Genomic DNA, 43,685 nt, shown 5'->3' with positions numbered 1-43,685 from the left:
GTGGTCTCGGTCACCCTGCTGGTGTCACTGGCCGTCTATGGTTCCAACGGCAACTTCAACCTGTCCGGATAGGTGGAGCCGATGAAAAGTAGTGTGGTGCGCCCGCTGACCGGCTTGGCTTTGATCGTCACGATCTGTTTGATTGTCGCCTTGGCGGTTGCCCTGTTCCAGGGCAGCTTTACCAAATCCGTTCCGGTGACGGTGATCTCGGAGCGGGCGGGCCTGGTGATGAACAACGACGCCGATGTGAAGATGCGGGGCGTCGACGTCGGCAAAGTCGAGTCGATCGAAAGCCGGCCCGATGGCACCGCAGCGCTGCACCTGGCGATGGACCCGGCGCAGATGCACCTCATTCCGTCGAACGTCGATGTGGACATCGCGTCGACGACAGTGTTCGGCGCGAAGTTCGTCCAGATGAAGCCCCCGGAGAATCCGTCGGCGGAGAAACTGCGTCCGGGCCAGGTGATTCAAAGCGACAGCGTCACCGTCGAGATCAACACGGTGTTCCAGCAGTTGGTCAACGTGCTCGACAAGATCGATCCCGCGAAGCTGAACCAGACCCTCGGTGCGATCGCGACCGCGTTCAACGGCCGCGGGGAGCAGTTCGGCCAGACGCTGGTCGACTTCAACGCGCTACTGGCCAAGATCGACCCGAGCCTGCCGAATCTGGAAGCCGACATCGAGGCCTCGGCACCGACGTTCAACGCCTACGCCGACGCTGCGCCGGATCTGATGTCGACGATTCGCAGCACCACATCGGTGAGCAACTCGATCGTCGACCAGGAGCAGAACCTCGATCAGTTCCTGGTCAGCGCAATCGGGCTCGCCGACATCGGCAACGAGGTGATCGGCGGGAACCGGGAGGCGCTGGCTGACGTGCTGGAGAATCTCGTCCCCACCGCCGAGTTGCTCAACCTCTACAAGAAATCGCTCTGGTGTGGCATCGGCGGGCTGGTGCCCTTCGCGAAGTCACCGCCGCAGTTCTCGGGCGTCATGGTCAGCGCGGGACTAACGCTCGGCGTCGAGCGGTACCGCTATCCCAGGGACCTGCCCAAGGTCGCCGCCTCGAGCGGGGGGCGCGACTACTGCAAGGAGCTCCATTTGCCTGAACTGGAGCCGGGTTTCGTTCCGCCGTCCATCGTCGGGGACGTCGGCGCGAATCCCTCGCAGTACGGGAACGCGGGCATTCTGCTGAACTCCGAGGGACTGAAGAACTGGTTGTTCGGGCCTCTCGACGGGCCGCCGCGCAACACCGCACAGATCGGAATGCCGGGATGACGCGACCAATAGGAACGCTCGTAAAGTTCTCGATCTTCGGGATCGTCATGGCGGTCTTGACGGCCTTCCTGTTCCTGATCTTCAGTGATTCCAGAGGCGGTGCGTCCGACGGGTACAAGGCCGTCTTCATCGATGCCTCCCGCCTCAAGACCGGCGACAGCGTGCGCATCGCAGGGATTCGGGTCGGCACCGTGCAGGGCGTGTCGCTTCAGGCCGACCGCAGCGTTCTGGTCGAATTCGACGCCGACCGCAGCACCAAACTGACCACCGGGACACGGGCAGCCGTCCGGTACCTCAACCTCACAGGGGATCGTTACCTGGAACTGATCGATACCCCGGACTCCGCTCGAATCCTGCCGACTGGCGCCACGATCCCCGCCGACCGGACCGCACCGGCGCTTGACCTCGACCTTCTGCTCGGCGGTCTCAAGCCGGTCATCCAGGGTCTGAACCCGGAAGACGTGAACGGGTTGACCTCGTCGCTGATCCAGATCCTGCAGGGTCAGGGCGGCACCTTGGAGTCACTGCTGTCGAGGTCGTCGTCCTTCACCAACTCGTTGGCCGACAACAACCAGGTCATCGAGCAGTTGATCGACGAATTACGGTCGGTGCTCGACACATTGGACAGAGACGGCGAGCAGTTCTCCGGCGCTATCGACCGGCTGGACAGACTGGTCGAAGGGTTGTCGGCGGACCGCGACCCCATCGGGGAAGCCATCGAGCAACTCGACAACGGCACATCGTCCCTGGCGGACCTGCTCGGCCGTGCCCGCCAGCCGCTGGACCACACGGTCAACGAGTTGCACCGGCTGGCCCCGCTGCTTGGCAACGACCTGCCGCGCTTGGACGCGACTTTGCAGCGTCTTCCCGAGATCTACCGCAAGCTCGCGCGCGTCGGGTCATATGGGGCCTTCTTCCCGTACTACGTCTGCGGCGTCACGTTCCGCGCCAGCGATTTGGAAGGCCGCACCGTGGTGTTCCCCTGGATCAAGCAAGAAACGGGAAGGTGCGCTGATAGATAGATGGACAAGTACAGCGGCCCCCATCTCATGAAGGCCGGCGTCATCGGCGTCGTGCTGGTGATCCTGGTGATAATCGTCGGGTTGCAGCCGGAGCGGTTGATGTCGTACGCCACCGGGCTGCGATACCAGGCGCTGTTCACCGAAGCCGGCGGCCTCGTCGGCGGTAACGACGTCACGTTGTCCGGGATCAAGGTCGGTTCGGTCTCGTCGGTCGAACTGGTCAACGGCGATGTCCTCGTCGGGTTCACGGTTCAGAGCAAGTACGCGCTGGGCTCCGAGACCACCGCGCACATTCGAACCGGGACGCTCCTCGGCGAGCGAGTTCTGGCGCTGGAGTCGGAGGGCACCGGAACGCTGGATCGCAGCCAGACCATTCCGACCACACGAACGTCGTCGCCGTACTCGTTGACCGACGCGGTCAGCGATCTCACCGCCAACACCGCCGCCACCAACACCGAAACGCTGAACCAGTCGCTGGACACGCTGGCCGCCACGCTCGATCAGGTTGCGCCGCAGCTCGGTCCGACGTTCGACGGATTGTCCCGGCTGTCGCGGTCGCTCAACAACCGCAACGAAAGCCTCGCCGAGTTGCTGAGAACCGCCGGCGATGTCACCGGGATCTTCGCCGAACGCAGCAGTCAGGTGAACTCGCTGATCCTCAACGCCAACGACCTGCTGGCGGTGCTCAACGAACGTCGGCACGCGATCGTCAGCCTGCTCAAGGCCACCTCGGCGGTTTCACAGGAGCTCACCGGCGTGGTGGCCGACAACGAGCAGGAGCTCGCACCCACGCTCGACAAGCTCAACGAGGTGGTGGCGGTGCTGGAGAAGAACCGGGACAACCTGGCCAAGATGCTGCCGGGAGCGGCGAAATACTATCTGACACAAGGCGAGATCGTGTCCAACGGTGCCTACTACAACGCTTTGGTCCCCAATCAGATCCCAGTACCGCCGCAGCTTCTCCAGCCGTTCTTGGACTACATCTTCGGGTTCCGTCGCGGCATGGACGCGGGTCAGCCGCCGGACAATGCCGGACCGCGGGCGGAACTACCGTTCCCCGTCAACGCCATTCCGCAGCCAGGAGATCTTCCCGATGATGGCACCCCGTAAGCGTCTGGTGGCCGCCACGGCGGTCCTGCTGGCCATCGGACTGGTCGCCGGCGCAGTGTTCCTCGTCCGCCAGGTGTTCTTCGGGCCGAAGACCATCACGGCCTACTTCCCGACCGCGACGGCCATCTATCCGGGTGACGACGTGCGGGTGTCCGGTGTGCAGGTGGGCACAATCGAGTCCATCACACCTGAGGGCACCCAGACCAAGATGGTCCTCAAGGTGGATCACGGGGTGCCGGTTCCGGCCGACGCCAAAGCGGTCGTCGTCGCGCAGAACCTGATCGCGGCCCGCTACGTGCAGCTCACGCCTGCTTACCGCAACGGCGACGGACCCAAGATGCAAGACGGCGCGGTCATCCCGATGGAGCGCACCGCGGTTCCCGTCGAGTGGGACGAGGTCAAGACGCAATTGATGCGGCTGGCAACGGACCTCGGGCCGGAAGCCGGGGTGTCGGGCACGTCGATCTCCCGGTTCATCGACAGTGCCGCGAACGCGATGGGGGGCAACGGCGACAAGCTCCGGCAGACGCTCGCCCAATTGTCCGGCGCGGCGAGGATTTTCGCCGAAGGCAGCGGGAACATCGTCGACATCATCAAGAACCTGCAGATTTTCGTCGGTGCGCTGCGCGACAGCAAGCAGCAGATCGTGATGTTCGAGAACCGGTTGGCCACCCTGAGTAGTGTCCTCAATGACAACAGGTCCGACCTCGATGCGGCGCTGAGCGACTTGTCGGTGGCGCTCGGGGAGGTACAGCGGTTCGTGGCCGGCATCCGAAACCAGACCTCCGAGCAATTTCGGCGGTTGGCCAACGTCACCCAGGTTCTGGTCGACGAGAAGTTGGCGCTGGAGAACGTGCTGCACATCACGCCGAACGCGATCGCGAACTTCGCGAATATCTACTATCCCAACGGTGGTTCGGTCAGCGGCGCTTTCTCGCTCGTGAACTTCAGCAATCCGGTTCTGTTCTTCTGCAGCATGATCGGTGCCGTCGCGAACGTCACGGCACCCGAAACCGCAAAGCTGTGCGCGCAGTACCTCGGTCCGGCGCTGCGCCTGCTCAACGTCAACAACATCCCGTTGCCGATCAACGCCTATCTGAGGCCCGCTATCAACCCGGACCGGTTGATCTACACCGACCCGAAGCTCGCGCCGGGGGGTGCGGGGCCGCAGGATCCGCCCGAACCGTTCCCGGACGTGTCCGCCTACCTCGGGAACGGCGATGTCCCCCCGCCGCCGGGGTGGAATGCGCCCCCCGGTCCGCCGGGGCTGTATAGGCCGGACGCCGACGCACCGGCGATACCGTCGCCGCCGTTGTTCCCGGGCGCGCCCATCCCCGGACCTCCGCGGGTGTTGAGCAACATCCCTGCGGGCCCCACGACGGTGGAAGGCATGCTGCTGCCGCCGACTCCCGCGCCTCCCGGCCCACCGCCGGGACCACCCTTGCCTGCGGAGGCCCCGTGATGATCAGCAGGAGCGATGTGAAGCGGTTGACGATTGCCGGTGCGTGCGTGACTCTGACGCTGACCGGTTGCTCATTCCAGGGCCTGAACTCGCTCCCGCTGCCGGGGGCGGTCGGGCGGGGGCCAGACGCGGTGACCTATCAAGTCGAAGTCGCGAATGTCGCGACCCTGGAATCGAATTCACCGGTTCTCATCGACGACGTGGTGGTCGGCAGTGTCGGTAAGATGACCGTCGAGGACTGGCACGCCAACGTGCAGATTTCGGTCAAACCCGATGTGACGGTGCCCGCCAACGCCGTGGCGACGGTCGGGCAGACCAGCCTGCTCGGATCGATGCATCTGGCGCTCAATCCGCCGCTCGGCGAAGAGCCGAGAGGTCGGTTGCAGCCGGGTGCGACGATCCCGTTGGGTGACTCCTCGACGTACCCCTCCACCGAGCGGACACTGTCCGCGCTGTCCACCGTCGCCAATGGCGGCGGGCTGGGGCAGATCGGCGACATCATCTCCAATTTCAACGTCGCGTTGCATGGGCGGGAACCGCAGATCCGCGAATTGCTCAGCCGGCTGGACAATTTCGTCGGAGTCCTCGATCGCCAGCGCGACAACATCATCGCCTCGATTCAGCAGTTGAATCGCGTCGCGGGTACGTTCGCCTCGCAGCGCGATGTGATCGATCGGGCGCTCAAGGAGATCCCGCCCGCGCTCGATGTGCTCATCCGCGAGCGGCCGCGCCTGACCACTGCGCTGCAGAAGCTGGGGCAGCTCAGCGACACCGCCGATCAGTTGGTCGACGACGCCGGTGACGACCTGGTCAAGGACCTCGAGAACCTGGGTCCGGTGTTCGGTGCACTCGCCGATATCGGGCCGGATCTGAACCTTGCGTTGTTGTGGGCCACCGCGTTTCCCTACGGGCCTACATTCGCCGACCGGATCACCCGGGGTGACTACATCAACCTGTTCGCCACCTTCGACCTCACCTATCCGCGACTGAAGAAGACCCTGCTGCTCGGCACGCGGTGGGGTGACGAGAATGCCAAACTCATCCCGGCGCCCGGTGATCCCTACTACATGAATTACTCCTACAGTCCGATGGCGATCGGCGTAGCGCCGCCGCCGGGACTGCCGCCCCCACCCGGGGGGCCGCCCGCCCCGGCGGTATCACCGGCGAGCGGGCCGCTGTTGCCGGTCGCACCGCCGCCGCCGGCCGCGCCGTGGCTGCCTCAGTCCCAGCCGATCACGTCGTCGCAGATTTTCGCGGGGCCGTACGGGGCGTCGGCGCCACCGGCGCCCGTTCCGCCGGCTGAACCGACACCGGGAGGTGGTGGCTGATGCTGACTCGATTCGTCCGAAATCAGTTGATCATCTTCACGATTGCGTCGATTTTGGGCGTCACCGTGATGATCTTCACCTACATGCAACTGCCCACCCTGCTCGGCATCGGCCGATTGAAGGTGACGTTGGAGTTACCCGCCGCGGGCGGGCTCTATCGCTTCAGCAACGTCACCTACCGCGGGGTGCAGATCGGGGAGGTGACCTCGTTGACGCTGACGGAGAACGGTGCTGAGGCGCACTTGTCACTCGACACCTCACCGAAGATCCCCGCAGACCTGCAGGCCGAGGTGCGCAGCGTGTCCGCTGTCGGTGAGCAGTACGTGGATCTGCGGCCCCGCACCGATTCGGGACCGTATTTGCAGAGCGGACAACGCATTCCAGCCTCGAGGACCACCCTTCCACAAGAGGTCGGCCCGATGCTGGACCGGCTCAGCGCGCTGGTGGACAGCATCCCCGGGGACCGGATCGCCGACCTGCTCGACGAGTCGTTCAAGGCCTTCAACGGAGCCGGTCCGGACTTCCAGTCCCTGCTCGACTCGGCATCGAAGGTGACCGACGAGGTCAGCGGCGTGTCCGACCAGACCCGTGGGCTGATCGACGACACCCGGCCGCTGCTGGAATCGCAGGCCGAGACCACCGAGCAGATCCGTACGTGGGCGCGGAGCCTGGCCGGCGTCACCGGTCAGCTGGAACAGAACGATCCGGAGATCCGCAGAATACTGCAGCAGGGACCCGGATTCGCGCAGGAAGTATCCCAGCTGCTCAACGACGTGAAGCCGACGTTGCCGATTCTGCTGGCGAACCTCACCACCGTCACGCAGGTCCTTCTCACCTACAACCCGGCCCTCGAGCAGCTGCTCGTCATCTTCCCGGGCATCATCGCCGCCCAGCAGTCGTTCGGCCTGCCGGGCAACAACCCCACGGGCCTGCCGAGCGGCGATTTCGCGCTCACCATGAACGACCCGCCGTCATGCACCGTGGGATTCCTTCCGCCGTCGCAGTGGCGTTCCCCGGAGGACCAGACCACCATCGACACGCCTGACGGCTTGTACTGCAAGCTGCCGCAGGACTCGCCGATCAGCGTGCGTGGAGCCCGCAACTACCCCTGCATCGAACATCCCGGCAAGCGGGCGCCGACGGTCGAGCTCTGCAACGACCCAAGGGGTTTCGTTCCGCTCGCGATGCGCCAGCACACGTTGGGGGCGTACCCGATCGACCCGAACCTCATCTCTCAGGGCGTCCCGCCCGATGACAGGGTCGACTTCGAGGAGCGGATCTACGCGCCGGTGCAAGGTACGCCGCTGCCGCCGGGCGCCGTGCCGGCGGGAGCGCCGCCCGGTCCGTCGGCCCCGGACTCTCCGCCGTTCCCGGCGCCGGAGGTGTTGTCACCGCAGCCAACGCCGACCGTGCCTCCGCCGCCACCGCCCGCGCCGCCGCCGGCGCCGGGAGCCGTTCCCGCTGCGCCGGCCGCTCATGGCGCTGCGGCCTCTGAGCGTGGCCCGTCGGTGGCCGTGGCGACCTACGACCCGAGTACGGGTGAATATCTCAGTCCCGACGGCTTACTGCAGCAGGAGACGCTGCCGAGCAAGAATCCGAGGTCCTGGAAGGACCTGTTGCCGACCTGAGCAGGCTGGGCGGTCAGGACAGCTTCTGCATCTTCACCGGCATCTCGACCGAGCTGGTCTGGTTCCTGCCACAGGCGCCGCTTGCGGTCTGGGTTATGTCGCGACCGGCCAGAAACGTGATGTTCTTATAGAGGCGTTCGTTGCGGGAGGGATCGAATCCCCACAATATGAACTTCTGGTGCCCGGGGGCGAATGTCCCATTGGGGCAGGGCATCCAGTTTGGGATGTCGTGATCGACGAACCAATGGTCGTCGAGCCGGATGAGGGCGGTCCAGCCGCGGTCGCTGCTCACCGTTCCGCTACATTCGATCGGGCTGATGCAGTCTGTGCTGACAGTCCAGGTTTGGACTACAGTCTGATCGTCGCGGAAGACGTCGGCGCCACCTGCGCCATGGGGGCCGATACTTTTCTTCGCCCATTCCCCGTCCGAGATCACCAGGAAGGTGCCATTGAGCGCGACGCCGAAATCTTCGGCATACGCCGGTGTTGCGGTCCCCAAGCCCACTACGAGAGCGATCGCCGCGGCGCCCGCGGCCCAGTCAGCACTGCGCATGCCGAAAGCCTATCGCGCCTGGTAGTTCTGCTCTTCGAAAGGGAGAATTTCACTCCCACGCTATGTGAGAATGTGCGAATGCGGTTCCCCGTCGCAGTGTTCGCTGGCCTGCTGTCGTTCGCGGCGCTCACGACAGCACCGCCCGCCGCCGCTCAGCCGCCGTTGCCACCGCTACCCCCGCCGGGTGCCGAGTGCAACCACCCCAACTGCACGCCGGGCATCAGGCCGGGTGTCATCCTCGGGTCGTACTGCAACAACACGACCTACTACGCCTTCGGCGTCACGTCATGGGGGCGATTGGTGTTCTGCGGATCGCCGCGGCGATACGAGCCGCGCTGGTTCCGTTCACCCGAGATGCACGGCGTGAAGAACGAATTCGACTTGTGCCCGTTGCACGTGGGAGAGGTGGCCCAAGCACCCGATGGGCTGTTCCTCACCTGCGTGGCCAAGGACGGCCGCTCGTATTGGGAGCGCGGCGACCTGTAGCGGCGACGGGCGACCTGTAGGCGGCGACGAGAGCTGAGCGCCGGAGCGGTCAGCCGAGCGGCTTGAACTCGATGTTGATCTCGGTCAGTCCACGCAGGATGAACGTCGGCTCGTAGACGTAGCGGCGGGCGTCGATCGGCCCGTGCTTCTCCTCGCTGACCGTGATGTCGCCCAACCGGTCGAGAAGCCGTTCGATCGAGACGCGGCCTTCCACGCGGGCCAACGGGGCACCGGGACACGAGTGGATCCCGCGGCTGAACGCGATGTGCTCGCGAACGTTTTTGCGGTCCAGCTGGAACTCGTGCGGATTGTCGAACCGCTTGGGGTCGCGGTTGGCCGCACCCGGGCTCACCATCACGGTCGTGCCCGCGGGCACCGGGGTCTCGCCGAGAGTCGTTGTCTTACGGGCCATCCGGAACACGCTCTTGACCGGGCTGTCCATCCGCAGGCACTCCTCGATGAACACCGGGATCAAGCTCCGGTCGTCGCGCAGCCGCTGCTGAATGTCGGGCCGGTCGCTGAGCACCCGCATCGCCGCGCCCAGCAGTTTGGCGGTCGTCTCCTGGCCTGCGGCGAACAGGAAGGTCGCGGTGCGCACCACGTCGACGACGTCGGGCGTGGAACCGTCTGGATACTTCGCGGTGGCGATCGAGGTGAGCACGTCGTCGCGCGGGTTCTCGCGGCGCTCCTCGATGTACCGTGAGAACTTCTCGTCGGCCCACTCCAACGGATTGGTGGCGATCACCTCGTGGTCGAGTCCGCCGATGTTAGAGCCCGGACGCTGGGCGCCGAACGACTCGCGGAACGCCTCATGGTCCTCCTCGGGTACGCCGAGCAGGTCCGCAACGACCAACAGCGAGAACGGTTTTGCGTACGCGGCGAGGAACTCGCACTTGCCGTCGGCGATGAACTCGTCGATGTGCCGGTCGGCCAACCGCCACATGAAGTCCTCGTTCTCCTTGAGGCGCTTGGGGGTCAGCAGCCGGGCCAGGATCGAGCGCGCGTCGGTGTGCTGCGGCGGATCCATCGTGACCATGTGCTCGAACATCGGAATCTCGGTGCGGTGCTTCTCGAGCTGCTCGCAGATGTCGTCCCCTTCGGGCGTGAACGGCATCGGCGTGAACGGGCCCATCACCGCGACACAGGACGAGAAGTTCTCGCTGTCCTTGTAGACGTTGTTCGCCGCTTCCCATCCGGTCACGGCGAGCACGCCGTTGTTGATCGGACAACAGACGGGATCCTTCGAGCGGATGTGGTCGTAGTACGGGTGCGGGTCGGGCACGAGGGAGGGATCGGTGAAGTAGTCAACCGAATCGAAATCAGTGGTCATGATGTGAAGCCCTCCGGGGTCGACGCTGCCCGCGTGATGGTGAGCGGACACTGCCGCTCCTGAATCTGTTTGGCTGAATATGCTGAGCACTTGCTTAGCATGGGCTTAAGGTCATGGTCAAGATCGCGCGACGGGGCCCCACTACGATCGGCGTGTCGGAAGGGCGGGAAGAGAAGTGATCGGATGACTAGGGGTTCTGGGCCGGCGCGACGGATCGGGGCGCCGGACGCGAAAAATCGCGGCGTACTGCTGGATGCCGCCGAGCAGTTGCTGCTCGAGGAGGGCTACGCCGCGGTGACATCGCGACGGGTCGCCGACAGGGCGGGCCTCAAACCGCAACTCGTGCATTACTACTTCCGGACGATGGAGGACCTTTTCCTGGCCGTCTTCCGCCGGATGGCGGAGGCAGGCCTCAAAGCGCTCACCGAGGCGCTCGCGTCACCCCAGCCGCTGTGGGCGCTGTGGAGGTTCAGCACTCAACCGGAAGCCACCCGCCTGACGATGGAGTTCATGGGCCTCGCCAACCACCGCAAGGCGCTACGTGCCGAGATCATCTACTACGCCGAGCGGTTCCGTGACGAGCAGAACAAGGCGATCGCCGCCGTTCTCGAGCGCTACGGCGCCGATGCCAACGAGGTGCCGCCGGTGGTGTGGACGGTGTTCGCGACGAGCGTGTCCCAGGGCCTGGTCGTGGAACGCGCACTCGGCATGACGACCGGGCATGCGGAGACCTTCGCGTTCTGTGAGAAGTGGATTCGTCGCCTGGAGGGTGAACCGCTCAGCTGATCAAGCGAGTTCGACGAGGGTCACCAGCTCCTGATCGAGCAGAGCGCGCCCTTCGGACCTTGATGCGTCTTCACCACGACACCGTCCACCGCGAGTACGCAGTGGATGTTGGGATTCGCCTCGCCAGGTCCGCTGGTCGCCGTGACCATCGCCCAGTCGTCGGGGCTAGCCAGTTGCACGTCGAGGTTCCACTGCTGGTCTGGACCCACCTGTGCCTCGACCTTGGGGCTGAACTCGTAGGGATTGTGGCTGTAGGCGGCCCAGTTCGGGGGATCGACGTCGCGGTAGTAGATGTCGACGAAGAACGGCTGCTCGGAGAACACCGAGTACTTGACGTTGTGCAGCGGGGGCAGCGGCGGCGGCTCCTGTGCCACGGCCGGCGCGCTGACCGACAGCACGCCGGCTGCGGTCACCATGGCTGCCGCGACGGGAGCGAGCAGCGCGGTCCGGGCCGGGCGACGGAAGATCATTTTCGGATCTTAGAACGCTGGTGGCGGGCCAGGTCGCGAATCGCGAACCGCATCAGACCGAGAGGATTGTCGCCGACGCGGTGCCGGGAGCGCCGTACACCTGAGCGAGACCCGTTTTGGGCTCGCCGGGGACCTGACGGTCGCCGGCCTCGCCACGCAACTGCCGGACGAGTTCGTGCACCTGTCGCAGTCCCGAGGCCCCGATCGGCTCGCCGTTGGCGATGAGCCCGCCGTCGGTGTTGATCGGCAGCGAGCCGTGGATCTCGGTGGCGCCGTCGGCAAGTAGCTTCTCCTGCTCACCGTCGGCGCACAGGCCGGTCTCGGCCATGTGGATGACCTCGGCGCCGGCGTCGGTGTCCTGCAGCTGCGCGACGTCGACGTCCTCCGGTCCCAGGCCGGCCGCCTCATACGCCGCCTTGGCGGCGTACACGGTCGGGGAGGCATCCTCGTCGAGCGGCGCCGATGTCGCGTGGACTTCATAGGCGCCGAAGCGGCGGGTGCGAATCTCGGTGGCGCGCACGTAGACTGGTTTCTTGGTGAAGCGGTGCGCAATATCGCCGCGGCACATGATCACCGCCGCGGCGCCCTCGTCGGGCGCGCAGAACATGTACTGCGTCAGCGGGTAATTCAGCACCGTCGAATTCAGGATCTCCTCTTCGGGGATGGCCTTGCGTCGGAACGCGTTCGGGTTCAACGCGCCGTTGCGGAAATTCTTGGCCGCCACTTTGGCCAACGTGGCCTGCGAGATACCGTGCTTGTGGATGTAGTGGTTGGCCTTCATCCCGAAGAACTTGGTGGTGACGAACTGACCGTTCTCGGCATACCACTGTGGCAGCGCGAGTTTGGCCGGATCGTCGGTGAACGCACCGCGCGGATGCTTGTCCAGGCCGATCGCGATCCCGATGTCGTATTTGCCGAGCCGGATGGTGTCCGCGGTCTGCTGGATCGCACTAGCGGCGGTCGCGCACGCGTTGAAGACATTGGTGAACGTGATGCCGGTCAACCCGACGAGCCGGGTCACCGCGTCGGGGTTGGACACCTCGTAGCTGCCCCCGAAACCGAACTGGATGTCCTTCCATTCCAGGCCGGCGTCGGTGAGCGCGGACTGGATGGCCTCGGCGCCCATCTCCATCGCGGTCTTGGGGAATCGGCCGAACGGGTGTAGTCCCACGCCGATGATCGCCACGTCGTTGGTCATCTCGGTGCTCCTGTCTAGACGGGCTTGAAGGCGAAGGTGACGACCTCGTTGCCGTCGTCATCGGTGGTGAACGGCACCATCGTCAGCTCTACTTCCATGCCGAACTCGAGCTTGGCGGGGTCGTTCTCGGTGAGCCGGCCCTCGACGCGGATGACATCCTCGAGCTGGACCAGCCCGACGCCGAACGGCACGAAGTCGTCGCCCGTGGGCCCTTTGTACGGGGGCCCGGGTGGGAAGCCCTGCGTCGTCCAGGCGACCAGCGTGCCGCGCCGGGGCAGTTTGAGCTCCGACATTTCGCCGGCGCTGCACCGGGGGCAGCGTTGCTGAACCGGGAAGGCGGTGGCGCCGCACGCGCCGCACCGGCTCCCGAGCAGCTGCGGATTGTCGTCGGGCCATGTCGAGATTTCGGGCGCGAGCGCCACTTGCTGTGTCGGCACGCGCCGACGATAACCGGAAATGACGTTCTCGTCTAGAGAGAACCAGGGTCGTCAAGTGGTCAACTCGCTGCTAGCCTCCCCGGTGTGGACGCCGACAAAGCGCAGATCGCCGAGGTCCTGATTCGCTACGCGACGGGGATCGACTTCAAGGACTGGAAACTGTTCCGCACGTGCTGGGCCGACGAGGTCGACATCGACTACGGCGATCTGGGGACTTTCACCGACGCCGACGCCTTCACCACGCTGATGGAGCAAATCCACGGCGGGATGGGCCAGACGTATCACCGCATCTCCAACATCGCCGTCGACGTGAGCGCCGACCGGGCGTCGGCGCGGTCCTACGTGCACGCCGTGCTGAAGGCGGTACCGGACGACAACGGAAGCTGGATCGACGCGCTCGGCCACTACGACGACGAGCTTGTCCGAACCGCGGATGGTTGGCGAATCGTCAAGCGCACCACCAACATCGCGCGAGTGATGAGCGCGGCCGGCGTGGCGCAGTGACCGCCGACTTCGCCGCGCGGTACGGGCCGTGGGCCGTGATCGCCGGCGCTTCGGAGGGCATCGGCGCCGAGGTGGCCGACCAACTGGCCGCGCGCGGGCTCGATCTCGTCGTCATCGCGCGCAACGGCGCTCTGCTCGAGCAGGTCGCCGCCGCGGCGCGTGATCGGCACGGCGTGCAGGTGCACGTTCTTGTGCAGGACCTGACCGCCCCCGACATGGTCGCGAAGGTGGCGGCGGTCACCGACGGCCTCGAGGTGGGGCTGGTCGTCTACAACGCGGGGGCCTCCGATCGCACAACGACCTTTTTCGAGAACGAACTGGAGTACTCGCTCAACCAGGTCGCGCTCGACTGCGTAGGGCCGATGGCGCTGGCTCGTCACCTCGGGCCGCCGATGCAGGAGCGCGGCCGCGGCGGCATCGTGATCGTCGCGTCGCTGGCCTGCCTGGCCGGGTCGGCCACGCTGGCGGTGTACTCCGCGGTCAAGGCGTTTCAGCACACGTTCGCCGAGGGTCTGTGGGCGGAGCTGCGCCCACACGGCGTGGACGTGTGCTGCACCCCGCTCGGCATGACCTACACCCCGGCGCTCGCGCGGATGGGGGTCGAGTACGACCCGCAGACGCAGATGCGCGCCGAGGATGTCGCCGCCGAGATCATCGCGAACATCGGCAACGGCCCCACCTACGTCGTCGGTGAGAACAATCGCGTGATGGCGTCGCAGGTGTGGACGATCGACCGGCGGACACTCGTCGAGATGATCAGCGCCGCCTCAACCGATTTCGCCGCCAAGAGGAGGGACTGACATGCGAGCGGTGGTGTTGCGCGACGGAAAGCTCGACGTCCGCAAGACGGCTGACCCGTCGCCCGGCCCGGGCGAGTTGTTGATCCGGCCGCTGTCGGCGGCGATCTGCGCCTCGGACGTGCACTACATGGACCACCCGAACTCGTCGCCGCGGTTTTTGTGGGATCCGGATCGCGACACCGTGATGGGCCACGAGTTCGTCGGCGAGGTGGTGGGCCACGGCCCGGACTGCTCGGACGACTTCCCGGTGGGGACACGGGTCACCAGCATGCCGATCCTGATCCGCGCCGGTCAGGAGCCACTGGTGATCGGGCACCATCCAGACGCCCCCGGCGCGTTCGGAGAGTTGATGGTCGTGTCGGAGATGATGTCGCGTCGGGTGCCCGACGGAGCGCCTGACGACGCGGTCGCGTTGGTCGATGCGTTCGCGGTCGGGGAGTACTACGTGCGGTGCTCGGGCGTCGGACCGGGCGACCTCCCACTGGTCATCGGCGCGGGCGCCATCGGCCTGTCGACCGTCGCCGCACTGAAGGCGCGCGGCGTCGCCCCGATCGTGGTTTCGGACTACAGCGAAGACCGCCTGGGCTACGCCGCCGAGTTCGGCGCCGACGTCCTCGTCAACCCGGCGGAGCGCGATCCTTATGAGGTGTGGCGGGAAACGTTCCACGCCAACGGGTTCCACACCACGCAGGTGATCTTCGAATGCGTGGGTGCCAACGGTCTGATGCAGACCATCGTCGACTCCTGCGAGTTTCTGGCGCGCGTGCACGCCGCGGGCGGCTGGTACGACGCGGGGACTATCGACTGCACCGCCGCCACGCACAAGGGCATGACGATCCAGTTCGGCGGCGGACCTCACCCGCAGGACTGGTACGGCACGCTCGACGCGGTCGGCGACGGGCGCCTCGACCCGTCGCCGAGCATCGGGGCGACGATCGGCCTCGACGAGGTGCCCGACGCGATCGATCAGGTACGCCAAGGGGTCGGCCCGCCGCGCATCGTGGTCCATCCTGGGGCGTCATGACGATTCTGCCGGGGCCGATCCGTCAGATCGGGTACGTCGTCACCGATATCGATCGGGCGATCGCGAGTTGGCTGGAGATCGGGGTCGGGCCGTGGTTCGTCATGCGGAATCTGACCTTGACCGCGCGTTACCGCGGCGAACCGTGCGAGATCACGCAGTCGCTTGCGCTGAGCAACAGCGGCGACATGCAGATCGAGGTGATCCAGCAGCACAGCGAGGCGCCCAGCGTGTTCAAGGAATTCCTTGACGCCCACGGTGAAGGTTTCCATCAGTTCGCTTACTGGGCAACGGATTTCGACGCGACCATGCGGGCCGTCGAGACGGCCGGCTGGCCCGTCGTGTGGTCGGGCGGCGAGGACGTCGGCACCCGCTTCGCCTACGTCGAACCACCCGCCGGTGCGGCCCACGTCGCGCAGATCGTGGAGATCATGGAACTGACCGAAATCACGAGCGGCATGGCGGCGTTCGTCCGCGAGGCCGCCGCGAACTGGGACGGCAGCGACCCGGTACGGGTACTGGGCGGCTAGCTCTCTTCGGGCGCGAAATTGCGTTCCAGCAGCGAAAGTGCGAGTAAGAGCCTGCTGGAACGCAATTTCGCGGAATTTACTTGCCGCGGTTCATCGCCTTGTCGGCGGCGGCCCAGTGCTCGTCGGACACCCACAGCCGCGCGAACGCGTCGACGGCCTCGTCGGTCGACGCGCCCTTCATCACGCGCTTGATCTCGCCGGCGGCCCGGTGGGCGAGCTTGCGGGCGATCGCGCGCCAGTCGTCGTCGAACGACTCGCGCGCCAGCACCTGGTCGACCAGGCCGACGCGCTCGGCCTCGTCGGCCGACAGGATCGCGCCGGTGCCGGCCAACAGCAGCGCCCTGCTGTAGCCGACGATCTCGACCAACCGCTCGGCACCGCCCCAGGCGGGCATGATCTCCAGCGCGACCTGGTTGAAGCCGATCTTGATGTCCGAGGCGGCCAGCCGGATGTCGGTCGAAACCGCGAACTCGGCACCGCCACCGAGCGCATGCCCGTTGAGCACAGCGACGGTGACGCCGGGGAAGGACGCGATGCGATCGCACACCGCACGCATACGCCTCGCCATGGCAGCCGCGTCGGCCTCGGTGCGCAGCGTCGCGAGCTGTTTGAGGTCACCGCCCGATACAAACGCCTTGTCGCCGGCTCCCTTGACGACGAGCGCCGTCGCGCGCTGCGCCCCGTCGAGCGCGGTATCGAGTTGTTCCATGGTCTCCGGCGCGATCGCGTTGCGCGCCTGCGGCCGGTCGATGGTGATGACCGCCAAGCCGTCCTCCAACTCGAGGTCTACCATCGATCGTTCTCCATTTGCGATATTGGCATTCTCGATTTGAGAGAATAGCATCGCCTCGAGTCGGAGCAGCCGCCTGAGTGTGGGGAGTCCATGCGCAAGATCCCGGTCGAGCTGACCAAACGCTACGAGGAAGAAGGCTGGTGGACCCGGGACACGCTCGGTGAGCTGCTGGCCCGCCACTTGGCGGCCAATCCGGACACCGGCTTCTGGGTGCACTCCGATACCAGGCCGTTCGCAGGCTCGTTCGCCGACGTCGAACTGCGGGCCCGTCGCCTCGCGGCCGGCCTGCACAAGCGCGGGGTCGGCCCCGGTGACGTGGTCGCGATGCAGCTGCCGAACTGGATGGAGGCCGCGGTCGCGTTCTGGGCCACCACATTTCTGGGCGCGGTCGTGGTGCCGATCGTGCACTTCTACGGTCGCAAGGAACTCGGCCACATCTTGACGACCGCGCGGCCGAAGGTCTTCATCACCACAAGACAATTCGGCCGGATGAGGTTTGAGCCGGATCTGGCGGCCCACGTGCCGATCGTCGCGCTGGTCGGCGCCGACGAGCGCTTGCGCGAGGAGCATGTCTACGGCTTCGACGAACTTCACGACGACGACCCGATGACGGGCACATTGGCCACCGATCCGGCGGGTCCGGCGCTGATCGCGTTCACCTCGGGCACCACCAGCAAGCCGAAAGGCGTTGTGCACAGCCATCAGACGCTGGGATTCGAAACGCGCCAACTGCTGGAAAACTATCCCAAGGACCGCGGAAGGCAGCTCACGGCAACGCCGATCGGTCACTTCATCGGAATGCTCAGCGCGTTTCTCATCCCGGTGCTCGAGGGTGCCCCGATCGATCTGTGCGACGTGTGGGATCCGGGCAAGGTGCTCAAACTCATGGAGTCAGAAGGCCTTTCGATCGGCGGTGGACCGCCGTACTTCGTCACCAGCCTGCTCGATCATCCGGACTGCACCGATGCGCACCGGTCCCGGTTCACCACCGTCGGCCTCGGCGGGTCCACCGTCCCCGCGGCGGTGACGCGTCGGCTCGCCGACATGGGGTTCTTCGTGTTTCGCTCCTATGGCAGCACCGAGCATCCGTCCATCACGGGCTCCCGGCCGACCGCGCCGGCGGACAAACGGCTCTACACCGACGGCGATCCGCGCCCCGGTGTCGAGATCAAGCTCACCGAGGACGGTGAAATCCTCTCGCGCGGACCAGATTTGTGCCTGGGCTACACCGACGACGAGATGACCGAGCGCGCGTTCGACGACGACGGCTGGTATCACACCGGCGACGTCGGCGTGCTCGACGAGGACGGCTACCTCACCATCACCGACCGTAAGGCCGACGTGATCATCCGCGGCGGAGAGAACATCTCCGCCCTCGAAGTCGAGGAGGTGTTGCTCGGTATGCCCGGTGTGGCCGAAGCCGTCGTCGTCGCGGCGCCCGACGAGCGACTCGGTGAGCGGACCGCGGCGGTGCTGCGTATTCGGCCCGGCAGCACCATGCCGTCGCTGGAGGAGGTGCGCGCCCACTTCAAGCGGGAAGGTGTCGCGATCCAGAAGTGGCCCGAGCAGCTGCACGAGGTGCCCGAAGGCGAGGACTATCCGCGCACCGCTAGCGGAAAGGTCCAGAAGTTCGTCCTGCGCGAGCAGGTGCGAGCCAGCAGCGCCGCGACCCTCGCGAGGCGTACAACAGGGTCGTGATCCGGGCCGATCTACAGCCCTGGTGTAGCGCTCGCGAGGCGTACAACGGGGTCGTGATCCGGGCCGATCTACAGCCCTGGTGTAACGCTCGCGAACGATTTCGGGACTCTCGCGAACGAATTCGTACCGCGACCAGACCGTCAGCACATTGCGCACGGGACTCTTATGAGAATAGGATTCTCTTGAGACGAAAAGGAGTGTTCCATGGGGCAACTGTCACACCGGGTCGACATCCCGTTTCCGCTGTTCGATGCGGACAACCATCTCTATGAGCCGCCGGAGGCGATGACCAAGTACTTGCCCAAGGAGTACCAGGACGTCGTCCAGTACGTCGAGGTCAACGGGCGTACCAAGATCGCCATCAAGGGCCAGATCAGCAACTACATCCCGAACCCGACGTTCTCCGTGGTGGCCAAGCCGGGCGCCTGGGAGGAGTACTTCAAGTTCGGAAACCCGGACGGCAAGAGCAAGCGCGAGCTGTTCGGTGAGCCGATGCGCTCGATCCCCGCGTTCTTCGAGCCCGCCCCGCGGCTGGAGCTGATGGACGAGCTGGGCGTCGACCGCTCGCTGATGTTCCCGACGCTGGCCAGTTTGATCGAGGAGCGGCTGCGCGACGATCCGGTCGCCATCCACGTCCTCATCCATTCGCTCAACCAGTGGCTGGACGAGGTGTGGGGCTTCAACTACAAGAACCGCATCTTCACCACGCCGGTGATCACGCTGCCGATCGTCGAGAAGGCGATCGAGGAGCTGGATTGGGCGGTCAAGCGCGGTGCCCGCGCCATCCTGATCCGCCCGGCGCCGGTGCCCGGTTTCCGGGGTCCGCGCTCCTTCGCGCTGCCCGAGTTCGACCCGTTCTGGGAGAAGTGCGTCGAGTACGACGTGTTCATCGGTATGCACTCGTCCGACAGCGGCTATTCGCGCTACACCTCCGAATGGGATGGCGCCGCCCAGGAGATGCTGCCGTTCCAGACCAACGCGATGTCGATCCTCAACGAGTGGCGCCCGATCCAGGACGCGGTGGCCTCGTGGGTGATCCACGGTGCGTTGTTCCGGCACCCCAAACTCAAGGTCGGCATCGTCGAGGCGGGGTCGAAGTGGATGTTCCCGCTGTTGGACTCCATGGCCGAGGTGTACAAGAAGACGCCGGAGAGTTTCCCGGCCAACCCGGTCGAGGAAATCAAGAACCGCATCTACGTCAGCCCGTTCTACGAGGAGGGCATCGACGACCTGATCAACCTGATCGGCGTGGAGCAGGTGCTCTACGGGTCTGACTGGCCGCATCCGGAGGGCCTGGCCGAGCCGACTCACTATGTGACCGCGCTCGAACACCTGTCGGTCGAGGATCAGGCGAAGATCATGGGCGGCAACCTGGGTCGCCTCGTCACCGTGTGACAGTCCGCTGGCAGACCATCCCCGAGATGGTCTTGAGCGCAGCGGACCGCTTCGGCGACGCCGAGGCCGTCGTCGACGGTCCGTTGCGCTTGACTTTCACCGAGTTGATCCATCGAATACGTTGCGCTGCAGGCGCGTTCGCCGACTTCGGCATCGCCAAAGGCGATCGGGTCGCGCTGTGGGCGCCGAACAGCGCCGACTGGATCGTCGCGGCGTTCGGTCTGCTGGTCGCCGGTGGTGTGCTCGTTCCGGTCAACACCCGGTTCAAGCCGGAGGAGGCCGCCGACGTCATCGACCGCAGCGGCGCGAAGGCCGTGCTGGTGCAGAAGGACTTCCTCGGCCTGGACTACTCGGTGACCACGGAGGCGCCGGTGATCGACCTCGGTTCGGGGTTCTTGTCCGCCGGCTCACCGTTCGACGACCGCGTCGGCGACTTGGCGGGCACCGACATCGCCGACGTCATCTTCACCTCGGGCACCACGGGCAGGCCCAAGGGCGCGATGATGAACCACCTCCAGACGCTGCGCGCGTACGAGGAGTGGGCGACGCTCGCCGACCTCCGCGAGGGCGATCGCTACCTGATGATCAACCCGTACTTCCACACGTTCGGGCTCAAGGCCGGGCTCATCGCCTCGTTCTTACGGGGCGCGACGATGCTTCCGGTCGCCGCGTTCGACGTCGATCGGGTGGTCGATCTGGTCGAGCGCGAGCGCATCACGATGCTGCCCGGCCCGCCTACGCTGTACCACTCGCTGCTGACCGTCGCCGACAAGGACCGGCTCGCAACGCTGCGGGCGGGCGTGACCGGAGCGGCCGACATCCCGGTGGAGCTGATCCGCCGGATCCGCGACGAGTTGCCGTTCGGGAGCCTGATGACCGGCTACGGGCTCACCGAAGCGGGCAATGTGACGTTGTCCCGCCCGGGAGACACCCCCGAGGATGTTGCGACGACCGCGGGCCTGCCGTGCGAGGACGTGGAGGTGCGCATCGCCGACGACGGCGAGGTGTTGGTGCGCGGCTACAACGTCATGCAGGGCTATCTCGACGACCCGGTTGCGACGGCCGACGCGATCGACTCCAACGGCTTTCTGCACACCGGCGATCTCGGCGAATTCACCGAGTCGGGGCGCTTGCGCATCGTCGGACGCAAGAAGGACATGTTCATCGTCGGCGGATTCAACGCCTATCCCGCCGAGATCGAAGGCTTCCTGCTCGAACATCCCGCGGTTGCCCAAGCCGCGGTCATCGGGGTTCCGGACGATAGGTTGGGTCAGGTCGGAAAGGCGTTCGTCGTGCGCAGCACCGGTCACGACCACGTCACGGGTGAGGACCTCATTTCGTGGAGCCGGGAACGAATGGCGGGTTTCAAGGTGCCACGCTCTGTAGAGTTCCTCGACAGCCTGCCGTTGAACGCCACCGGCAAGGTGATGAAGGACCGCCTTCGAGACAATCGCCGCTGAGCGGATGCGCAGCGCGTAAATAGCATTTCCGCAGGAAGACGGTCGTTTGCCGGGTGGTGCCCACGCAGGTATCGTCGCGGCGATACTCACAAATCGATAATGGCATTCTCACAAGTAATGAAGCAGACAAGGAGAGCGCTTGTGCCGTCATTCAGGCGCCGCGAATCGGTGATCGACGCGGACCGCGTCGAAAAATCACCGCAGGATGACCCTGGGCAGCGGTCCGCGGACTCGGAGGAGGCACTTCGCCCCGCCGAGGAGGCGGAGGCCAAAGCGGCGGAGGCGGAGGCCGAAGCGGCGGAGGCCGAGGCCGAAGCGGCGAAGGCCGAGGCGATCGCCGCCGCCGCCCGCGCGCGAGCCAAGGCCATCCGGTTGCGTAGGCAGGCCGCCGAGGCGGAGGGCGCGAAGGCGCAGGAGGCGTCCGGGTCTCCCGCGGAAGACGTGGCGGAGCCGGCCGAGGAGACCATGCCTGACTCGAAGGTCGCGGACGACGCGGACGACGTGGACGACGACGTCGTAAAGGCTGACAGTGCCGTAAAGGCTGACGCCGCCGTCGCAGACGACACTGCCGCAGAGGATGACGGCGTCGAGGCGCCGAAGCGATCCCGGCGCCTGCGGATGCCGCGAATCAGGTGGAAGATTGTCGCCGCGGTGGTGGCCGTCGTCCTGATCCTGGCCTTCGGCGCCGCGAGCGGTTACATGGTGTGGCAGCACCGGCTGGCCCAGCAGGAACAGCAGCGCACCGCCGAATTCACCGCGGCCGCGCGGCAGAGCGTCGTGACCCTGATGTCGTTGGACTTCAACAGGGCCCAGGAAGACGTGCAGCGCATCATCGACAACTCGACGGGTCAGTTCAAGGAGGACTTCGAGGCCCAGGCCGAGGACTTCACCCAGGTCGCCAAGGACTCCAAGGTGGTCACCGAGGTCACCGTCAACACCGCCGCGCTGACGTCGATGACCGACAACAACGCCACGGCGCTGGTGTCGGCCACCTCGAGGGTCACCAATACCGCAGGCGCGAACCAGGAGCCGCGGTCGTGGCGCCTGAAGGTGGACCTGGTCCGAGAGGGTGATCAGATCAAGATGTCGAAAGTCGAGTTCGTACCGTGAGCACCGAAGCCAGCGCCGACGAGCCGGATGTGAAAACCGCGCCCTCCGAGGAACCGGAATCGACAGCCGTCGAACCGGAGTCGACGGCGGCCGAGGAATCGCCAGCGGCCGGGCATAGCCGGCCCAAAGCGTGGCGTGGCATCGGCAGACATCTCGGCGCCATCCTGCTGACCCTGCTGCTGGTGGTATCGGCAGGCGTCGCCGCATGGCTCTACTTCTTCCAATACCGACAAGACCAGCAGACCGACGGTGACGCGCAGAGGGTTGCCCTGGAAGCGGCGAAGTCGGGCACCGTGGCGCTGTTGTCGTATGCCCCGGACTCGATGGAGCAGGACTTCTCGAATGCGAAGGCGAACCTGACGGGGGACTTCCTCGACTACTACACGCAGTTCACCGAGCAGATCGTGACCCCGGCGGTCAAGGAGAAACAGGTAAAGACCAGCGCGGCCGTGGTGGAGGCCGGCGTGGCCGAAATGCGTCCCGACACCGCGGTGGTGTTGGTGTTCGTCAACCAGACGACGGTCAGCAAGGAGAACCCCGACGGGGCCTTCGCCGCGAGCGCGGTGAAGGTCGGCATGACCAAGTCCGACGGCCGCTGGCTGATCGACAAGTTCGACCCCGTGTAGCGTCGCCGCAGTGACGGCGCTCCCCGGCCAACGCCTCGCGGCGGTCGTGACATTGCCGGCCGCCGACTACGCTGCCGCATCGCTGCAACCGCAGGGCGGTCGGTCACCCCTGGCGCGCGTGGTGCACGACTGCCTGGAAGCGGTCGCCGACCCCGCCGCGGTGGGGGTGGCCGTCGCCGAACACCTCGCCGACGACGTACGCGCGCTACTCGCCCGCGAGGAATCGGGTGCCGTCGACCTCGTGGTGATCGGGGGGCCCGCTACTCGTGCGCAGTGTCTGGCCGCTGCACTCGAACACGTTGTGGCCGAGCCGGTTTCGGCGTCGCTGGTGCTCGTCTACGACGTCCGGCAGCCCCTGACCCCACCGAGGCTGCAGGATCGGGTCGTCGAGCGCCTGACGCAGGGAGCTTCCGTCGTGCTGCCGGTGCTGGCTGTCACCGACAGCGTGAAGGTCGTCGACGAGCACGGTGTCGTCACCGCTTCGCTGGATCGCTCGATCCTTCAGACCGTGCAATATCCCCGCGGTTTCGCCGCCGAGCACCTCCGCCGGCTGGTCGTCGGGTCGGTCGGGGAGTTCGACGAGACCGTCGAGGCGATCCGATCGACCCTGCCGATTGTCACGGTCGACGGTGACGCGGAGGCCGTCACGGTCGAACTCCCGCACGACGGTCCGTTGCTCGAGGCCGTCATCGCGAGTCGCGGTGCACGCTGACTGTCGTCAACAGGTGTTCGGCGGTCGCGATGTCGCGGGGGTAGGTCACCTTGATGTTGTGCGGTTCGCCCGGAAACGTATGCACCGCAACGTCGCTGAACGCCTCGATGCACGACGACGTATCGGTGCCTTCGAATCGGTGGTGTTCTGCGCTGCGGTACGCGGCGAGCAGGGGTGCGGCCCGGAAGGCCTGCGGTGTCTGCACCCGGACGAGGGTGGACCCGTCGGCCGGCTGCCGCAGTGCGGTGGTCACCACGTCCCGAAGCGGCAACGCAGGTATCGCCCCACCGGATTCACGGGCGACCGCGAGCGCGCGGCTGAACATCTCCCGACCGGCCATCGGTCGTGCGGCGTCGTGGATGAGCACCACGTCGATGCGCCCGGACTCGATGTCGGTTTGCAGATGACGTAGCACGTTGAGCTCGGAACCGTGTCGGGTGTCGCCGCCCTCGACGAGTTCCACATCGGCCGTTGGTAATTCGCGTGCGACCATGTCACGGGCCAGTGCCAGCTCGCCCTGCCGGTACACCAGCACGATGCGATCGACTTCGGGCACACCCGTCAGGGTTTCGAGCGACCAAGCGGCCATCGGTCGACCCGCCACAGGGAGGTAGGCCTTGTTACCGTCGGCGCCGACCCTGGTTCCCAGGCCCGCCGCGAGCACGACCGCCACGGCGCACGACGATGTTTCGGCCTCCTCGACGGTCATCCTCGTATCTTGGCATTGCAGGCCGACGCCCATCGCGACGGCCGTGGGACACGAACTCGCCTGGCTCGGCCACCGGATCACCCATCGTTTCGCCACGTCACCGCTCGGGTACGCCTTTTCGCATGCCGAAGACAACCAAGAGCGGCAGCGCCCGGAAGAGCGAACTGCCCAGCACCCTGCAGAAGTCGGACGCCAAGGCTCAGCGCACGTTCGCCAAGGCACACGACGCCGCTGCCGAAGAGTACGGCGAGGGGGAACGCGCGCACCGCGTCGCCTACAGCGCGCTCAAGCACAGCTACGAGAAGGTCGGCGACCACTGGGAGCCGAAGTCCGAGAAGGGCCCGTCGGATCAGCGGGCGCGCAGCGGCGGCCCGAACGCCAAGGGGGAGACCGCCGAGGGCGTGAACGCCAACGCCTCCAAGAAGCACCTCATGGAAGTGGCGCGGCGCCTTGATATCTCGGGTCGGTCGACCATGAACAAGGACGAGCTCGTCTCGGCCATCAAGAAGGCCAACCGCCGCGCGACCGCCCGCGGTCGTTGACGGACCGTTCGCCACAGCTAGTCGGCTGCGGCGCTGCGGGTGTCCAGCCCTTCCAGCAGCATCCGCTCCTGTTCGACCCTCATCACCCTGCGTGCTTTGCCCCGGGTGATGAGGATGCCGACGACCGCGAACGTCCAGATCGCGTACTGCACGACCCAGGCCACCCGGAACGATTCGAAGGAGAATCCGCCCGTCGCGTCGAGGATGGCGCCCATCGCCTGCATCACCAGCAACGAGGCGATGAAGCCGCCCATGTTGACCAGGCCGGAAGCGGTTCCCAGCGTGGCACTCGGGTTGAAGGTCCGCGCGAAGTCGAAGCCGACCATCGAGCCGGGTCCGCCGACCGAGATCACCACGATCAGCACCACGAGCAGCCACAGCGGCGCTCTGCCGGGTAGCGCCAACACCACCGTCCACACCAACGCGTTGCTGGCGATGATGCCCAGAACCAGACGCGAGCGCCGGTGCGGCCGACGCCCGGTGAAGATGCCGATCAGGACCCCCGCGGAGATGGCGGCCACGACCGAAACCGTCAACAACAGCCCGGCCACGCCGTCCGACAGGCCCTGGGCATTGGTCAAATAGGGCACGCCCCACATCAGCGCGAACACGGTCACCGAGAACTGAGTGCCCATATGGGTGAAGAACCCGAGCCGGGTGCCCGGCCGCAACCAGACCGTCTTGACGCTGGTCAGCGTCTCACGCACGGAGACGGTCTGGATGTGCACCGCGTTGCCGTGCGGGGTGTTCGTCACCAGCGCCGCGGTCAGAGCCATCGACAAGACGCCGAGCGCGGCCGCCGACACGTAGGCCGTCGTCCAGCCCCAGGCGGCGAGGACGGCGAAGAAGGGAACCGCCGACAGCACCTGGCCGAGCTGCCCGCAGATGCCCGTCAGCTGCGTGACCAGCGGAACCTGCCGGGGGGTGAACCAGTGCGGCACGAGTCGCAGCACCGAGATGAACGTGAAGGCGTCACCGAGGCCCAGCACCGCGCGTGCTCCGATGGCAGTAGGCAGCGACTCGGTGAACGCGAGCGCCAGCTGGCCGCCGGACATGAGTGCGGCGCCGACTAGGATCAGCGTCTTGGAACCGTAGCGGTCCAGCAGTACGCCGGCCGGCACCTGCGCTGCCGCGTAGACGATCACCTGCAGCACGACGAACGTCGACAGCACACTCGGGCTGGCCTGGAACCGCGCCGCCGCATCGAGGCCGGACACGCCCAAGGTGGTGCGATCGAGAACTGCGACGATGTACGCCAACAGCCCGGTGGCCCAGACGATCCAGGGACGCACACCGAACCTTTCGTGCGGGCGATTGATAAGTCTGACTTTTCCATGTTTCCGCACGCCTGTGCCGCAACGCCAACCACGCCGCGGTGAGTTCGCTCACCGGTTTGACCGGGCCCCGGCACCGAGTTGGCTGGCAGCGGCTCTTCTCGACAAGTTTTTCAATGCGAATATCTAATTGACGCTGATAGAAGCGTTATAGACGGCTCGAGAGACCAACCTGCGGCTGCGGGTCAGCAGTTTGCTCGTGTATGTCGTAGCGCGTTACAGTGATCGCATGAAGCGTCGCGCTGGTCGGTCGCCACGCGCCGCCGCTGGGATTCGCGACGTTGGCTGAGTATCGCCTCGATGAGTTGGCGCAGATCTCCGGTGTCAGCGCCCGCAACATCCGCGCCTACCGGGAGCGTGGATTGCTGGACCCGCCGCGGCGGATCGGCCGGTCGGCGTTCTACGACGACTATCACCTGTCGCAGTTGCGCACCATCAATCAGCTGCATCGCCGTGGCTTCAACTCCGCCCATATCGCCGAGTTCTTCGCCAGCCTGCGCCAGGGCGCCGATCTCGCCGACATCCTCGGCATCCAGCGGGCGGTGCTGGGTCCGAGCTCCGAGGAAGACGGGTCCGAAGCGTCGGCGGCAGAGACGATCGGGGACGGGCCGGCGATTGGCGCCGACAGCGACGAGGGACGGCGGCTGGTCGAGTATGGCTTGGGCGAGGTGGTCGACGGCGTCGTCGTGCTGACCTCTGCCGCGGTGCGAAGGGCGATGGCGCGGTCGGCGGATCCTCTCGTCTCCGTGCAGGCGCTGCTCGACATCGTCGAGGCCACTGACCGTGCGGTCGACGCTCTTGCGGCTCAGTTCGTCGAAGCCCTCGGCGCGTTCGTCGCCGCACGGTTCGGCTCGAATTACGTGCCGACGCCGGATAGCGACGACGAGCTCGGGCGGGCGGTGCGCGAGTACCGCGACCTGTGGGCCAGCGTCGTGTCCGGACGGCTCGACGAGTCGCTACACCGTCGCATGTCCGCCGCCGAGGCCGAATAGCCGGTGCTGACGTCACCACCGCCGGTCGGCGCCCTTCTTCTGCGGTGTGGTCCCCGGCTTCGGCTTAGCTCGGCAACACCGCGCCGGGGCGCTGACGATTGACACAACCACCACTGACAAGGGGTGATACCTGTGACGGCTGTCGTATTCTGTGGCTCGTGTCAATATCGCGGCGGAGCGTCCTCAGGGGAGCGGTGGTTGCTCCGGCGCTCGTCGTCGGTGCGGGTGTGCACGCCGCCGCCCCCGCGTCCGCGGCGCCGCTCGGGATCCTTCTCGACTATGCGGCGGGTGTGCTCAAGGCCAGCGACATCCGGGCAGCGGGCGCCCTCGGGGCGATTCGCTACGTCTCCGACCGGCGACCCGGCGCGGCGTGGATGTTGGGTAAGCCGATTCAATTGGCCGAGGCGCGCGAGCTGTACCAGAACGGTCTGAAGGTCGTGTCCTGTTACCAGTACGGCAAGAAGGACACCGCCGACTGGCTCGGCGGACACGACGCCGGCGTGCGCCACGCGAAACGCGGGTGGGAACTGCACGTCGCCGCGGGCGGCTCGCAGGATGCGCCGATCTATGCATCCATCGACGACAACCCGACCCACGAGCAGTACACACAGCAGGTCGCCGCGTACCTGCGGGGCTGGGAAACGGTGTTGGGCAAGCAGCGCGTCGGCGTCTACGCCAACTCGAAAACGATCGAGTGGGCGCTACAGGACGGCATCGGGACGTACTTCTGGCAGCACGACTGGGGATCGCCGGAGAAGGTGGCGCATCCGGCGGCCCATCTGCATCAGGTCGAGATCGACAGCCGGTCGATCGCCGGCGTCGGCGTGGACATCAACCACATCCTCAAGCCCCAATTTGGGCAGTGGGATTAAACCTTACCGATCAGTAAGTACCTTCAGCAAACTTTTCTTGGTGGCCGACGGCGCCGAGAAGACAAATCGCACCCGTCTGTCTTGTCTGATCCGGGCGACGCCGCTGGTGAGACGCGACGAAAATTTCTTTATAACGATTTGATAACAAAACTGCCTTGATCAGCGCACTTCTGCCTACTCGACCGTAACCACCTGCATGCAGGACGTTTGTCCCGAATGTCTTCGGCCGGTGTCGAAGTGCGCGTTATCCAACGGCTGGTTACCCGAGCGTAGAACCAGTCAGTAACCATTTCGGGCGCGAAATCGAGCGGCCTTCTTATGACACTCTTAGTACGGCTGGAGTGCACGGAAGGCGGTTCGGCGGGGTCGAGAGAAACGTCGGAAGACCTCAGGGCCGCCCGACCGGACCAGTCGGATTCGACGCCGAATCGCGTGGCGCCGCGGCTGGGAGCCGGGAGCCATCGCAGCTTCTGAGACGACAGCCGACGACGAGCATGACGCGGGACAGAGGGAGACAACGAGACCGTGACGATCAACGAGCAGCACCGGGTGACCACCGACCGCACCGCGGGAGCGGCCCATGCCGGGAATCAGGCCCTCGTCGATCGACTCAACTCCGGTGAGCCCTACGCCGTGGCCTTCGGTGGCCAGGGCGGCTCGTGGCTGGAGAACCTCGAGGAGTTGGTCAGCTCGGCCGGCATCGAGTCGGAGCTCAGCGAGGTGGTTGGGGAGGCCGCGCTTCTCCTCGAGCCCGTGGCGCGCGAACTGGTCGTGGTGCGCCCGATCGGTTTCGAGCCGCTGCAGTGGGTGCGTGCGCTCGCCGCCGACGAGCCCCTTCCCGCGACGAAGCAACTCATCACCGCGGCCATCTCCGGACCCGGCATCCTGCTGGCGCAGATGGCCGCGATCCGCGCCGCCGTCCGCCAGGGTCTCGACTTGTACGGCGCCCCGCCGGTCGCGATGGCCGGGCATTCGCAGGGAATCATGGCCTGCGAGTCGTTGCGGTCGCGAGGCACCAAAGATGCCGAACTCCTGGCGCTGCTGCAGCTGATCGGCGCGGCCGGGTCGCTGGTCTCGCGTCGGCGCGGCATGGTGGGGCGCGGGGACAAGTCGCCGATGGTGTCGGTGACCAACGTCGATCCGGACCGCATCGCCGAGCTGCTCGAAGAGTTCTCCTCCGATGTGCGCACGGTGCTGCCGCCGGTGCTGTCGATCCGCAATGGCAGGCGTTCGGTCGTCATCACCGGCACCCCCGAGCAGCTCGGGCGGTTCGAGCTCTACTGCTCCAAGATCACCGAGAAGGAAGAAGCCGAGCGCAAGAACAAGATTCGCGGCGGCAGTGTATTCAGCCCCGTCTTCCACGGCGTGCAGGTCGAGGTCGGCTTCCATACGCCGCGGCTGGCAGACGGCGTCGAAATGGTCGACGGGTGGGCCGCCAAGTGCGGTATCGACCCCGATCTCGCCCACGAGATGACCGAGGCGATCTTCGTGCGTCCGATCGACTGGGTCGCCGAGGTGGAGCGGCTGCACGAGGCGGGCGCGAACTGGATCGTCGATCTCGGCCCGAGCGACACCGTGACGCGGCTGACCGCACCGATCATCCGCGGGCTGGGCGTGGGCATCGTGCCGGCCGCGACGCGGGTGGGACAGCGCAACCTGTTCACCGTCGGCGCTGAACCCGAGGTCCCGCCGGCGTGGTCGAGCTACGCGCCGACCACCGTGCAGTTGCCCGACGGTTCAGTGAAGCTGTCGACCAAGTTCACCCGCCTGACCGGGCGCTCGCCGATCCTGCTTGCGGGCATGACCCCGACGACCGTCGACGCCAAGATCGTCGCTGCCGCGGCCAATGCCGGCCACTGGGCCGAGCTCGCCGGCGGTGGGCAGGTCACCGAGGAGATCTTCTCCGACCGCATCGCGGAGTTGACGACCCTGCTCGAGCCGGGTCGCGCCGTGCAGTTCAACACGCTGTTCCTGGACCCGTACCTGTGGAAGCTGCAGGTGGGTGGCAAGCGTCTGGTGCAGCGGGCCCGTCAGTCCGGTGCGCCGATCGACGGCGTCGTCGTCTCGGCCGGCATCCCCGAACTCGAGGAGGCCGTCGAACTGATCGACGAGCTCAACACCGTCGGAATCAGCCACGTCGTGTTCAAACCGGGCACGGTCGACCAGATCAAGTCCGTCATCAAGATCGCCGCCGAGGTGCCGAACAAGGACGTCATCGTCCACATCGAAGGTGGCCGCGCGGGTGGTCACCACTCGTGGGAGGACCTCGACGACCTCCTGCTGAGCACCTACGGCGAGTTGCGCAAGTTGCCGAACATCACCGTCTGCGTCGGCGGCGGAATCGGCACCCCCGAGCGGGCGGCGCAATACCTGTCCGGGCGCTGGGCCACCGAGTACGGCTTCCCGGCGATGCCGGTGGACGGGATCCTCGTCGGCACCGCGGCGATGGCGACGCTGGAGGCGACCACCTCGCCGGCCGTCAAGCAGATGCTGGTCGAGACCACCGGAACCGACCACTGGATCAGTGCCGGAAAAGCTCAGGGCGGCATGGCATCCAGCCGCAGTCAGCTCGGCGCGGACATCCACGAGATCGACAACGCCGCATCGCGGTGCGGTCGGCTGCTCGACGAGGTCGCCGGCGATGCCGAGGCCGTGGCGGCCCGCCGCGACGAGATCGTCGCCGCGATGGCCACCACCTGCAAGCCGTACTTCGGCGACGTCGTGGAGATGACCTACCTGCAGTGGCTGCAGCGGTATGTGGAGTTGGCCATCGGTGACGGCGACAGCACCGCCGACACCAAACTGCCCAACAGCCCATGGCTGGCCGACACCTGGCGCGACCGGTTCGCCGAGATGTTGCACCGCGCCGAAGCCCGCCTGCACCCGCAGGATTCGGGTCCGATCCCGACGCTGTTCGATGACGCTGCGCTGCTGGACGATCCGGACCGCGCGATCGAGATCCTGCGGGCGCGCTACCCGGAGGCCGAGACGCTGCGGCTGCACCCGGCCGACGTGCCGTGGTTCGTCACGCTGTGCAGGACGCCTGGCAAACCGGTCAACTTCGTCCCGGTGATCGACAAGGACGTGCGGCGGTGGTGGCGCAGCGACTCGCTGTGGCAGGCCCACGACGCCCGCTACAGCGCCGACCAGGTGTGCATCATCCCCGGCACCCAGGCCGTCGCGGGGATCACCCGCGTCGACGAACCGGTCGGTGAACTGCTCGACCGCTTCGAGCAGGCCGCCATCGACGAAGCCCTGGCCGTCGACGGCCAGCCCGTGCCGGTGGTGTCGCGCCGGCAGGCGCGCGCCGACGTCACCGGTCCGCTTGCGGTGGTACTGGATTCGCCCGACGTGTTGTGGGCCGGTCGCGTCGCGATCAACCCGGTTCATCGGATCGGCGCTCCCGACGAGTGGCAGGCCAACGAAAATCGGAACGCGACACATCCGTCCACCGGCGCTCGCCTCGAGCTCAGCGGTGAGCGGGTGACGTTGAGCGTGCCGCTGTCCGACATCTGGATCGACATCCCGTTCACGCTGCCGTCGTGCACCGTCAACGGCGGCATGCCGGTCGTCACCGTCGAAGACGCTTCGGCCGCAATGCGTTCGGTGCTCGCCATCGCCGCCGGTGTGGACGGGCCCGACGCCCTGCCCCCGGTGCACGACAACACCGCGACGGTTACCGCCGACTGGGACCCCGAACGGGTCGCCGACCACACCGGCGTCACCGCGGTATTCGGCGCGCCGCTGGCGCCCGGGTTGACGCTGGTGCCCGACGCGCTCGTCGGCTATTGCTGGCCCGCGGTGTTCGCGGCGATCGGTTCGGCCGTCACCGACGACGGGTTCCCCGTCGTCGAGGGGTTGCTGAGCCTGGTCCACCTGGACCACGCCGCTCACCTGCTGACGCAGATGCCCGCGGATCGAGCCGAATTGACCGTCACCGCAACGGCTTCGGCGGCACACGACACAGAATATGGCCGCGTCGTACCCGTGTCGGTGGAGATCCGCGACGCCCACGGTACGCTGCTGGCCGAACTCGAGGAGCGCTTCGCGATCCGCGGACGCACCGGCGCCGCCGAACTCGGCGACCCGCCGCGTGCGGGCGGGGCGGTCACCGACAACGCCACCGACACCCAGCGTCGCCGCCGCCGTGATGTCACGGTCACCGCACCCACCGACATGAGCGCGTTCGCCGTCGTGTCGGGGGACCACAACCCGATCCACGTCGACCGCGCCGCCGCGCTGCTCGCGGGGCTGAAATCGCCCATCGTGCACGGCATGTGGCTGTCCGCCGCCGCGCAGCACGTCGTGGCGGCGACCGACGGCAGGCCGGCCCCGCCGGCCCGGGTGGTCGGCTGGACGTCCCGGTTCCTCGGCATGGTGCAGCCGGGTGACGACATCGAGTTCCGCGTCGACCGCGTCGGAATCGACCGTGGCGCAGAGATTCTCGAGGTCAGCGCCAAGGTCTCCGGTGAGCTCGTGATGTCGGCGACGGCGCAGTTGGCCCCGCCGAAGACCGTGTACGCATTCCCCGGCCAGGGCATCCAGCACAAGGGTATGGGCATGGAGGTGCGGGCCCGGTCAAAGGCGGCCCGCAAGGTGTGGGACACCGCCGACAAGTTCACCCGCGAGACGCTCGGCTTCTCGGTGCTGCACGTGGTGCGTGACAACCCGACCAGCCTGATCGCCAGCGGTGTGCACTACCACCATCCCGACGGTGTGCTGTTCCTGACCCAGTTCACCCAGGTCGCGATGGCGACCGTGGCGGCCGCCCAAGTCGCCGAGATGCGGGAGCAGGGCGCGTTCGTGGAGGGCGCTATCGCCTGCGGGCACTCCGTCGGCGAGTACACCGCGCTCGCGTGTGTCAGCGGCGTGTACGAGCTCGAGGCGTTGCTCGAGGTGGTGTTCCACCGCGGTAGCAAGATGCACGACATCGTGCCGCGCGACCATCTGGGCCGGTCGAACTACCGGCTGGCCGCGATCCGGCCGTCGCAGATTGACCTGGACGACGCCGACGTCAAACAGTTTGTGGCTGACGTCTCCCGGAGTACCGGGGAATTCCTGGAGATCGTGAACTTCAACCTGCGCGGTTCGCAGTACGCGATCGCCGGCACGGTGCGCGGCCTCGAGGCGCTGGAGGAGGAGGTCGAGCGGCGTCGCGAGATCAGCGGTGGCAAGCGTTCGTTCATCCTGGTGCCGGGCATCGACGTGCCGTTCCACTCCTCGGTGCTGCGGGTCGGAGTCGCCGACTTCCGCCGCTCCCTGGAGAGGGTGATGCCGCGTGATCAGGATCCGGATCTCATCATCGGCAAGTACATCCCCAACCTGGTGCCCAAGCCGTTCTCGCTGGATCGCGAATTCATCCAGGAGATCCGGGATCTGGTGCCCGCCGAGCCGCTCGACGAGGTCCTGGCCGACTACGACACCTGGCGGAACGAGAAGCCGCGCGAGCTGTGCCGCAAGATCGTCATCGAGCTGCTGGCGTGGCAGTTCGCCAGCCCGGTGCGCTGGATCGAGACCCAGGACCTGCTGTTCATCGAGGAGGCCGCAGGCGGTCTGGGGATCGAGCGCTTCGTCGAGATCGGGGTGAAGTCTGCGCCGACGGTCGCGGGGCTGGCCGCCAATACGCTGAAGCTGCCCGAATATTCGCACAGCACAACCGAAGTGCTGAACTCGGAGCGGGACGCGGCGGTGCTGTTCGCCACCGACACCGACCCCGAACCAGAATTCGAGGACGCGCCGGCACCCGCCGCGGCGCCCGAGACCGCCGCACCCGTCGAGACGGCAGCACCGGCCGCCACCACACCGGCGCCGGCAGCGGCCGCCGGCACTCCCAGCCCGTCTGTCGCGCCCGCCGGCGCTCCGCGACCCGACGACGTGACGTTCGACGCCGCCGACGCCACCATGGCGCTGATCGCCCTGTCGGCCAAGATGCGCATCGACCAGATCGAGCCGCTGGACTCCATCGAGTCGATCACCGACGGTGCGTCCTCGCGGCGCAACCAATTGCTGGTCGATCTCGGCTCTGAGCTCAACCTCGGCGCCATCGACGGCGCGGGCGAAGCCGACCTGGCCGCGTTGAAGGGACAGGTCACCAAGCTGGCCAGGACCTACAAGCCATTCGGGCCCGTGCTGTCCGACGCGGTCAACGACCAACTGCGCACCGTCTTCGGGCCTTCCGGCAAGCGGCCGGCCTACATCGGCGAGCGGGTCACCAAGACGTGGGAGCTGGGTCCGGGCTGGGTCAAGCACGTCACCGTCGAGGTGGCGCTGGGGACCCGCGAAGGGACCAGCGTGCGCGGTGGTGAGTTGGGCGGCCTGCACGAGGGCGCGCTGGCCGACGCCGCGACGGTCGACAAGGTCATCGACAGCGCGGTCGCCTCGGTGGCGGCCCGCCGCGGTGTGGCGGTGTCTCTGCCGTCGGCCGCGGGAAGCGCTGGGGGCGTGGTGGATTCCGCCGCGCTGACCGAGTTCGCCGAACGGGTGACGGGCCGCGACGGCGTGCTCGCCTCGGCGGCGCGGATGATTCTGGGCCAACTCGGCCTCGACACCCCGGTCCCGGTTCCGGAGGCCACCGACGCCGAGCTCATCGATCTGGTCACCGCCGAATTGGGTTCGGACTGGCCGCGTCTGGTGGCGCCGGTGTTCGACGGCCGCAAGGCGGTGCTCTTCGACGACCGCTGGGCCAGCGCCCGCGAGGACCTGGCTCGGCTGTGGTTGTACGACGAGGACGAGATCGACAGGGACTGGCAGCGGCTCTCGGAACGGTTCGAGGGCGCCGGCCACGTGGTCGGCACGCAGGCCACCTGGTGGCAGGGCAAGGCGCTGGCGGCGGGTCGCAACATCCACGCCTCGCTGTATGGCCGCGCGGCCGCAGGCGCCGAGAATCCGGGCACCGGTCGCTACCACCACGAGGTCGCCGTCGTCACGGGCGCGTCCAAGGGCTCGATCGCCGCGTCGGTGGTCGCGCAGTTGCTCGACGGCGGTGCCACCGTCATCGCGACGACGTCCAAACTGGACGACGACCGGCTGGCCTTCTACCGCACCCTCTACCGCGACAACGCGCGCTGGAACGCCAAGCTGTGGGTTGTCCCCGCCAACATGGCGTCCTACACCGATATCGACGCGCTGGTCCAGTGGGTCGGCACCGAGCAGACCGAAAGCCTTGGGCCGCAGTCGATCCACATCAAGGACGCTCAGACGCCGACATTGCTGTTCCCGTTCGCCGCACCGCGGGTGACGGGCGATCTGTCCGATGCCGGGTCGCGTGCCGAGATGGAGATGAAGGTGCTGCTGTGGGCCGTGCAGCGGCTGATCGCCGGCCTGTCGCACATCGGCGCCGAGCGCGACATCGCCGCACGCCTGCACGTCGTGCTGCCCGGTTCGCCGAACCGCGGCATGTTCGGTGGCGACGGCGCCTATGGCGAAGCGAAGTCGTCGCTTGACGCGCTGGTGGCCCGGTGGAAAGCCGAATCGTCGTGGGCGCAGCGGGTTTCGCTTGCACACGCGCTGATCGGCTGGACCAAGGGCACCGGTCTGATGGGCCACAACGACGCGATCGTCGGTGCGGTCGAAGAGGCCGGGGTGCGCACGTTCACCACCGACGAGATGGCGAGCATGCTGCTCGGGCTGTGCGACATCGAAGCCAAGGTGGCCGCGGCGCGTGAGCCGCTGCAGGCGGACTTCACCGGCGGGTTGGCCGATGTCGACATCGACATGGCCGAGCTGGCCGCCAAGGCCCGCGAAGAGATGGTGACCGAAAGCCACGCCGGGGCAACCGATCCCGAGGGCACCGTGCGTGCTCTGCCGTCGCCGCCGCGCGGTCTCAAGTCCGCGCCGGCGCCCGAGTGGCCCGACCTCGACATCGATCCCGCCGACATGGTGGTGATCGTCGGTGGTGCCGAACTCGGGCCGTACGGTTCCTCGCGCACCCGTTTCGAGATGGAGGTCGAGAACGAGTTGTCGGCCGCCGGGGTCCTCGAGCTGGCGTGGACGACCGGACTGGTCAAATGGGAGGACGATCCCACTCCGGGCTGGTACGACACCGAAACCGGCGAGCTGGTCGACGAGGGCGAGCTGGTGGAGCGCTACCACGACGCCGTGGTCGAGCGGGTCGGTATCCGCGAGTGGGTCGACGACGGAGCGATCGACCCGGATCATGCGTCGCCGCTTTTGGTTTCGGTCTTCCTCGACAAAGACTTCACCTTCGTCGTCTCGTCGGAGGCCGAGGCCCGCGGGTTCTTGAAATTCGATCCGGAGCACACCGTGATCGCCCCCGTACCCGACAGCGGCGACTGGCAGGTGACGCGCAAGGCGGGTACCGAGGTGCGGGTTCCGCGCAAGGTCAAGCTGTCCCGCACAGTCGGGGCGCAGATTCCGACTGGATTCGACCCGATGGTGTACGGCGTCAGCCAGGAGATGATGAACTCCATTGACCGGCTGGCGATCTGGAACCTCGTCACCACCGTCGACGCGTTCCTGTCGGCGGGCTTCAGCCCGAGCGAGCTGATGCGCTGGGTGCACCCGAGCCTGGTGGCCAGCACTCAGGGCACCGGCATGGGCGGTATGACGTCGATGCAGACCATGTATCACGGCAACCTGTTGGGCCGGAACAAGCCGAACGACATCCTGCAGGAGGTCCTGCCGAACGTCATTGCCGGCCACGTCGTCCAGAGTTATGTCGGCAGTTACGGGGCGATGATCCATCCCGTCGGGGCGTGTGCGACGGCTGCCATCTCCGTCGAGGAGGGCGTCGACAAGATCCGGTTGGGGAAGGCCGAATTCGTGGTCGCGGGAGGTTACGACGACACGACTCTCGAGGCGGTCATCGGGTTCGGCGACATGGCCGCGACCGCGGACACCGCAATGATGCGGGCCAGAGGCATCAGCGACTCGAAGTTCTCCCGCGCCAACGACCGTCGTCGGCTCGGGTTCGTCGAGGGACAGGGCGGCGGGACCATCCTGCTGGCGCGCGGTGATCTCGCGCTCAAGATGGGGCTGCCCGTGCTGGCCGTCGTGGGCTACGTGTCGTCGTTCGGCGACGGTGTGCACACCTCGATCCCGGCGCCCGGTCTGGGTGCGCTGGCAGCCGGCCGCGGCGGTCGCAGCTCGCAACTGGCGAACTCGCTGGCCGAACTCGGCGTCGGACCCGACGACATCGCGGTGGTGTCGAAGCACGACACGTCGACGCTGGCCAACGATCCCAACGAGACGGAGCTGCACGAGCGGCTCGCCGATGCGCTGGGTCGCTCGGAAGGCGCACCGCTGTTCGTGGTGTCGCAGAAGAGCCTGACCGGTCACTCCAAGGGCGGCGCGGCAGCGTTTCAGATGATGGGGCTGTGCCAGATCCTGCGCGACGGCGTCATCCCGCCCAACCGCAGCCTGGACTGTGTCGACGACGAGCTCGCCGGCTCCGCGCACATGGTGTGGCTGCGCGAAACCCTGCGGTTCGGCGGGTCGTTCCCGCTGAAGGCCGGGCTGATCACTAGCCTGGGCTTCGGCCACGTGTCGGGTCTGATCGCGCTGGTGCATCCGCAGGCGTTCCTGGCCGCGCTGAGCTCCGAGCAGCGCGCGGACTACAAGCAGCGTGCGGATGCCCGCGTGCTGGCCGGTCAGCACCGGCTCGCATCGGCGATCGCGGGTGGTAAGTCGTTGTACGAGAAGCCGGCTGACCGCCGATTCGGCCACGACGCACCCGAGAAGCGGCAGGAAGCCGACATGCTTCTCGATCCGGCGTCGCGACTCGGCGACGACGACGTGTATGTGGCCGGACGAATTGGGTGATGAGCGCTTGCGCGACGAGCGAAGGGCGTGAGATAGCGTTTGGCCCATGGCGATAGTCGGGGTCGGGATCGACCTGGTGTCCATACCGGAGTTCGCCGAACAGGTCGACCTGCCCGGGACCGTCTTCGCCGAGACGTTCACCCCCGGTGAGCGGCGCGACGCCGCCGACAAGAGCTCGTCGGCGGCGCGGCATCTCGCCGCGCGGTGGGCGGCGAAGGAGGCCGTGATCAAGGCGTGGTCGGGGTCCCGCTTCGCCAAGCGTCCGGTGCTGCCCGAGGGCATCCACCGCGACATCGAGGTGATCACCGATATGTGGGGCAGGCCGAAGGTCCGCCTGTCCGGCGCGATCGCCGAGCATTTGAAGAACGTGACGATCCACCTGTCGTTGACCCACGAGGCCGGTACCGCGGCTGCGGTCGCCATCCTCGAAGAGCGCTAGCCCCAGTTCCGCGAGTGGGAGCGTCAACTTCCGCGAGCGACCGTGTCAGAACACGACACGCCGCCCCTTTCTGGCAGTTCGTGGTCGCTCGCGGCAGGTGACCGACCCGCTAGTGTCGTGGCCATGAGCGATCTGGTGCAGCGCGTGCACGAGGTGTTGCCGGCGGTGCGGCGCGATCTGGAAGATCTGGTGCGCATCGAGTCGGTGTGGGCGGACCCGGCGCGGCGAGGCGAGGTACAGCGCAGCGCCGACGCGGTGGCGAAGCTGCTGACCGATGCCGGTTTCGGTGACGTGCAGATCGTCAGCGCGGGTGGTGCGCCCGCCGTCATCGCACGCCATCCCGCACCGGCCGGTGCGCCGACGGTGCTGCTGTACGCCCATCACGATGTGCAGCCCGAAGGCGATCCGGCGCAGTGGCTTTCGCCGCCGTTCGAGCCGACCGAGCGCGACGGACGACTCTACGGCCGCGGCACTGCCGACGACAAAGCCGGTATCGCAACGCATTTGGCCGCATTCCGGGCACACGGCGGCAATCCACCCGTCGGCGTCACCGTGTTCGTCGAAGGGGAGGAGGAGTCGGGGTCCCCGTCACTGTCGCGACTGCTGGCCGCGCACCACGACACCTTGGCCTCCGATGTGATCGTCATCGCCGACTCCGACAACTGGAGCACCGAGGTGCCGTCGCTGACGGTGTCGCTGCGTGGACTCGTCGACTGCATCGTGGAGGTGGCCACGCTCGACCACGGCCTGCACTCCGGGCTGTGGGGTGGGGTCGTGCCCGACGCCGTGAGCGTGCTGGTGCGGTTGCTGGCCAGCCTGCACGACGACGACGGCAATGTCGCGGTGGCCGGCCTGCACGAAGGTGTGGCCGCCGATGTCGACTTTCCGCCCGAGCGTGTCCGCGAAGAGACCGGCCTGCTGTCGGGTGTATCCGAAATCGGTTCCGGCACAGTGCCGCAGCGGTTGTGGGCCAAACCGGCGATCACCGTCATCGGCATCGACACGACGCCCATCGACAAGTCGTCCAACACCTTGATCCCGCGTGCGCGAGCGAAGGTCAGCATGCGCGTCGCGCCCGGCGGAGACGTGGAACAGCACATGGAGGCGTTGACCCGCCATCTCGAGCAGCACGCCCCGTGGGGTGCTCAGGTGACGGTCACCCGGGGCGACCACGGGCAGCCGTACGCGATCGACGCAACCGGTCCGGTCTACGACGCTGCCCGAGCGGCCTTCCGGGAGGCGTGGGGCTCCGAGCCGGTCCACACCGGCGTCGGCGGTTCGATCCCGTTCATCGCCGAGTTCGCCGACGCGTTCCCGTCGGCGAAGATTCTGGTGACCGGCGTGGAAGACCCTGCGACACAAGCACACAGCGTCAACGAGAGCCTGCACCTCGGGGTGCTGGAACGCGCGGCCGTTTCCGAGGCCCTGCTGCTGGCCCGGTTGGCCGAGAACAGCTCAGACCGACAGGTCGCGCCGTAACTTGGCGACGTGTCCGGTGGCCCGGACGTTGTATTGCGCCTCGGCGATCCTGCCCTTCTCGTCCACGACGAACGTCGACCGGATCACACCCTGAACCGTCTTGCCGTACATCGTCTTCTCGCCGAACGCGCCCCAGGCGGTGAGCACTTCGCGATCCGGGTCCGACAGCAGCGGGAAGGTCAGCTTCTCCTTGTCGCGGAACTTGGCCAGCTTCTCCGGCTTGTCGGGCGAGATGCCGATGACGTCGAGCCCGGCGTCGTTGAGTTCATGCAGATTGTCGCGGAAGTCGCAGGCCTGTTTGGTGCAGCCGGGAGTCGACGCCGCCGGATAGAAATACACGATGACCTTGCGGCCCTTGTAGTCGGAGAGCTTCACGGTGTTGCCGTCGGCGTCGGGCAAGCTGAACGCAGGGGCTTTGTCGCCGACCTCGAGTCGCGGAGTCTGTGGCACGCGCGGGCATCCCTTCTGTCGACCGGAGCGCTACAGCGAGCGCGGGCTGCTCTAGGGTAGATCGGCAGGCTCCAACGGGGAGCACCGACGTGGACGGCTTGGAGGCGCACGTGGCGGACCGCGATCCCGAGACCATCAAGCGGGACATCGATCAGGCACGCGAGCAACTCGCGGCGACGGTGGACACTCTTGCCGAACGTGCCAACCCCAGCCGGGTGCTCGACGACGCCAAGTCGGCGGCGATCCGTTTCGTCACCAAACCCGCAGTGGCCGCCTCGCTCGCCGGCGTGGGAGTCATTGCGCTCGTGCTCGTCGTGCGCCGGATTCGGCAGGGGTGAGCGGCCGGCTCTCAGCCGCGTCGCGTCGAGCGGAACAACTCGGAGAACGAGAAGCCCGGGGGATTGGCGACCCGGCCGAGCCGGTTACAGCTGTACACCGCGACCGGCGTCTGGGCAGTTACTTCGGACGCGCCCGCGCGATCGTCGTCCGCCGCAAGTGAACCGCCTGGCTGGGCCATCAGCTAAGTCCCTTTTCCGTTTCGGCCTTTTGCTGTTCCTGCGCTTGTCGTATGTCAGCTAACGGGACTGTAGCAGACCCTGCTTCGCTTCCTGCAGCTTAAACCGTAGAAGCTCAAGCGGTTGCGTATATCGGCAACGACGCCGAACGTGCGATCTTGGTCTCTATGTTCGGCTAAAGGTAGACCACAGCACACTTCGCGAACAGACAGTGAACTCATGCCAAACGTTTACGCAACTGTGATCCGGCAACGTCATCATCGTATGTTGCTCGAGACGGCGCAGAAAAGGAACGCGACCGTGACGGACTGTCACGGTCGCACTCAGGTCCAAGCTGGTGCGCCGTCAGGGTTTCGAACCCCGGACCCGCTGATTAAGAGTCAGCTGCTCTACCAACTGAGCTAACGGCGCGCGGGTGCGACAATAACAGCAGTTGCTGTGCAGGACGAAATCTCCGCCCCGAAGTCGCTTCCCAGTCGCGTCGCTGACCTCCGCATTTCGACCCGGACTCGATTCTGCACTTAGACTGTTGCCAAGAATCATCGATCATCATCCCAATCTGCGAGGTGGAGTAAGCAATGTGGCGAGTCCGTTCAACGGCCCGTCCGCGTCGACGCGCGTGGTGGGTGACCGCCGCGCTGATCCCCGCCATAGCTCTCGGGTTGTCCGCGTGCGGAGGTAACTCGACGCCTTCCCAACCGCAGGTGATCGAGGACAAGGGCACCCCGTTCGGGGACCTGCTCGTCCCCAAGCTGACCGCGTCGGTGACCGACGGCGCCGTGGGCGTGAGTGTGGACGCGCCGGTGACCGTCAGCGCGGAGGACGGTGTGCTCGAAGCGGTCACCATGGTGAATGAATCCGGCAAGACGGTCGCGGGCGCTTTGAGCCCGGACGGTCTGACGTGGTCGACCACCGAACCGCTCGGCTACAACAAGCGCTACACGCTCACCGCCGAATCGCTCGGGCTCGGCGGCGCCACGACCAGGCGGATGTCCTTTGAGACTCATTCGCCCGAGAACCTGACGATGCCGTATGTGCTGCCCAACAACGGCGAGGTGGTCGGCGTCGGGCAACCGGTCGCCGTCCGGTTCGACGAGATCATCACCAACCGGGTGGCCGCGCAGAAGGCCATCAAGATCAAGACCGATCCTCCGGTCGAGGGCGCCTTCTACTGGCTGAACAATCAGGAGGTGCGGTGGCGGCCCGCGCAGTACTGGAAGCCCGGCACGAAGGTCGACGTCGCGGTGAACACCTACGGCGTCGACCTCGGAGACGGCCTGTTCGGTCAGGAGAACGTCACCACGAGCTTCACGATCGGCGATGAGGTCGTCACCTCCATCGACGACAGCACGAAGACCATGACGGTCAAGCGCAACGGCGAGGTGATCAAGACCATGCCGGTGTCGATGGGCAAGAACAGCACACCGACCAACAACGGCGTCTACATCGTCGGGGACCGGCGCTCGCACATGGTGATGGACTCGTCGACCTACGGCGTTCCGGTCAACTCCGCCAACGGGTATCGCACCGAGGTGGATTGGGCCACCCAGATCTCCTACAGCGGCATCTACGTCCACGCCGCGCCGTGGTCGGTGGGCAGCCAGGGGTACAGCAACGTCAGCCATGGGTGCATCAACGTCAGCACGAGCAACGGGCGGTGGTTCTTCGACAACTCCAAGCGCGGCGACGTCGTCGAGATCGTCAACACGGTCGGCTCGACGCTGCCGGGCACCGACGGTCTCGGGGACTGGAACATCCCGTGGGAGCAGTGGAAAGCGGGCAACGCCAACGTCTGATGTGACGTGGCGGACGGGCCCGCGGCCAGTGCTCTAGTGCGGCAGACGACTGGGGGCCATGAAGCCGTCGACGTCCGAAAAAAGGGTCAGGGAGCGAAGATTCGCTCCCTGACCCAGTCGGGGTGGCTGACGGGACTCGAACCCGCGACAGCCAGGATCACAACCTGGTGCTCTACCAACTGAACTACAGCCACCATCGCCGCGACCCCGGTGGGGCAGAGCGGCGACGTCGATACTAACCGCTCGAACGCTCGGCGGCCGAATCGATGTCCTTCGCGTCTCCGTTCGGCGGCCTTAATTCTTCGGCGACGGCCGCGATATCGCTGGTTGACGGCCCGGGTGGGGCCACGAACGCGGTGCGGCGGTAGTACTGAAGCTCCCGGATCGACTCGTGGATGTCGGCGAGTGCCCGGTGCGCGAGGCCCTTCTCGGGCTGGCCGAAGTAGATGCGCGGATACCAGCGCCTGCACAATTCCTTGATCGAGCTCACGTCGATCATCCGGTAGTGCAGGTAGTCGTCGAGCTTGGGCATGTCGCGGGCGATGAAACCGCGGTCGGTGGCGATCGAGTTGCCGGCCAGCGGCGCCGTCTTGGCCTGTTTGACGTGGGTGCGCACGTAGTCGAGGACCAGCTCCTCCGCCTCGGGCAGGGTCAGGGTCGACGCCTTGACCTCGTCGATCAGCCCCGACCGGGTGTGCATCTCGGTGACCACCGGAATCATCGATGCCAACGCTTCGTCGTCGGTGTGAATGACGACGTCGATGCCCTCGCCGAGGATGTTGAGGTCGGCGTCTGTCACCAGCACCGCGATCTCGATGAGCCGGTCGGTCTTGAGATCCAGGCCGGTCATCTCGCAGTCGATCCACACCAGTTCGTCGCGCACGACGCTCACAGTAAGCCTTGCCGCTGCATGCGGCCCGTTGCACCCGTCCGTCGGGTATGTCGCGGGCGTTAGGGTGCCAGTCAGTGTCAGGGTGATGGGGCCGCTTGTTGCGGTGGTTGGATCCTGATCACCTGGTGTCTGGCTCTTAGGGTGCTTG

General features: G+C 66.6%; 37 protein-coding genes and 2 tRNA genes. 26 read left to right on the top strand and 13 right to left on the bottom strand.

Annotation, left to right across the window (positions count from 1 at the left end; translation table 11 throughout):
* The first annotated feature begins 81 nt into the window (after nt 1-81).
* From AU193_RS15175 to AU193_RS15150, 6 genes are read left to right on the top strand one after another with little or no spacing between them, the layout of a single operon-like run.
* Nucleotides 82-1,278, top strand: coding sequence for an MCE family protein (locus tag AU193_RS15175; protein WP_064423202.1), 1,197 nt, complete (start codon nt 82-84; stop codon nt 1,276-1,278).
* Entirely contained in the window at nt 1,275-2,300 is a 1,026-nt protein-coding gene (locus tag AU193_RS15170) for an MCE family protein (protein WP_064423195.1), read from the top strand. Before AU193_RS15175 ends, AU193_RS15170 begins: the two co-directional genes overlap by 4 nt.
* A complete protein-coding gene (locus AU193_RS15165; protein ID WP_064423194.1) occupies nt 2,301-3,410 on the top strand; it encodes an MCE family protein in 1,110 nt (369 codons plus the stop codon). It abuts the gene before it with no gap.
* The gene (locus tag AU193_RS15160; RefSeq protein ID WP_064423193.1) at nt 3,394-4,872 is read left to right on the top strand and encodes an MCE family protein; all 1,479 of its coding nucleotides are present in this window, start codon (nt 3,394-3,396) and stop codon (nt 4,870-4,872) included. Before AU193_RS15165 ends, AU193_RS15160 begins: the two co-directional genes overlap by 17 nt.
* Nucleotides 4,872-6,200, top strand: a complete 1,329-nt coding sequence (locus AU193_RS15155; protein ID WP_064423192.1) for an MCE family protein — start codon at nt 4,872-4,874, stop codon at nt 6,198-6,200. The genes AU193_RS15160 and AU193_RS15155 overlap by 1 nt, the downstream gene beginning before the upstream one ends.
* Nucleotides 6,200-7,828: an MCE family protein gene (locus AU193_RS15150; protein WP_064423191.1), complete on the top strand. Its 1,629-nt coding sequence runs from the start codon at nt 6,200-6,202 to the stop codon at nt 7,826-7,828. The genes AU193_RS15155 and AU193_RS15150 overlap by 1 nt, the downstream gene beginning before the upstream one ends.
* 13 nt (nt 7,829-7,841) lie before the next feature.
* On the opposite strand, the gene AU193_RS15145 is transcribed toward AU193_RS15150, so the two are convergent.
* Nucleotides 7,842-8,381: a hypothetical protein gene (locus tag AU193_RS15145; RefSeq protein WP_064423190.1), complete on the bottom strand. Its 540-nt coding sequence runs from the start codon at nt 8,379-8,381 to the stop codon at nt 7,842-7,844.
* A gap of 78 nt (nt 8,382-8,459) precedes the next feature.
* Between AU193_RS15145 and AU193_RS15140 the strand changes: the two genes are divergently transcribed.
* Nucleotides 8,460-8,867, top strand: coding sequence for a hypothetical protein (locus AU193_RS15140; protein ID WP_064423201.1), 408 nt, complete (start codon nt 8,460-8,462; stop codon nt 8,865-8,867).
* 49 nt (nt 8,868-8,916) lie between these two features.
* On the opposite strand, the gene AU193_RS15135 is transcribed toward AU193_RS15140, so the two are convergent.
* Nucleotides 8,917-10,197 carry a cytochrome P450 gene (locus AU193_RS15135; RefSeq protein WP_064423189.1) on the bottom strand — a complete coding sequence of 427 codons (1,281 nt, stop codon included), beginning with the start codon at nt 10,195-10,197 and terminating at the stop codon, nt 8,917-8,919.
* A 183-nt stretch (nt 10,198-10,380) separates the two neighbouring features.
* Between AU193_RS15135 and AU193_RS15130 the strand changes: the two genes are divergently transcribed.
* Entirely contained in the window at nt 10,381-10,983 is a 603-nt protein-coding gene (locus AU193_RS15130) for a TetR/AcrR family transcriptional regulator (protein WP_064423188.1), read from the top strand.
* 20 nt (nt 10,984-11,003) lie between these two features.
* On the opposite strand, the gene AU193_RS15125 is transcribed toward AU193_RS15130, so the two are convergent.
* The 3 genes from AU193_RS15125 to AU193_RS15115 are packed head-to-tail and all read right to left on the bottom strand — an operon-like array spanning nt 11,004 to nt 13,088.
* A complete protein-coding gene (locus AU193_RS15125) occupies nt 11,004-11,453 on the bottom strand; it encodes a hypothetical protein (RefSeq protein WP_064423187.1) in 450 nt (149 codons plus the stop codon).
* A gap of 52 nt (nt 11,454-11,505) precedes the next feature.
* Nucleotides 11,506-12,651: a thiolase family protein gene (locus tag AU193_RS15120; protein WP_064423186.1), complete on the bottom strand. Its 1,146-nt coding sequence runs from the start codon at nt 12,649-12,651 to the stop codon at nt 11,506-11,508.
* 14 nt (nt 12,652-12,665) lie between these two features.
* Nucleotides 12,666-13,088, bottom strand: coding sequence for a Zn-ribbon domain-containing OB-fold protein (locus AU193_RS15115; RefSeq protein ID WP_064423185.1), 423 nt, complete (start codon nt 13,086-13,088; stop codon nt 12,666-12,668).
* 84 nt (nt 13,089-13,172) lie between these two features.
* On the opposite strand from AU193_RS15115, the gene AU193_RS23370 reads away from it, so the two are divergent.
* The 4 genes from AU193_RS23370 to AU193_RS15095 are packed head-to-tail and all read left to right on the top strand — an operon-like array spanning nt 13,173 to nt 15,943.
* Complete coding sequence (locus AU193_RS23370; RefSeq protein WP_064423184.1) at nt 13,173-13,592, top strand: nuclear transport factor 2 family protein; 420 nt, start codon at nt 13,173-13,175, stop codon at nt 13,590-13,592.
* Complete coding sequence (locus AU193_RS15105; RefSeq protein WP_064423183.1) at nt 13,589-14,392, top strand: SDR family oxidoreductase; 804 nt, start codon at nt 13,589-13,591, stop codon at nt 14,390-14,392. The genes AU193_RS23370 and AU193_RS15105 overlap by 4 nt, the downstream gene beginning before the upstream one ends.
* 1 nt (nt 14,393) lies before the next feature.
* Nucleotides 14,394-15,416 carry a zinc-binding dehydrogenase gene (locus AU193_RS15100; RefSeq protein WP_216637283.1) on the top strand — a complete coding sequence of 341 codons (1,023 nt, stop codon included), beginning with the start codon at nt 14,394-14,396 and terminating at the stop codon, nt 15,414-15,416.
* Entirely contained in the window at nt 15,413-15,943 is a 531-nt protein-coding gene (locus AU193_RS15095) for a VOC family protein (protein ID WP_064423182.1), read from the top strand. Before AU193_RS15100 ends, AU193_RS15095 begins: the two co-directional genes overlap by 4 nt.
* Before the next feature lie 76 nt (nt 15,944-16,019).
* Here the strand turns inward: AU193_RS15095 and AU193_RS15090 are convergent, their stop codons facing one another.
* Nucleotides 16,020-16,736 carry an enoyl-CoA hydratase/isomerase family protein gene (locus AU193_RS15090; protein WP_064423181.1) on the bottom strand — a complete coding sequence of 239 codons (717 nt, stop codon included), beginning with the start codon at nt 16,734-16,736 and terminating at the stop codon, nt 16,020-16,022.
* Nucleotides 16,737-16,826: 90 nt separating this feature from the next.
* Here AU193_RS15090 and AU193_RS15085 point away from each other — a divergent pair, with 90 nt between their 5' ends.
* From AU193_RS15085 to AU193_RS15060, 6 genes are all read left to right on the top strand, one after another.
* Nucleotides 16,827-18,434: an AMP-binding protein gene (locus tag AU193_RS15085; RefSeq protein WP_064423180.1), complete on the top strand. Its 1,608-nt coding sequence runs from the start codon at nt 16,827-16,829 to the stop codon at nt 18,432-18,434.
* Nucleotides 18,435-18,638: 204 nt separating this feature from the next.
* The gene (locus tag AU193_RS15080) at nt 18,639-19,829 is read left to right on the top strand and encodes an amidohydrolase family protein (protein WP_064423179.1); all 1,191 of its coding nucleotides are present in this window, start codon (nt 18,639-18,641) and stop codon (nt 19,827-19,829) included.
* Nucleotides 19,826-21,289, top strand: a complete 1,464-nt coding sequence (locus AU193_RS15075; protein WP_082682996.1) for a FadD3 family acyl-CoA ligase — start codon at nt 19,826-19,828, stop codon at nt 21,287-21,289. Before AU193_RS15080 ends, AU193_RS15075 begins: the two co-directional genes overlap by 4 nt.
* A gap of 141 nt (nt 21,290-21,430) precedes the next feature.
* Nucleotides 21,431-22,399 carry a hypothetical protein gene (locus AU193_RS15070; RefSeq protein WP_064423178.1) on the top strand — a complete coding sequence of 323 codons (969 nt, stop codon included), beginning with the start codon at nt 21,431-21,433 and terminating at the stop codon, nt 22,397-22,399.
* Entirely contained in the window at nt 22,396-23,025 is a 630-nt protein-coding gene (locus tag AU193_RS15065) for a hypothetical protein (protein ID WP_253867847.1), read from the top strand. The genes AU193_RS15070 and AU193_RS15065 overlap by 4 nt, the downstream gene beginning before the upstream one ends.
* A gap of 10 nt (nt 23,026-23,035) precedes the next feature.
* Entirely contained in the window at nt 23,036-23,737 is a 702-nt protein-coding gene (locus AU193_RS15060; protein ID WP_064423177.1) for a 2-C-methyl-D-erythritol 4-phosphate cytidylyltransferase, read from the top strand.
* On the opposite strand, the gene AU193_RS15055 is transcribed toward AU193_RS15060, so the two are convergent.
* A complete protein-coding gene (locus tag AU193_RS15055; RefSeq protein WP_082682995.1) occupies nt 23,712-24,446 on the bottom strand; it encodes a 2-C-methyl-D-erythritol 4-phosphate cytidylyltransferase in 735 nt (244 codons plus the stop codon). The genes AU193_RS15060 and AU193_RS15055 overlap by 26 nt on opposite strands.
* 122 nt (nt 24,447-24,568) lie before the next feature.
* On the opposite strand from AU193_RS15055, the gene AU193_RS15050 reads away from it, so the two are divergent.
* Nucleotides 24,569-24,988: a ChaB family protein gene (locus AU193_RS15050; RefSeq protein ID WP_064423176.1), complete on the top strand. Its 420-nt coding sequence runs from the start codon at nt 24,569-24,571 to the stop codon at nt 24,986-24,988.
* Between the two features lie 17 nt (nt 24,989-25,005).
* Here AU193_RS15050 and AU193_RS15045 read toward each other — a convergent pair whose 3' ends face one another.
* On the bottom strand, nt 25,006-26,280 hold the full coding sequence (locus AU193_RS15045) for a nitrate/nitrite transporter (RefSeq protein ID WP_064423175.1): 1,275 nt from the start codon (nt 26,278-26,280) through the stop codon (nt 25,006-25,008).
* A gap of 323 nt (nt 26,281-26,603) precedes the next feature.
* Between AU193_RS15045 and AU193_RS15040 the strand changes: the two genes are divergently transcribed.
* From AU193_RS15040 to AU193_RS15020, 5 genes are all read left to right on the top strand, one after another.
* Nucleotides 26,604-27,314, top strand: coding sequence for a MerR family transcriptional regulator (locus AU193_RS15040; protein ID WP_064423174.1), 711 nt, complete (start codon nt 26,604-26,606; stop codon nt 27,312-27,314).
* Nucleotides 27,315-27,472: 158 nt separating this feature from the next.
* Complete coding sequence (locus tag AU193_RS15035; protein WP_172798318.1) at nt 27,473-28,186, top strand: DUF1906 domain-containing protein; 714 nt, start codon at nt 27,473-27,475, stop codon at nt 28,184-28,186.
* Nucleotides 28,187-28,711: 525 nt separating this feature from the next.
* Nucleotides 28,712-37,966, top strand: a complete 9,255-nt coding sequence (locus AU193_RS15030; RefSeq protein WP_064423172.1) for a type I polyketide synthase — start codon at nt 28,712-28,714, stop codon at nt 37,964-37,966.
* 46 nt (nt 37,967-38,012) lie between these two features.
* Entirely contained in the window at nt 38,013-38,405 is a 393-nt protein-coding gene (locus AU193_RS15025) for a holo-ACP synthase (protein ID WP_064423171.1), read from the top strand.
* Nucleotides 38,406-38,528: 123 nt separating this feature from the next.
* On the top strand, nt 38,529-39,884 hold the full coding sequence (locus AU193_RS15020) for a dipeptidase (protein ID WP_064423170.1): 1,356 nt from the start codon (nt 38,529-38,531) through the stop codon (nt 39,882-39,884).
* Here the strand turns inward: AU193_RS15020 and bcp are convergent.
* Complete coding sequence (bcp, locus tag AU193_RS15015; protein ID WP_064423169.1) at nt 39,861-40,334, bottom strand: thioredoxin-dependent thiol peroxidase; 474 nt, start codon at nt 40,332-40,334, stop codon at nt 39,861-39,863. The two genes, AU193_RS15020 and bcp, sit on opposite strands and share 24 nt — an antisense overlap.
* Nucleotides 40,335-40,444: 110 nt before the next feature.
* On the opposite strand from bcp, the gene AU193_RS15010 reads away from it, so the two are divergent.
* Complete coding sequence (locus tag AU193_RS15010; protein ID WP_064423196.1) at nt 40,445-40,672, top strand: DUF3618 domain-containing protein; 228 nt, start codon at nt 40,445-40,447, stop codon at nt 40,670-40,672.
* A gap of 11 nt (nt 40,673-40,683) precedes the next feature.
* On the opposite strand, the gene AU193_RS23365 is transcribed toward AU193_RS15010, so the two are convergent.
* Nucleotides 40,684-40,851 (bottom strand): hypothetical protein, encoded by a 168-nt coding sequence (locus tag AU193_RS23365; protein WP_172798317.1) that lies wholly within the window; start codon nt 40,849-40,851, stop codon nt 40,684-40,686.
* Between the two features lie 333 nt (nt 40,852-41,184).
* Nucleotides 41,185-41,260: transfer RNA gene (locus AU193_RS15005), tRNA-Lys, on the bottom strand.
* Between the two features lie 167 nt (nt 41,261-41,427).
* Here AU193_RS15005 and AU193_RS15000 point away from each other — a divergent pair.
* Nucleotides 41,428-42,645 (top strand): Ig-like domain-containing protein, encoded by a 1,218-nt coding sequence (locus AU193_RS15000; protein WP_064423168.1) that lies wholly within the window; start codon nt 41,428-41,430, stop codon nt 42,643-42,645.
* A 121-nt stretch (nt 42,646-42,766) separates the two neighbouring features.
* Here the strand turns inward: AU193_RS15000 and AU193_RS14995 are convergent.
* Together AU193_RS14995 and orn are read right to left on the bottom strand one after the other, a co-directional pair.
* Nucleotides 42,767-42,839: transfer RNA gene (locus AU193_RS14995), tRNA-His, on the bottom strand.
* A gap of 41 nt (nt 42,840-42,880) precedes the next feature.
* Entirely contained in the window at nt 42,881-43,528 is a 648-nt protein-coding gene (orn, locus tag AU193_RS14990) for an oligoribonuclease (RefSeq protein ID WP_064423167.1), read from the bottom strand.
* Nucleotides 43,529-43,685 lie beyond the last annotated feature (157 nt).

Source organism: Mycobacterium sp. GA-1285, from assembly GCF_001499905.1.
Taxonomy (GTDB): Bacteria; Actinomycetota; Actinomycetes; order Mycobacteriales; family Mycobacteriaceae; genus Mycobacterium.
Note: the sequence above shows the minus strand (reverse complement) of the source record. Positions and strands in the feature narration are given on the sequence as shown.

Bases quoted from the DNA above. Each gene is read 5' to 3' on its own strand.
- AU193_RS15135 (WP_064423189.1), bottom strand. From the start codon at position 10,197: ATGACCACTGATTTCGATTCGGTTGACTACTTCACCGATCCCTCCCTC.
- AU193_RS15055 (WP_082682995.1), bottom strand. From the start codon at position 24,446: ATGACCGTCGAGGAGGCCGAAACATCGTCGTGCGCCGTGGCGGTCGTG.
- AU193_RS15160 (WP_064423193.1), top strand. From the start codon at position 3,394: ATGATGGCACCCCGTAAGCGTCTGGTGGCCGCCACGGCGGTCCTGCTG.
- AU193_RS15150 (WP_064423191.1), top strand. From the start codon at position 6,200: ATGCTGACTCGATTCGTCCGAAATCAGTTGATCATCTTCACGATTGCG.
- AU193_RS15085 (WP_064423180.1), top strand. From the start codon at position 16,827: ATGCGCAAGATCCCGGTCGAGCTGACCAAACGCTACGAGGAAGAAGGC.
- AU193_RS15130 (WP_064423188.1), top strand. From the start codon at position 10,381: ATGACTAGGGGTTCTGGGCCGGCGCGACGGATCGGGGCGCCGGACGCG.
- AU193_RS23365 (WP_172798317.1), bottom strand. From the start codon at position 40,851: ATGGCCCAGCCAGGCGGTTCACTTGCGGCGGACGACGATCGCGCGGGC.
- AU193_RS15145 (WP_064423190.1), bottom strand. From the start codon at position 8,381: ATGCGCAGTGCTGACTGGGCCGCGGGCGCCGCGGCGATCGCTCTCGTA.
- AU193_RS15095 (WP_064423182.1), top strand. From the start codon at position 15,413: ATGACGATTCTGCCGGGGCCGATCCGTCAGATCGGGTACGTCGTCACC.
- AU193_RS15000 (WP_064423168.1), top strand. From the start codon at position 41,428: ATGTGGCGAGTCCGTTCAACGGCCCGTCCGCGTCGACGCGCGTGGTGG.
- AU193_RS15175 (WP_064423202.1), top strand. From the start codon at position 82: ATGAAAAGTAGTGTGGTGCGCCCGCTGACCGGCTTGGCTTTGATCGTC.
- AU193_RS15020 (WP_064423170.1), top strand. From the start codon at position 38,529: ATGAGCGATCTGGTGCAGCGCGTGCACGAGGTGTTGCCGGCGGTGCGG.
- AU193_RS15155 (WP_064423192.1), top strand. From the start codon at position 4,872: ATGATCAGCAGGAGCGATGTGAAGCGGTTGACGATTGCCGGTGCGTGC.
- AU193_RS15025 (WP_064423171.1), top strand. From the start codon at position 38,013: ATGGCGATAGTCGGGGTCGGGATCGACCTGGTGTCCATACCGGAGTTC.
- AU193_RS15170 (WP_064423195.1), top strand. From the start codon at position 1,275: ATGACGCGACCAATAGGAACGCTCGTAAAGTTCTCGATCTTCGGGATC.
- AU193_RS15125 (WP_064423187.1), bottom strand. From the start codon at position 11,453: ATGATCTTCCGTCGCCCGGCCCGGACCGCGCTGCTCGCTCCCGTCGCG.
- AU193_RS15120 (WP_064423186.1), bottom strand. From the start codon at position 12,651: ATGACCAACGACGTGGCGATCATCGGCGTGGGACTACACCCGTTCGGC.
- AU193_RS15050 (WP_064423176.1), top strand. From the start codon at position 24,569: ATGCCGAAGACAACCAAGAGCGGCAGCGCCCGGAAGAGCGAACTGCCC.
- AU193_RS15090 (WP_064423181.1), bottom strand. From the start codon at position 16,736: ATGGTAGACCTCGAGTTGGAGGACGGCTTGGCGGTCATCACCATCGAC.
- AU193_RS15140 (WP_064423201.1), top strand. From the start codon at position 8,460: ATGCGGTTCCCCGTCGCAGTGTTCGCTGGCCTGCTGTCGTTCGCGGCG.
- AU193_RS15165 (WP_064423194.1), top strand. From the start codon at position 2,301: ATGGACAAGTACAGCGGCCCCCATCTCATGAAGGCCGGCGTCATCGGC.
- AU193_RS15080 (WP_064423179.1), top strand. From the start codon at position 18,639: ATGGGGCAACTGTCACACCGGGTCGACATCCCGTTTCCGCTGTTCGAT.
- AU193_RS15100 (WP_216637283.1), top strand. From the start codon at position 14,394: ATGCGAGCGGTGGTGTTGCGCGACGGAAAGCTCGACGTCCGCAAGACG.